49 protein-coding genes (1 of these 49 cut by a window edge) are annotated in these 56,473 nt (G+C 63.7%); 28 read left to right on the top strand and 21 right to left on the bottom strand.

Features of this window, described 5'->3' with window-relative positions; genetic code table 11:
* Positions 1-1,957: the 5' portion of a methyl-accepting chemotaxis protein gene (locus J9892_RS12020; RefSeq protein WP_210538383.1), read on the bottom strand. It extends 149 nt beyond the left edge of the window; only the first 1,957 of its 2,106 coding nucleotides appear in the window; it begins with the start codon at positions 1,955-1,957; its stop codon lies beyond the left edge, outside the window.
* A 142-nt stretch (positions 1,958-2,099) separates the two neighbouring features.
* Here J9892_RS12020 and nadA point away from each other — a divergent pair, with 142 nt between their 5' ends.
* Positions 2,100-3,173, top strand: a complete 1,074-nt coding sequence (gene nadA / locus J9892_RS12015; protein WP_052816503.1) for a quinolinate synthase NadA — start codon at positions 2,100-2,102, stop codon at positions 3,171-3,173.
* 70 nt (positions 3,174-3,243) lie between these two features.
* On the opposite strand, the gene J9892_RS12010 is transcribed toward nadA, so the two are convergent.
* Positions 3,244-4,104: a D-hexose-6-phosphate mutarotase gene (locus tag J9892_RS12010; protein WP_042864408.1), complete on the bottom strand. Its 861-nt coding sequence runs from the start codon at positions 4,102-4,104 to the stop codon at positions 3,244-3,246.
* A 105-nt stretch (positions 4,105-4,209) separates the two neighbouring features.
* Positions 4,210-5,205 (bottom strand): type I glyceraldehyde-3-phosphate dehydrogenase, encoded by a 996-nt coding sequence (gene gap, locus J9892_RS12005; protein ID WP_010672882.1) that lies wholly within the window; start codon positions 5,203-5,205, stop codon positions 4,210-4,212.
* A 346-nt stretch (positions 5,206-5,551) separates the two neighbouring features.
* Between gap and malQ the strand changes: the two genes are divergently transcribed.
* The 4 genes from malQ to msrB all read left to right on the top strand — a co-directional run bounded on the left by malQ (position 5,552) and on the right by msrB (position 12,582).
* Complete coding sequence (malQ, locus tag J9892_RS12000; RefSeq protein WP_210538382.1) at positions 5,552-7,741, top strand: 4-alpha-glucanotransferase; 2,190 nt, start codon at positions 5,552-5,554, stop codon at positions 7,739-7,741.
* An 82-nt stretch (positions 7,742-7,823) separates the two neighbouring features.
* Positions 7,824-10,001, top strand: coding sequence for a 1,4-alpha-glucan branching protein GlgB (glgB, locus tag J9892_RS11995; RefSeq protein ID WP_210538381.1), 2,178 nt, complete (start codon positions 7,824-7,826; stop codon positions 9,999-10,001).
* On the top strand, positions 10,001-12,139 hold the full coding sequence (gene glgX / locus J9892_RS11990; RefSeq protein ID WP_210538380.1) for a glycogen debranching protein GlgX: 2,139 nt from the start codon (positions 10,001-10,003) through the stop codon (positions 12,137-12,139). The genes glgB and glgX overlap by 1 nt, the downstream gene beginning before the upstream one ends.
* A 56-nt stretch (positions 12,140-12,195) precedes the next feature.
* Complete coding sequence (gene msrB / locus J9892_RS11985) at positions 12,196-12,582, top strand: peptide-methionine (R)-S-oxide reductase MsrB (protein ID WP_010672886.1); 387 nt, start codon at positions 12,196-12,198, stop codon at positions 12,580-12,582.
* 70 nt (positions 12,583-12,652) lie between these two features.
* Here the strand turns inward: msrB and J9892_RS11980 are convergent, their stop codons facing one another.
* From J9892_RS11980 to J9892_RS11965, 4 genes are all read right to left on the bottom strand, one after another.
* Positions 12,653-13,522: an AraC family transcriptional regulator gene (locus J9892_RS11980; protein WP_041214532.1), complete on the bottom strand. Its 870-nt coding sequence runs from the start codon at positions 13,520-13,522 to the stop codon at positions 12,653-12,655.
* Positions 13,523-13,659: 137 nt separating this feature from the next.
* Positions 13,660-14,802 carry a chromate efflux transporter gene (gene chrA / locus J9892_RS11975; protein WP_210538379.1) on the bottom strand — a complete coding sequence of 381 codons (1,143 nt, stop codon included), beginning with the start codon at positions 14,800-14,802 and terminating at the stop codon, positions 13,660-13,662.
* Between the two features lie 172 nt (positions 14,803-14,974).
* Positions 14,975-15,415 carry an NUDIX hydrolase gene (locus J9892_RS11970; protein WP_104455281.1) on the bottom strand — a complete coding sequence of 147 codons (441 nt, stop codon included), beginning with the start codon at positions 15,413-15,415 and terminating at the stop codon, positions 14,975-14,977.
* A gap of 178 nt (positions 15,416-15,593) precedes the next feature.
* Entirely contained in the window at positions 15,594-16,598 is a 1,005-nt protein-coding gene (locus J9892_RS11965) for an NADP-dependent oxidoreductase (protein ID WP_049635933.1), read from the bottom strand.
* 176 nt (positions 16,599-16,774) lie between these two features.
* Here J9892_RS11965 and J9892_RS11960 point away from each other — a divergent pair, with 176 nt between their 5' ends.
* The 3 genes from J9892_RS11960 (at position 16,775) to J9892_RS11950 (ending at position 17,932) form a co-directional block, all read left to right on the top strand.
* Positions 16,775-17,200, top strand: a complete 426-nt coding sequence (locus J9892_RS11960) for a MarR family transcriptional regulator (protein ID WP_029313694.1) — start codon at positions 16,775-16,777, stop codon at positions 17,198-17,200.
* Positions 17,201-17,235: 35 nt separating this feature from the next.
* Positions 17,236-17,466: a hypothetical protein gene (locus tag J9892_RS11955; RefSeq protein ID WP_029313696.1), complete on the top strand. Its 231-nt coding sequence runs from the start codon at positions 17,236-17,238 to the stop codon at positions 17,464-17,466.
* A gap of 148 nt (positions 17,467-17,614) precedes the next feature.
* Complete coding sequence (locus J9892_RS11950) at positions 17,615-17,932, top strand: hypothetical protein (RefSeq protein ID WP_041211026.1); 318 nt, start codon at positions 17,615-17,617, stop codon at positions 17,930-17,932.
* Between the two features lie 132 nt (positions 17,933-18,064).
* Here the strand turns inward: J9892_RS11950 and J9892_RS11945 are convergent, their stop codons facing one another.
* Positions 18,065-18,541 carry an Lrp/AsnC family transcriptional regulator gene (locus J9892_RS11945; RefSeq protein WP_010672894.1) on the bottom strand — a complete coding sequence of 159 codons (477 nt, stop codon included), beginning with the start codon at positions 18,539-18,541 and terminating at the stop codon, positions 18,065-18,067.
* A 309-nt stretch (positions 18,542-18,850) separates the two neighbouring features.
* Entirely contained in the window at positions 18,851-19,474 is a 624-nt protein-coding gene (locus J9892_RS11940) for a metalloregulator ArsR/SmtB family transcription factor (protein ID WP_041214535.1), read from the bottom strand.
* Positions 19,475-19,622: 148 nt separating this feature from the next.
* Between J9892_RS11940 and J9892_RS11935 the strand changes: the two genes are divergently transcribed.
* Both J9892_RS11935 and J9892_RS11930 read left to right on the top strand, forming a co-directional pair.
* Positions 19,623-20,861, top strand: coding sequence for an MFS transporter (locus J9892_RS11935; protein WP_210538378.1), 1,239 nt, complete (start codon positions 19,623-19,625; stop codon positions 20,859-20,861).
* A 234-nt stretch (positions 20,862-21,095) separates the two neighbouring features.
* Positions 21,096-21,917 carry a Cof-type HAD-IIB family hydrolase gene (locus J9892_RS11930; protein ID WP_049635931.1) on the top strand — a complete coding sequence of 274 codons (822 nt, stop codon included), beginning with the start codon at positions 21,096-21,098 and terminating at the stop codon, positions 21,915-21,917.
* Between the two features lie 54 nt (positions 21,918-21,971).
* Here J9892_RS11930 and J9892_RS11925 read toward each other — a convergent pair whose 3' ends face one another.
* On the bottom strand, positions 21,972-22,535 hold the full coding sequence (locus tag J9892_RS11925) for a DUF2799 domain-containing protein (RefSeq protein ID WP_010672898.1): 564 nt from the start codon (positions 22,533-22,535) through the stop codon (positions 21,972-21,974).
* A 200-nt stretch (positions 22,536-22,735) separates the two neighbouring features.
* On the opposite strand from J9892_RS11925, the gene J9892_RS11920 reads away from it, so the two are divergent.
* From J9892_RS11920 to J9892_RS11910, 3 genes are all read left to right on the top strand, one after another.
* Positions 22,736-23,575 carry a 2OG-Fe(II) oxygenase family protein gene (locus J9892_RS11920; protein ID WP_151028214.1) on the top strand — a complete coding sequence of 280 codons (840 nt, stop codon included), beginning with the start codon at positions 22,736-22,738 and terminating at the stop codon, positions 23,573-23,575.
* 209 nt (positions 23,576-23,784) lie between these two features.
* Entirely contained in the window at positions 23,785-25,098 is a 1,314-nt protein-coding gene (locus J9892_RS11915; protein WP_128272362.1) for a sodium-dependent transporter, read from the top strand.
* 412 nt (positions 25,099-25,510) lie between these two features.
* Complete coding sequence (locus J9892_RS11910) at positions 25,511-26,824, top strand: sodium-dependent transporter (protein ID WP_041211033.1); 1,314 nt, start codon at positions 25,511-25,513, stop codon at positions 26,822-26,824.
* A gap of 36 nt (positions 26,825-26,860) precedes the next feature.
* Here the strand turns inward: J9892_RS11910 and J9892_RS11905 are convergent, their stop codons facing one another.
* The 3 genes from J9892_RS11905 to J9892_RS11895 form a co-directional block, all read right to left on the bottom strand.
* Complete coding sequence (locus J9892_RS11905; RefSeq protein ID WP_210538377.1) at positions 26,861-28,498, bottom strand: hypothetical protein; 1,638 nt, start codon at positions 28,496-28,498, stop codon at positions 26,861-26,863.
* A 141-nt stretch (positions 28,499-28,639) separates the two neighbouring features.
* Complete coding sequence (locus J9892_RS11900) at positions 28,640-29,104, bottom strand: hypothetical protein (protein WP_041211035.1); 465 nt, start codon at positions 29,102-29,104, stop codon at positions 28,640-28,642.
* A 29-nt stretch (positions 29,105-29,133) separates the two neighbouring features.
* Positions 29,134-30,507, bottom strand: a complete 1,374-nt coding sequence (locus J9892_RS11895; protein ID WP_161470179.1) for a PLP-dependent aminotransferase family protein — start codon at positions 30,505-30,507, stop codon at positions 29,134-29,136.
* Between the two features lie 116 nt (positions 30,508-30,623).
* Here J9892_RS11895 and J9892_RS11890 point away from each other — a divergent pair, with 116 nt between their 5' ends.
* From J9892_RS11890 to J9892_RS11875, 4 genes are all read left to right on the top strand, one after another.
* The gene (locus J9892_RS11890; RefSeq protein WP_039039402.1) at positions 30,624-31,220 is read left to right on the top strand and encodes a LysE family translocator; all 597 of its coding nucleotides are present in this window, start codon (positions 30,624-30,626) and stop codon (positions 31,218-31,220) included.
* A gap of 102 nt (positions 31,221-31,322) precedes the next feature.
* Entirely contained in the window at positions 31,323-31,913 is a 591-nt protein-coding gene (locus tag J9892_RS11885; RefSeq protein WP_010672906.1) for a LysE family translocator, read from the top strand.
* Between the two features lie 135 nt (positions 31,914-32,048).
* A complete protein-coding gene (locus J9892_RS11880) occupies positions 32,049-32,741 on the top strand; it encodes an aspartate/glutamate racemase family protein (RefSeq protein WP_043155387.1) in 693 nt (230 codons plus the stop codon).
* A 227-nt stretch (positions 32,742-32,968) separates the two neighbouring features.
* On the top strand, positions 32,969-34,183 hold the full coding sequence (locus tag J9892_RS11875; protein ID WP_210538376.1) for an aldose 1-epimerase family protein: 1,215 nt from the start codon (positions 32,969-32,971) through the stop codon (positions 34,181-34,183).
* Positions 34,184-34,243: 60 nt separating this feature from the next.
* Here the strand turns inward: J9892_RS11875 and J9892_RS11870 are convergent, their stop codons facing one another.
* Positions 34,244-36,034, bottom strand: coding sequence for a long-chain fatty acid--CoA ligase (locus J9892_RS11870; protein WP_049635925.1), 1,791 nt, complete (start codon positions 36,032-36,034; stop codon positions 34,244-34,246).
* 181 nt (positions 36,035-36,215) lie between these two features.
* Here J9892_RS11870 and J9892_RS11865 point away from each other — a divergent pair, with 181 nt between their 5' ends.
* Complete coding sequence (locus J9892_RS11865) at positions 36,216-36,758, top strand: hypothetical protein (protein WP_039039406.1); 543 nt, start codon at positions 36,216-36,218, stop codon at positions 36,756-36,758.
* A gap of 72 nt (positions 36,759-36,830) precedes the next feature.
* Here the strand turns inward: J9892_RS11865 and rimI are convergent, their stop codons facing one another.
* Together rimI and J9892_RS11855 are read right to left on the bottom strand one after the other, a co-directional pair.
* Complete coding sequence (rimI, locus tag J9892_RS11860) at positions 36,831-37,280, bottom strand: ribosomal protein S18-alanine N-acetyltransferase (RefSeq protein ID WP_029313700.1); 450 nt, start codon at positions 37,278-37,280, stop codon at positions 36,831-36,833.
* 74 nt (positions 37,281-37,354) lie between these two features.
* The gene (locus tag J9892_RS11855) at positions 37,355-37,792 is read right to left on the bottom strand and encodes a DNA polymerase III subunit psi (protein WP_049635924.1); all 438 of its coding nucleotides are present in this window, start codon (positions 37,790-37,792) and stop codon (positions 37,355-37,357) included.
* 216 nt (positions 37,793-38,008) lie between these two features.
* Between J9892_RS11855 and J9892_RS11850 the strand changes: the two genes are divergently transcribed.
* On the top strand, positions 38,009-39,622 hold the full coding sequence (locus J9892_RS11850) for an ATPase RavA domain-containing protein (protein ID WP_049635923.1): 1,614 nt from the start codon (positions 38,009-38,011) through the stop codon (positions 39,620-39,622).
* A gap of 95 nt (positions 39,623-39,717) precedes the next feature.
* Positions 39,718-41,172 (top strand): ATPase RavA stimulator ViaA, encoded by a 1,455-nt coding sequence (gene viaA / locus J9892_RS11845; RefSeq protein WP_041214545.1) that lies wholly within the window; start codon positions 39,718-39,720, stop codon positions 41,170-41,172.
* Positions 41,173-41,184: 12 nt separating this feature from the next.
* Here viaA and J9892_RS11840 read toward each other — a convergent pair whose 3' ends face one another.
* Entirely contained in the window at positions 41,185-42,189 is a 1,005-nt protein-coding gene (locus J9892_RS11840; protein WP_049635922.1) for a sensor domain-containing diguanylate cyclase, read from the bottom strand.
* 195 nt (positions 42,190-42,384) lie between these two features.
* Here J9892_RS11840 and J9892_RS11835 point away from each other — a divergent pair, with 195 nt between their 5' ends.
* The 4 genes from J9892_RS11835 to J9892_RS11820 all read left to right on the top strand — a co-directional run bounded on the left by J9892_RS11835 (position 42,385) and on the right by J9892_RS11820 (position 47,635).
* Entirely contained in the window at positions 42,385-44,247 is a 1,863-nt protein-coding gene (locus tag J9892_RS11835; protein ID WP_210538375.1) for a diguanylate cyclase, read from the top strand.
* Between the two features lie 243 nt (positions 44,248-44,490).
* Positions 44,491-46,080: a peptide chain release factor 3 gene (gene prfC / locus J9892_RS11830; protein ID WP_089503670.1), complete on the top strand. Its 1,590-nt coding sequence runs from the start codon at positions 44,491-44,493 to the stop codon at positions 46,078-46,080.
* A gap of 168 nt (positions 46,081-46,248) precedes the next feature.
* Positions 46,249-46,587: a nuclear transport factor 2 family protein gene (locus J9892_RS11825; RefSeq protein ID WP_104451827.1), complete on the top strand. Its 339-nt coding sequence runs from the start codon at positions 46,249-46,251 to the stop codon at positions 46,585-46,587.
* A gap of 103 nt (positions 46,588-46,690) precedes the next feature.
* Positions 46,691-47,635 carry a bile acid:sodium symporter family protein gene (locus tag J9892_RS11820; RefSeq protein ID WP_113069659.1) on the top strand — a complete coding sequence of 315 codons (945 nt, stop codon included), beginning with the start codon at positions 46,691-46,693 and terminating at the stop codon, positions 47,633-47,635.
* A gap of 56 nt (positions 47,636-47,691) precedes the next feature.
* On the opposite strand, the gene J9892_RS11815 is transcribed toward J9892_RS11820, so the two are convergent.
* Both J9892_RS11815 and J9892_RS11810 read right to left on the bottom strand, forming a co-directional pair.
* Positions 47,692-48,603, bottom strand: a complete 912-nt coding sequence (locus J9892_RS11815; RefSeq protein ID WP_113069660.1) for a bifunctional helix-turn-helix transcriptional regulator/GNAT family N-acetyltransferase — start codon at positions 48,601-48,603, stop codon at positions 47,692-47,694.
* A 191-nt stretch (positions 48,604-48,794) separates the two neighbouring features.
* Positions 48,795-49,832 (bottom strand): alkene reductase, encoded by a 1,038-nt coding sequence (locus tag J9892_RS11810; protein ID WP_161470181.1) that lies wholly within the window; start codon positions 49,830-49,832, stop codon positions 48,795-48,797.
* Between the two features lie 167 nt (positions 49,833-49,999).
* Between J9892_RS11810 and J9892_RS11805 the strand changes: the two genes are divergently transcribed.
* Positions 50,000-50,566 carry a TetR/AcrR family transcriptional regulator gene (locus tag J9892_RS11805; RefSeq protein WP_114523140.1) on the top strand — a complete coding sequence of 189 codons (567 nt, stop codon included), beginning with the start codon at positions 50,000-50,002 and terminating at the stop codon, positions 50,564-50,566.
* 145 nt (positions 50,567-50,711) lie between these two features.
* Here the strand turns inward: J9892_RS11805 and J9892_RS11800 are convergent, their stop codons facing one another.
* A complete protein-coding gene (locus J9892_RS11800) occupies positions 50,712-51,047 on the bottom strand; it encodes an endonuclease domain-containing protein (RefSeq protein WP_041211050.1) in 336 nt (111 codons plus the stop codon).
* Between the two features lie 442 nt (positions 51,048-51,489).
* Entirely contained in the window at positions 51,490-52,401 is a 912-nt protein-coding gene (locus J9892_RS11795) for a LysR family transcriptional regulator (RefSeq protein WP_041211051.1), read from the bottom strand.
* A gap of 145 nt (positions 52,402-52,546) precedes the next feature.
* On the opposite strand from J9892_RS11795, the gene aguA reads away from it, so the two are divergent.
* From aguA to J9892_RS11780, 3 genes are all read left to right on the top strand, one after another.
* Entirely contained in the window at positions 52,547-53,644 is a 1,098-nt protein-coding gene (aguA, locus tag J9892_RS11790; RefSeq protein WP_114523139.1) for an agmatine deiminase, read from the top strand.
* Between the two features lie 136 nt (positions 53,645-53,780).
* Positions 53,781-55,484, top strand: a complete 1,704-nt coding sequence (locus J9892_RS11785; RefSeq protein ID WP_161470182.1) for an amidase — start codon at positions 53,781-53,783, stop codon at positions 55,482-55,484.
* A 369-nt stretch (positions 55,485-55,853) separates the two neighbouring features.
* Positions 55,854-56,348: an RES family NAD+ phosphorylase gene (locus J9892_RS11780; protein ID WP_210538374.1), complete on the top strand. Its 495-nt coding sequence runs from the start codon at positions 55,854-55,856 to the stop codon at positions 56,346-56,348.
* Positions 56,349-56,473 lie beyond the last annotated feature (125 nt).

Genomic DNA, 56,473 nt, shown 5'->3' with positions numbered 1-56,473 from the left:
CGGCACTCTGCTGCTCGGCGGCGGTCGCCACCTGGCTGATGTGATCATGGATCTGCTGGATCTGGGTGACCACCTGATTGAGTGCCTCGAAGGCCTGCTCCGTGCCTTCAACCGTGCTCACCGAGCGGGCGATCCCCGTGCTCATCAACTGCTGGCTACTGGTGACCTCGGTTTGCAGGCTGCCGATGAGCTGCCCTATCTCGTCGGTGGATGAGCGGGTCTTGTTGGCCAGCGCCCTCACCTCGTCCGCCACGACGGCAAACCCCCTGCCCATGTCGCCGGCCCGCGCCGCCTCGATGGCTGCGTTGAGGGCCAGCAGGTTGGTCTGTTCGGCAATGGCCCGGATCACATCGAGGATGTGGCTGATATTGGTGCTGCGCTGGGCGACCTGGGCGACTGCCTTGTCGGCCTGATGCATGTCCTCAACCAGGGTATGGATCTCGTTGCGGGCCCTGCTCAAGGTCTGCTGGGCCGTGCTGACATGGTGGGTCGCCGCTTCCGACTCCTGCGCCGCCTGTTCCGCATAGCCCGCCACGCTGACTGCCGTGGTGCTCATCTCGTGCATGGCGCTGACCACGCTCTCCAGCTCCAGGCTCTGATCATCCAGGCTGCTGCGCATGGCATCGGCCGTCTGTTTCATGCCCCTGGCCTGCTGATGCACCTGTTGCCCAATCTGCTTGCTGCCCTGCACCATGGCCCTCAGCTTGCCGAGGAAGGCATTGAGATGCCTGCCAAGCTCGATGAGCTCCTGGTGGGTGTCGATGCGCATCTGCTGGGTCAGGTCGCCCTCATTGCTGGCGAGGTGGGAGACGTGGCGGCTGATGAGGGAGAGGGGCGCCGTGATGGTCTGGATGAACCAGACAAGCAGCCCCAGGGCCACCAGGGTGATGACAACGATGGCGATCAGCTGCTGCTGCTGGGTCGCCTGCAACAGGCTGCCGAGCTGCTGGCTGATGGTGTTGGCCTGGCTGAGGGCGAGGGCCTTGGGCACCTTGATCATCAGCCACCACTGGTTGTCGGCAGCCTCGATCCGTATGGGCTGCTGCAGGATGAAATCGCTGTCGGTATCGGCGGGGTGTCCATTCGGGGCAACCAGTCCGGCCTCTGTCAGGGGGCGCCCCAGTTTGTCCGAATGGCGGTTGCTGCCGACGATGAAGCCCGTCTTGCTGACCAGGGTGACCTCGGCCTGGTTGTCATAGAGGCTCTTGCCAAGGTGCTCGGCCAGTTGCTGGAAGATGGGCAGGTTCATGTCGACCCCGGTGATCCCGGCAAACTTGCCATCCTTGAGGACGGGCACCGTCAGGCTGGTCATCAGCATCTTCTGACCAGGGCTTATCTCGTAGAGGTAGGGTTCCATCAGGCAGGGGCGACGTGTCTCGCGACCGCAGAGATACCACTCGCTGTTGCGAATGCCGAATTCATTGCGCGAGGTGTCGAACTTGGCGTCACTGGTGGCGGCATCTATGGTCTGCTGCGCGATGTTTCCGTTCTGTTCCCGGGTGAAGTAGACCTCGAGACTGCCCTTGCCGGCAACCGAATGGCTGGCGCCCGTCTGCCAGTCGGCGTCCTGTTCGTCGTAACCGTTGGGTTCGAACTGGGCGTAGATGGAGCTGATCCCGTTTGCCTGGTGCAGGCGGCTGCCAAGTAGGAGCTCCACTTGCGGGCGACTCAGCCGCTGGTCCGGCTGGGCCATGCTTCCTTCAAGCTGCGCCGCCATGCCGAGCGGTATCTGATAGGCCTGCTGCAACTGGTCTTCGATCTGCACGGCATACCGCTCTGCCTGGAATTGCAGGGAACGGGAAACCTCCTGCTCCAGGGCGCCACGGGTCTGCGCCATGATGTCATCGCGCAGGCCGTTCAGCGAGGAGGACTGTATCCATGTCATGGCGACGCCACTGGCGAGAAAAAGTCCCAGCGTGAGCAACAACAACTTGGTCTTGAGCGAACGTTGTTTCATTCGACAACTCCTTTTGGCAAGAATGACAACGATATGGTCGGAGCGGGTCCTGACAGTTGTACTGTACTGGATTTGTTGATGGGTTTGTGCACGGCTTCTGGTTATAATTTTGGCCTTCCCGAGCGTTGATGGAACAGTCGCAATGAGCAATGCACTGAGCAGTATTCCGCCGGTAGTCGAGATGGACTACCCCTTCCCGGCCAAACCACAGCCCCTGACTCCCGAGCAGAAGGCGACCCTGATCGCCGAGATCAAGGTGCTGCTCGAGGCGCGCCAGGCCGTGCTGGTTGCCCATTACTACACGGATCCCGAGATCCAGGCCCTGGCAGAAGCCACCGGTGGCTTCGTGGGTGACTCCCTGGAGATGGCCCGCTTCGGTCGCGACCATGCGGCCCAGACCCTGATCGTGGCCGGTGTGCGCTTTATGGGAGAGACCTCCAAGATCCTGAGCCCCCACAAGCGGGTGCTGATGCCGACGCTGGAGGCCGAGTGCTCGCTTGATCTGGGTTGTCCCATCGACCAGTTCTCCGCCTTCTGCGATGCCCACCCCGATCACATCGTGGTGGTCTATGCCAATACCTCGGCAGCGGTGAAAGCGCGGGCCGACTGGGTGGTCACCTCCAGCATTGCGCTGGAGATCGTCGAACATCTGGACAGTCAGGGTCACAAGATCATCTGGGGCCCGGACAGACACCTCGGCGCCTACATCGAGAAGAAGACAGGGGCCGAGATGCTGCGCTGGCAGGGTCACTGCATCGTGCACGACGAGTTCAAGGCCAAGGCGCTGCGCGAGCTCAAGGCCCAGAACCCGGATGCCGCCGTGCTGGTGCACCCGGAGTCCCCGGCCTCCGTCATCGAACTGGCGGATGCGGTGGGTTCTACCAGCCAGCTCATCAAGGCCGCCAAAGAGCTGCCCCAGCAGAAACTGATCGTGGCGACCGATCGCGGCATCTTCTACAAGATGCAGCAGGCCTGCCCGGAGAAAGAGATGGTGGAGGCGCCCACCGGCGGCGATGGTGCCACCTGCCGCAGCTGCGCCCACTGCCCCTGGATGGCGATGAACGGCCTGGTGGCCATCAAGGAGGCCCTGACCGACGGCGCCGAGCGTCACGAGATCCATGTGGATGAGGCACTGCGTCTCAAAGCGCTTGTCCCGCTCGACCGCATGCTGGATTTCGCCGCCGAGCTCAAGCTCAAGACCCAGGGCAACGCCTGACTGACGCTGATGGCAAGATGCAAAGAGGGCTCCCGCGGGAGCCCTCTTTATTTATCCGTCATCTGTATCGTCAGATGATGACGGTGGAGAAGCTGTGCTCCTCGTCGGGCGGGACGGTGATCCCGTCCTCGGCGGTGATGGCCGCCTCGACACAGAGCATGGTGCGATAACCGTCGTCACTCATATCGGCCATGGCGCTGGCCCCTTCCTGCCAGGGGGTCCAGACCACCACGCTGTCGTGGTTGCCGCTGACCACCCGGGTGGTGCGCTCACCATCCTGCACGCTGACCATGGCATCGGGCTGGCGGTAGATGCGATCCATGGCTGCGGTGACGGTCAGCGCTCCCTGTTGCAGTTCGTTGCGGCCGGTCAGCTTGTCCAGATAGGGTTCGCCGAGGCCGGTCACGGTTACCGCTTCCGGCGCACTGATCTGCAGGTAGGTGTGCAGGGCGGCATTGTAGGTGAGCGCTGACTTGCCGGTGTTGCGGGTGGTCAGCACCAGGGAAAGCTCCTTGCCGACCAGTACGTCCAGCTCCAGCTCGAAGGCATGGGGCCAGAGCGTCCTGCTGGCATCGTTGTCACGCAGGGAGAGGTGGACGAGTGTGCCATCCCCGTGATCGGAGACCCCATCCAGCGTCCACAGGCAGTTGCGTGCGAAGCCATGAGCCGGCTTGCCGCTGCCAACGCGAGCGGGGGAGGGGCCGAACCAGGGCCAGCAGAGGGGAATGCCGCCGCGAATGGGCTTGCTGCCATCCAGTATCGCCTTGTCGCTGAGCCAGAGAGAGGCCGGTTCACCATGGCGTTGGTAACGCAGCACATGGGCGCCAAACAGGCTTATCTCGGCCCTGGCGTGCTCATTGTCTATGGTCAGCAGGGGCAGGCCATCCTGGCTCAGGGTGCAGTGGGCAGTCAGCGTACGTGTCGGTGTCATAAAGGCTCCAGTGCTCGGGGACATTCAGAAAGGGTCCGTGATTCAGAATACAAAAAGGCGGCCATTGGCCGCCTTTTTTCAAGCTACGCGATTGCGCATCCCAAATTACTTGGAGATGTGAGCGATCAGGTCCAGAACCTTGCTGGAGTAGCCCATTTCGTTGTCGTACCAGGAGACGACTTTCACGAAGGTCTTGTTCAGCTGGATACCAGCCTTGGCATCGAACACGGAAGTCTGACGCTCACCCAGGAAGTCGGTGGAAACCACTTCGTCTTCGGTGTAGCCCAGCACGCCCTTCATGGCGCCTTCGGAGGCAGCCTTCATGGCCTGGCAGATTTCAGCGTAGGACGCTTCTTTCTTCAGGTTGACGGTCAGGTCAACAACGGACACGTCCGGAGTCGGCACGCGGAAGGCCATGCCGGTCAGCTTGCCATTCAGTTCCGGGATGACCACGCCAACAGCCTTGGCAGCACCGGTAGAGGACGGGATGATGTTCTGAGCCGCACCGCGGCCACCGCGCCAGTCTTTGGCAGACGGACCATCAACGGTCTTCTGGGTAGCAGTGGTAGCGTGAACGGTGGTCATCAGGCCGGATTCGATACCGAAGGTATCGTTCAGAACCTTGGCGATGGGGGCCAGGCAGTTGGTGGTGCAGGAAGCGTTGGAAACGATGTCCTGGCCAGCGTAGGAATCCTGGTTGACGCCCATGACGAACATCGGGGTAGCGTCTTTGGACGGACCGGTCAGTACGACTTTCTTGGCACCGGCAGCGATGTGCTTGCGAGCGGTTTCGTCGGTCAGGAACAGACCGGTTGCTTCGGCAACAACGTCAACACCGATTTCGCCCCATTTCAGGTTGGCCGGGTCACGTTCAGCGGTAACACGTACGGTTTTGCCGTTGACGATCAGGTTGCCGTCTTTGACTTCAACAGTGCCCTTGAAGCGACCGTGAGTGGAGTCGTACTTCAGCATGTAAGCCATGTAGTCAACGTCGATCAGGTCGTTGATACCAACCACTTCGATGTCAGCACGCTCAGCGGCCAGACGGAAAACGAAACGACCGATACGGCCAAAACCGTTAATACCTACTTTGATAGTCATAATTGGTTACCTAACTGTTCAGTAGTCAAAGAAAATTCCGTTTGTAAATTTACTAGAACTCCCTCGCGAGTCAACCAACAATCTGCGCGAAATTGCGCTATATCATGAAAAACTGTGAAATTTATTTTCGGTTTATGTAACTGGCTACCAACTTTTGTTGAATGCATCATCAGCAAAGTCGGTGGCAGAGAACAACAATAGTGCCTGCCCGGTCACACATCCAGCCGGGGAGATATGTAAAAATGTGCGCGGTTCAGCATGGCCAAAGAGCCACTGTTCAAGTACCAACCATAAAAATTAATCACAAAATAGCGTAGACAGAATCCACAGCGGGAATTCTCAAACTATGACCACCCTGATTGAACAGCTGGCTGCCGCCAAAGGCATTGCCAGTGAGTATGTTGATGCCTGGGGCCAGCCGGCCCTGGTATCGGAAGAGAGCAAGGCCGCCATGCTGGGCGCCATGGGCTACCGCGTCGACGACGAGGCCGCCCTGTCCGAACAGCTTGAGCAGGAGCACCGCCAGCACTGGCTGCGCGCGCTGGATCCCGTGATGGTGGTACGCAGCGGCGACGCCGTTACTCTTGAGGTTCGCCTCCCCATCGAATTCGTCAACGATGCCCTCACCTGGCAGCTCCAGCAGGAGCAGGGTGCAGTGCTGTCCGGTCAACTCACTCCCATCGAGGGTGAGCTGGTCGGGGTGGCCGAGTTCGACGAGATGGAGTGTCAGGCCTATCGCGTCACCCTGGATGTGCAGCCTGCGCTGGGTTATCACCAGCTCATCCTGCTGGAAGAGGGCAATGACGAGCCGCTGGCCACGATGCGTCTCATCGTCGCCCCCAAGTCCTGCTACAAGCAGGCGCCCATCGCCAATGGTCGCAAGGTGTGGGGCCCGAGCGTCCAGCTCTACTGCCTGCGCAGCCGCCACAACTGGGGCATCGGCGATTTCAGCGATCTCGGCCAGCTGGTTGAGAACGCAGCCGCCTGGGGAGCCCACTTCGTCGGTCTCAACCCCATTCATGCCCTCTATCCGGCGAACCCGGAGAGTGCCAGCCCCTACAGCCCCTCTTCCCGCCGCTGGCTCAACGTCGCCTATATCGATGTGGAAGCGGTGCCCGAATTCCTGGGCAACGATCGCCTGAAAGCGGAGGTGGCGAGCCCGGCCTTCCAGCAGCACCTCACCTCCCTGCGGGTCAAGGACAACGTGGATTACACCGGCGTCATCCAGACCAAGATCGGGATGCTGCGCCAGGTGTTCGACCAGGCCAGCTTCAGCGCCGAGCGTCAGGCTGCGTTCGATGCCTTCGTGGCTGCCGGCGGTGACAGCCTGCAACAGCAGGCAGCGTTTGACGCCCTTCAGGCCCACTTCTATGCCAAGGGCGAGAATGCCTGGGGCTGGCCGGTCTGGCCCGAGGCGCTGCGCGATTACCACAACCCCGAAGTGGCGGCCTGGATGGCCGAGCACCAGCAGGATGTGGCCTTCTATCTCTATCTGCAATTCCTGGCTGACGAGCAGTTGGCCCGGGCCGATGCCCGCGCCAAGGCCGCCGGCATGGTGATGGGGATCTACCGGGATCTGGCGGTGGGCGTCTCCGAAGGCTCCACCGAGATCTGGGCAAACCGGGATCTCTACTGCCCGAAAGCCTCGGTCGGTGCACCGCCCGACATTCTCGGCCCCCTCGGCCAGAACTGGGGCCTGCCCCCCATGAACCCGAACCAGCTGTTCGAGGCCGCCTACCAGCCCATGGTGGATCTGTTCCGTGCCAACATGCGCTCCTGCGGCGCCCTGCGTATCGACCACGTGATGGCCTTGCTGCGCCTGTGGTGGGTGCCGCCCGGAGAGTCGGCCGCCAAGGGGGCCTACATCTATTACCCTGTGAACGATCTGCTGGGGATCCTGGCCCTCGAGTCTCATCGCAACCAGTGCCTGCTGATCGGCGAGGATCTGGGGACCGTGCCGGAGGGGATCGACGTGACCCTGAAAGAGAACGGCGTCCACTCCTACAAGGTGTTCTTCTTCGAGCGCTCCAAGGACGATGGTGGCTTCATCTCCCCGGCCCACTACGCCGAGCAGGCGATGTCCGCCCTGACCACCCACGACATGCCGACCCTCAAAGGCTTCTGGCACTGCGACGATCTGGCGCTGGGACGTGAACTGGGCCTGTACCCGGATGAAGACGTACTCAAGACCCTGTATGCTGATCGCCACCAGGCCAAGCAGCGGATCCTTGACAGCCTGCATGCTCATGGGGTCATCTCTGGCAATATCAGTCACGACGTGAACTGGGTCGGCATGAATACCGAGCTCAACCACGGTCTGCAACTGCACATGTCCCGCGGCAGCTGTGCCCTGTTCAGCACCCAGCTCGAAGACTGGCTGGAGATGGACAAGCCGGTCAACGTGCCGGGTACCAGCTACGAGTACCCCAACTGGCGTCGCAAGCTCTCCCGGGATCTGGAGGATATCTTCGCCGACGAGGCGCTCAAGAATCTGGCGGGCAAGATGAGCCGGGCCCGTGACGAGGCCAGCCGTTGAGCCTTGAACGCCAACATGTGACTCACTTTCATCCGCTTCGGCTTCGGCCGAAGCGGATGTTCAGCCATCAAAGGAAATGTCGATGCCCGTTGAACGTTTGGTTGCCGCCCGCTGTGCCGATCCCTTCTCCCATCTAGGACTGCTGGCCAATCCGGATGGGCCAGGCCTGAAACTCACCGCCTGGTTGCCCGATGCACTCGAGGTCCGGGTCAGGGATCTCAAGTCAGGCAAGATAGTTGCCACCCTGACCGCCGCTGACGAAGCGGGCCTCTTTGAAACTGTTTTCACCCGCCGCAAGAATCCCTTCCCCTACCAGCTCATCGCGACCTACGCCGACGCCAGTGCCGACATCATCGATCCCTATCAGTTCCAGGCTGCCGCCTGGGAGGGGCTGGCGGAACTCACCTGGCAACCGGAAAACCTCTACCACACCCTCGGCGCCCAGTTGCGCACCGTGACGCACCTCGGCCAGCAGGTGGAAGGGGTACGCTTTGCCGTCTACGCGCCGAGCGCCACCGCCGTGAGCCTCATCGGCGATTTCAACTTCTGGGATGGCCGCCGTCACCCCATGCAGCGCAGCCAGTGCGGCCACTGGGTGCTGTTCGTGCCGGGGCTCAAGGCCGGGGATCGCTACAAGTTCGAACTCAAGGACCCGGCGGGCAATCGCCTGCCCCACAAGAGCGACCCGGTGGGCTTCTACTGCGAGCAGTACCCCTCGTTCGCCTCCGTGGTCTATGACCACGGCCAGTACCAGTGGCAGGACGCCGACTGGCGCGAGAGTCAGCTCAATGACAAGCGCGAGCAGCCCCTTTCCATCTACGAGCTGCACGTGGGTTCCTGGAAGCGTCACTCCAACGGCGACAGCCTGAGCTGGCGCGAGCTGGCGGTGGAACTGGTGGATTACATCAAGGAGATGGAGTACACCCACATCGAGCTGCTGCCAGTCTCCGAGCATCCCTTCAGCGGCTCCTGGGGCTACCAGCCGGTGGGCATGTTCTCCCCCACCAGCCGCTACGGCACGGCCGACGATTTCAAATACTTCGTGGATCAGTGCCACCAGGCGGGGATCGGCGTGATTCTGGATTGGGTGCCCGCCCACTTCCCGTCCGATGCCCACGGCCTGGCCCGCTTCGACGGCACGCCGCTCTACGAGTACGAAGATCCGCGCCGTGGCTGGCACCCGGACTGGAACTCCTACATCTATGACTTCGGTCGCGACACCGTGCGCCAGTTCCTGGTGGCCAGCGCCCTGTTCTGGCTCGACAAGTTCCACATCGACGGCCTGCGGGTGGATGCGGTCGCCTCCATGCTCTATCTGGATTATTCCCGCAACGCCGGTGAGTGGGTGCCCAACGTCGATGGCGGCAACCACAACTACGAGGCGATCAGCCTCTTGAAGTGGACCAACGAGGAGGTGTACGGCAAGTACCCCCATGCCATGACCATCGCCGAGGAGTCCACCGCCTTCGCCGGGGTTTCCCGTCCCACCTTCCTCGGCGGCCTGGGTTTTGGCTTCAAGTGGAATATGGGCTGGATGCACGACACCCTCAGCTACATGCAGAAGGAGCCCATCCACCGCCGTTACCACCACAACGACATGACCTTCTCCATGGTGTACCACTATGACGAGAACTTCATCCTGTCCCTCTCCCACGACGAGGTGGTCCACGGCAAGCACTCCCTGCTCTACAAGATGCCCGGCGACGAGTGGCAGCAGGCCGCGAACCTGCGCGCCTACATGGGCTTCATGTATGCCCACCCCGGCAAGAAGCTGAACTTCATGGGTACCGAGATCGCCCAGAGCAACGAGTGGAACCACGACGCCCAGCTGCCCTGGCACCTGTTGCAGTATCCCAAGCACGGCGGCCAGCAGCGGCTGATCCGGGATCTCAACCACCTCTATCGTCACGAGGCTGCCTTGTATCAGGCCGATTATGAACAGACCGGCTTCCGCTGGCTGGATCACAACGACGCCGACAACAGCATCTTCGCCTGGCTACGGGCGGACAAGCTGGGGGCGCATCCCCTGATGGTGGCCTGCAACTTCACCCCGGTGCCTCGGGTCGGCTATCGCCTCGGGGTGCCGGCGGCCGGCCACTATCGGGTGGTGCTCAACACCGACAGCGAGCATTACTGGGGCAGCAACTATGATGTGGGTCTGGTCTTCGTCGCCGAGCCGACGCCCTGGCAGGGCATGGCGCACAGCATAGTGCTGGATCTGCCGCCGCTCGCGACCTTGTTCATCAAACAGGAGTCTTGATGTTCGCAATGGAAAACGGGGTGGATCACCCGCTGGGCGCCCGGCTCGACGAGACGGGCTGCCACTTCTGCGTCTGGGCACCGCAATCGGACAAGGTGGAGCTCTGCCTGTTCGACGAACAGGAGCAGGAGCAGGCCCGGCTGGCCCTGCCCGGCCGGCGAGGCCAGTACTGGTTCGGCCATGTGCTCGGCGTCAAGGTCGGTCAGCGCTACGGTTATCGGGTCCATGGCAGTCCCCAGGACGGCCTGTTGTTCGACCCGGACAAGCTGCTGATCGACCCCTATGCCAGGGCACTGAGCCGTCCTACCTACTGGGACGACGCCCTCTATCAGGGGGACAGCGCGGCCATGGTGGCCAAGTCCGTGGTGGTGGACGATGCCTTCGACTGGCAGGGGGTCGGCAAGCCCGGCATCCCGCCCGAGCGGGTCGTGCTCTACGAGACCCACGTCAAGGGTTTCACCCGCCAGCACCCCGGGATCCCCAAGGAGCTGCAGGGCACCTATCTGGGCATCAGCCACCCGCTGATGATCGAGCACCTGCAGTCGCTGGGGGTCACCTCGGTGCAGCTGATGCCGGTGGCGGCCTTCATGTCCGAGCCCAGGCTCGAGCAGCTGGGGCTCACCAACTACTGGGGCTACAACCCCATCGCCTTCTTCGCCCCCGAGCCGCGCTACGCGGCGAAGGAGGCGGTAACCGAGTTCAAGACCATGGTGCGCGAGCTGCACCGGGCCGGGATCGAGGTGATCCTGGACGTGGTCTACAACCACACCGCGGAGTCGGGTTTCGACGGCCCCATGCTCTCCCTCAAGGGGTTTGACAACGCGGGCTACTACGCCTTCGAGTCGGGGGCCCACGGTCCGGATTACCATCGCCACGCCAACGTCACCGGCTGCGGCAACAGCGTCAATCTGGATCACCCCAATACCCTGCGACTGGTGCTCGATGCCCTGCGCTACTGGGTCACCGAGATGCAGGTGGACGGTTTCCGCTTCGATCTGGCGGTCACCCTGGCGCGGGAAGCGGGGGAGTTCGATCCCATGAGCGCCTTCTTCAAGGCCATGATGGCGGATCCCGTGCTGGCGCGGGTCAGGCTCATCGCCGAACCCTGGGACATCGGCCCCTTCGGCTATCGTCTCGGCCAGTTTCCGAGCCAATGGCTGGAGATCAACGATCGTTACCGCGACACGGTGCGCGCCTTCTGGCGCGGGGATGCGGGCAAGATGGGGGATTTTGCCACCCGTCTGGTGGGCTCGCGGGATCTCTTCCCGAAGAACTGGCGCTCCCCCCACACCAGCGTCAACTACCTCTGCTATCACGACGGCTTCACCCTCGAGGATTTGGTCTCCTACAACCAGCGCCACAACCAGGCCAACGGCGAGGACAACCGAGACGGTCACGGCAACAACCTCTCCAGCAACCACGGGGTGGAGGGGCCGACCCTGGACCCGCGCATCAACAACCTGCGCCAGCAGCAGAAGCGCAACCTCATCGCCACCCTGCTGCTGTCACAGGGGACGCCCCACTTCCTGGCCGGGGACGAGATGGGCCGCAGCCAGCTCGGCAACAACAACGCCTACTGTCAGGACAACCAGATAAGCTGGGTGAACTGGCAACTGCGCCCGGAGGACGAACGGCTGCTCGCCTTCACCCGCCAGATGATGGCGCTGCGGGCGGAGTCCGGGGTCTTCTCCAACCTGCAACTGAGCGACGACGGCTGGAACGGCAAGGCGACCAGCTGCCACCAGGTGAACTGGTATCACCCGGACGGCCATCAGCTCACCGATCAGGACTGGCACGCCCCCATGGGGCAGGCGTTTGCCATGGACATCGGCATGATCGGCTGCACCGGGGAGCGCTGGTACGTGCTGTTCAACGCCAGCGACTATGACATCCAGTTCCGCCTGCCGCCGCCGGGGGAGGGCATGGAGTGGATCCAGACCATCGACACCGCCACCAACGACGGCCTGCCCTTCCTGCCGGACGACATCAAGCGGCAGGTGGCGGTGGGGCGTGCCCACTCCCTCAAGCTGCTGGAGCGGGTCGCCCTGCCGGCGGCGGTGCTGGCGAGTGAAGGGGTGGTGGCAGCGGATGTTGTCGCCGTGTTGCCAACGGGATCACAGTTCCCGCTGGCGGGGTAGAGCCAGGCGCCCTGACTGGGTATGCTGGGCACCGTTATCAGTGGTGAGGAGCCGGAATGAGCAGTAACAACCCTGAACAGTGGCGCGACAAGCTGAGTGCAGAGCAGTTCCACGTCTGCTGGGAGAAAGGGACCGAGCGTCCCTACAGCGGTGCACTGCTGCACAACCGCAAGAGCGGCGATTACCACTGCGTCTGCTGCAAGCAGGTGCTGTTCCACTCAGGCGCCAAGTTCGACGCGGGCTGCGGCTGGCCCTCGTTCGACCGGGCCATCGAGGGGACGGTGACCTACACCGAGGACAACAGCCACGGCATGAAGCGGGTGGAGATCACCTGCAGCCAGTGCGGCTCCCACCTCGGCCACGTCTTCCCCGACGGGCCGACCGAGACCGGCCAGCGCTACTGCGTCAACAGCCTGAGCCTGGATTTCGAGCCCGACGCCTGATCCCCGACACGACCAGCGGCGCCTCCCTTCGGAGGCGCCGCTTTTTTATCTCCCCCTGTCAGGTGCCGGGCTATGCCAGCGGCAGGTAGATGTCGGTGACCAGCTCATGGGTGGGCACCTCGTGTACAAAGTTGTGGTAGTGGAAGAAGAGCGGAAAATCCCGCAGCTCTTCGCCGCTGGCGGGCAGCCAGTCGCGGTAGAGCGCCCGGGCACAGTCGGCCAGGAGGTCGTGGGAGCCGTGGTGGCGTACCACGGCGCAGCGCCCGGCCGGGATGAGGGCATTCTTCACGCCCCATTCATTGTCCTCGGCGACGGGGGACTCGACGCTGCCACAGAGGGTAAAGCGAAACGCCGCACCCTCCGTCGTGGCGGGGTCGTCCGGCGCCAGACCATAGGTCCGGCTGGTGGCGACCGGGGAGCCGCCCGTGGCCTTGCGCCACTGGATGAAGCGCGCCGCGGTGTCGTTGATGCGCTCGGGCAGGCCCTGATGGGTCAGGGCGGCGACGGCGGTCTGCGGGAACTGGATGATGTCGACTCGCATGGGGTCAATCCTCTTTGTGGGGGGCCGTGGCAGGCAGCGATGCCAGTTGGCCCAGTCCGGGTGCTGCCTGAACTGGCTGGGCGTCAGGCCGAACGTCTGCTTGAAGGCGCGACTGAAAGATTCGCCATGCTGGAAGCCGGCATCGAGGGCGATATCAGTCACCTTGTCCAGAGGCGCGAATGCCAACCGGTAAGAGGCCTGCTTCAGCCGCAGCAGCTGGATGTAACGCCCCAGCGGCACGCCGCAGTAAGCGGCAAATTGCCGATGAAAGTGAAAGGGCGAAAAGTGCGCCACGGCGCTGAGCCGCTCCAGCGACAGGTCGTCGTCGAGATGGCGCTCGATGTGCTCTGTCACCGTTTGAAAGCGTCGGCGGTAGGCCTCTGTCTGGTTGTGATCCATGGTCTCTCCTCTGTGCTGCCCACTATCGGCCAACGGGCCCGAGCTGTCCTGACGGATCTTGCTCTCTTTGCCTCCCTTCGGGGAGAAGATCCACGACCGACAGCCCGGCGGGCGCTGCCTGACTTGTCGCGGGTTCGTCAGGCCAACAACAGGGCTGCCCCCGTCAGCAGGGCGGCGAGGGGCAGCACGGGGAGCCGTGGCACCCGCAGCAGGTAGAAGCCGACGGCGGCCAGCGCCAGATCGGTGGGGGAGAGCACGGCGCTCTGCCACACCGGCTGATAGAGGGCCGCCAGCAGCAGCCCCACCACGGCGGCGTTGATACCGGCCACGGCCCCCGCCAGACGGGGGCGGGCCAGCCAGTGCTGCCAGCAGGGGCCCAGCGCCCAGAGCAGCAAGAAACCCGGCAGGAAGAGCGCCAGGGTCGCCAGCAGCGCTCCGATGAGGGGAGTGGCGGGCAGCAGCACGGCGCCCAGGTAGGTGGCCAGGGTGAACATGGGGCCGGGTACCAGCTGGGCCAGGCCGTAGCCGGTCAGGAACTGCTGCTCGCTCAGGTGGTGACCCAGGCTCTCCTGCAACAGGGGCAGCACCACGTGACCACCTCCAAACACCAGGCTGCCTGCCCGGTAAAACTCGGCCAGCAACTGGCTGACGGGGCCGCTCGCCACCAGGGGCAGGCCGACGAACAGCAGGGCGAACAGCAGCAGGGTCGGCCAGTGAGGCTGGCGAGCAGGAGTGGACGCGAGGCCCTGACTCCCCGGGTGCGGCTCGCGCAAGGCACAGAGCAGGGCCGCGCCGAGCAGCATGGCGACCTGGGTCAGAAGCCCGGGGGCGCACCAGAGGGCGGCGGCGGTGGCCACCATGACCCCCTGTTGCAGTGCCGTCTTGCAGAACTGGCGGCTCATGGTGAGCACGGCATCCGCCACCACGACGAGCGCCAGCAGCTTGAGGCCGTGCAGGGCGGCGTCCAGCCAGAGGCTGCCCGCAAGCTGACCCAGACCGACGGCGGCCGCCAGCAACAGCAGGAAGGAGGGGAGGGTAAAGCCGACGAAGGCGGCCAGGGCGCCGCTGATGCCGGCGCGGTGGCGGCCGATGGCAAAGCCGAGCTGGCTGGAGGCCGGACCCGGCAGCAGTTGGCACAGGGCCAGCAACTGGGCGAACTCCGCCTGGCTCAGCCAGCCCAGCCGCTGGACAAAGGTGCGCTGAAAATAGCCGATATGGGCGGCCGGCCCGCCAAAACTGATGCACCCCAGCCACAAGAACTGCATGAATACCTGTCCCATCTTCCCCTCCTCGTCATCATCCTGGCCCGGATAATATGACAAAAAAGTGACAGTTTGGTGACGGTACGCCCTCCCGCGCTGCCTGCCATCAACAGGGGCTGGCGGGGGGCTGGTCGCCTCCGCCAGCAGACGAGAGGTACCGGGGTGACGCGCGGCAGCCTGCCGGTGAGGGTCAGGGGGCCGGTTGTGCCTGGGGCAGGTAGCATTGTCCCGCCAGCCAGCAGGCGATGGACTGGCGACTGGCATCGAAGTGAGGCTCGGGCAGAGTGTGCGGGTCGCACCAGCTCCAGCCCTCGCATTTTTCCGGCTCCAGCAGTTGCGGCTCCCCGTCCACCTCTGCCAGCAAGGTGACCGAGATGTAGTGCAGGCCGCTCTCGCGCCAGGTCTCCAGGTTGTTGGTGACGGCGATGACGCGAGGCTGGTGGATGACGAAGCCGGTCTCCTCCGCCACCTCCCGGATGGCTGCCGACTCGAAGGTCTCCCCCAATTCCAGATGACCGCCTGCGATGGACCAGTAGGGGGCATGGCTGCCCTTGCGCTTGCCAAGCAGTACCTGGCCCTGGCCATTGGTGAGAATGACGCCGACACCGACGCGGGGATAGGGGGTAGACATAGGGGAGGCTCCTTGCTGAGACGGCGGGGTGCGCCAGGGAAAACGGGCCTACCTTAGGGGGGATGGGCCCGTTGTGCAAGCCGCCTGTTCAAGGGCGATCGGATGCCGATTTTCCATCGCTTAAATGGATGGGTCTGGCGATATTCTATCTGTTAAATAGATGGGAAATGCCTCCGGATCAGGGCAGTCTGACCAGCATCTTGCCGGTATTGCGGCCCTGGAACAGTCCGATAAAGGCTTGCGGCATGCTGGCCAGCCCCTCGCTGACGGTCTCCTCGGCCTGGAGGGTGCCCGCCTCGAAGGCCGGCATGGCCTCGGCCAGGAACGCCCCGTAGTGTTGCCAGTGATCGGAGACCAGCAGCCCCTGCATCAGGATGCGCTTGCGGATCACCTGGGAGAGGTTGCGCGGGCCGCTGGCCTGGCCGTTGCTGTTGTACTGCTCGATGAGGCCGCACAGCACGATGCGCCCGTGCACCACCAGGTGGTTGAGGGCGGCATCCAGCATGGCGCCCCCCACGTTCTCGAAGTAGACGTGGATGCCTTCGGGGGCGAGGCGGGCCAGCTCGGCGTCGAGATCAGGGGTCTCCCGGTAGTTGATCACCGCATCGGCTCCCAGGGTCTTGAGGTAGGCGACCTTGTCGGCCGAGCCGGTGGAGCCGATGACCCTGGCCCCCGCCTGCTTGGCGAGCTGGACCGCCATGGTGCCGACCGCCCCGGAGGCTGCCGAGACCAGCAGGGTTTCACCGGCCTTCAGGTGTGCCACCTTGTGCAGGCCCGCCCAGGCGGTCATGCCCGGCATGCCGAGGGCGCCGAGGAAGCGCTGGGGCGGCAGGGTGGTGTCGGGCAGGCGGGTGAGCTGGGCGGCGTTTGCCACGAAGGCATCCCGCCAGCCCAGCATGCTGCTCACCTTGTCCCCCACCTTGAAATCGGGGTGGCGCGATGCCTGTACCGTGCCGATGGCGCCGCCGTCGAGGGGACCGTTGAGGGGGAAGGGAGGAACGTAGCTTTTTGCCTCGCTCATGCGGCCGCGCATGTAGGGGTCCACCGACAGCCACTGGTTGGCGACCTGCACCTCTCCCTCCTGCAGGGCGGGCAGGGGCACGTCCCGGAGGGCGAAGTCCTCCAGGGTGGGGAGACCGGTGGGGCGACGCAGCAGTTGGATTTGATGGCTGATGGCATTCATGGGCATTCTCCGGCAGTGGGGCCGCGCGTCGGGCGGCGGCCTGGCATTTTTGTTTGTGTGCAAACTAAAATCAGGGTAGTCCTGAACGCGGGGGCTGGCAACTGTTTTGTGTGCAAACTATTCAGCCCCGAAGTTGATGGGGTATACTGCCCCCCTTGTCGTCAGCGAGGTCCTCCATGAGCGAATTGAAAAAGCAGGTCTGTTTTGCCCTCTACAGCGCCTCCAATGCGGTGATGCGTGCCTATCGGCCGCTGCTGGACAAGCTGGATCTCACCTATACCCAGTACCTGGTGATGCTCTCGCTCTGGGCCCGGGACGAGGTCAGCCTCAAGGAGATAGGGCAGGAGACCGGACTGGATGCGGGCACCCTGACCCCCATCGTCAAGCGGCTGGAGAGCAAGGGGTGGCTGACCCGAACCGTCTCCCACGAGGATGAGCGGCAAAAGTGCATCAGTCTGACCGAGGCGGGACGCCAGTTGCAGCAGGAGGTCAGGGAGTGCTGTCTGGCGGACAGCTTGCGCAATCAGGTGGATCTGGCCGATGCTGAGTTGGCCCAGCTCAAGCAGCTTTGCGATCGCGTGGCGGCGCAGCTGGGGCGCTGATCCCTTTTCCCGTCAGGAGTGACCCGATGAAACCCATGCAATCCCTGCTGCCTCTGTTTGCCATCCTGCTGTGCGCCTGCGCCGATACCTCCTATCCCCGTTCCGAGCTGCAGATCGACGATGCCGATGCCTGGCAGGCCATCTGCAAGGACGGGGTCCGGGTGCGGGCGGTCACCGACGAGGGGATCTGTGCGGATCACCGCGGGGTGGCCATGTGGACAAATAAACCAAGGGCTGCACGGATGGCAGAAGAAGCGGCCAAGTAGTGTGACCTGTACGACATAAAATGACATGACCGGCCATGGGGCCGGTTTTTTTCGCGATCTTGCCAGCACTTTGGCACCTTGTTCATGGTGCACTCATTTTTCTCTTCCCATACTGGCCCTCAAGGTAGCAAACCAACAGGAGAGAGAGATGCAATCATCCATCGTCGGGCTCTCCATTCTGTGGGGGCTGGCCAGCTTTGGTGTTCAGGGGGATTTCATCGAGAGCCGTGATACCGCCTCCCCCTCCTGGCAGGCCGAGTCCAGAGTGGAGATGGAAGGGTACTTGATGGAGTCGTTGGGCGCCGATCGCTGGGTGTTCGACAACGGCAGCGAGAGCCTGGAAATATCTCTGCCTAAAGGGCAGTGGGTGTCGACCGGTGAGCGGCTGCGGCTGCGTGGCGAACCCCTGCAGGAGCAGAGCGGCTGGTTGCTGCAGGTGCAGGACGTCAGCCAGGTCGAGGCATGACGAGGCGTTCGCCACCTGGCGGCGCGAGGGCGCCCGGGGGCGGTGTTGACCGCGAATGCCCTTGATAGCAGAGACAAGAAGAGGAGGCCCGGGCCTCCTCTTGCTTTTGGTGCTCCCCGGATGAGGGGTGGGTCAGCCCAGGTGGTTGAGGGGCAGGGCGGTCTTGTGCTTGATGCGGCGCAGCACGAAGCTTGAACGCACCCCGGTCACGCCGGAGATGTGGGTCAGCTTGTCCAGCAGGAAGTGCTGGTAGTGCTCCATGTCCCGCACCACCACCTTGAGCTGGTAATCCGCATCGTTGCCGGTGATGAGGTCGCACTCCAGCACCTCGGGCAGATCCTTGACGGCGCGATCGAAGTTCTCGAACCGCTCCGGAGTGTGCCTGTCCATGGAAATGTGAATGTAGGCGGTGAGGGTCAGCCCCAGTTGGCGGGCATTGAGCAGGGTGACATGGGTATCGATGAGACCGGCATCCTCCAGCGCCTTGACCCGGCGCGAGCAGGGGGAGGGAGAGAGCCCGACCAGCTCGGCCAGCTCCAGGTTGCTGATGCGGCCATTTTCCTGCATCAGCTCCAGAATATGCCTGTCTATACGATCAAGTTTCAGCATTCTCCGTACCTCTTCGCAATTACTAATCCACTTTTCCTAGATTAAGGGTGAACTATTGCAAAAACAACTGAAAATACCTGCTACTTCACAACCACTCACCGCATCGCGGGGAGTACCATGGTTACATCTTCCGGTGGCAAGACAGGCGCCCGACCAGGCACCTGTGGTGAAGGACCTTACCGGGTCAAGAGCCCCATCAGCCGTTCGACCTTATCGGGAAACAACGGGCTGGAACGAGAGCACCCCCTCCCCGAAGGCAACAAAGCAGGCATCCCGGCGCCTGCTTTGTTGTTTTTGCGTTCCGCCCGCTCAGGGGCGGGGCGGCCGGATGCGATAGAGACAGCGGCTGTCCCCCTCCAGCAGATACTGCTCCCGCTCCACCTCGGCCGGCGCCAGCAACCGGCGAAACAGCGCCAGCTCGCTGCGGCAAAAGCCCCGACAGGCCCTGGCCGCACTGCAGATGGGGCAGTGACTCTCCCACCACAGCCAGCTGCCGTCCTCCTCCTGCGACATGTCCGCCATATACCCCTCCTGGGTGCGCAGCGCCTTGAGCGTCATCAGCCTGTCTGCCAGCGCCGGCTGGGTCAGCCTGGATTCATAGCGTGCCTGCATCTGCTGCTCCCGCCGCGTGATGAGCTGCTCCATGCCCGCGTCGCCAAACACCTGCCGGATGTCGTCGATCAGTTGCAGGGTCAGATCGCCATGGGTGTCGGGGAAGCGTTGCCAGGCCTGGTCGGTGAGGTGCCACAGGCGCACCGGGCGACCACGGCCGCGGGCCTCGTCACTAAACCCCACCCAGCCCTCGGACTCCAGGGCCATCAGGTGCTGGCGCGCCCCCATGGACGTCATCTGCAACTGGTCGCCGAGTTCGGCGGCGCTCTGGGGGCCGCGGGTTTTCAGCAGATAGAGGATCTTGTCGGTACTGGCGTTCATGGGGGCTCCGGTGGTGGGTATCGGTGCGGTGACCGCCTGGATGAGGTCATTATGGGTAGCAGGGCGATTTAAATCAACAATCTGCTTTACTTAATGGACGACCCCTCACAATATAAATAAACCGATAACTTTATTTAATGAGGCGAAGATGGAAGGGATCAAGGGACAGGTGACCCTCTGGGTATTGGTGATGACGGTGACGCTGGCGGTGGCGGGGTTCAGCCTGCCTTCCCCCGTCCTGGCGCCGCTGCTGCTGGATCCGGCCCAGGGCATGCTGACGCCACAGGCGTCGGACTGGAGCCGCAAGGTGTGGCTTGGCGTCATCATGGGGCTCTATCCGTTGTTTCAACTGCTGGGGGCCCCCTTGCTTGGCCGCCTCTCCGATCGCCATGGGCGCAAGCCGGTGCTGACACTCTGTCTGGTGGGGGTGCTGGCGGGGTATGTGCTGATGGCCCTCGGCATCGCCTGGCGTTCCCTGCCGCTCTTGCTGCTGAGCCGGGTGGTGGAGGGCTTCTTCAACGGCGACATCGCCATCGTGCAGGCGATGGCGGCGGACATGAGCACGGCCAGGACCAAGGCCCGCAACTTCGCCCGCATCAACATCGGCATGAACCTGGGCTGGGTGGTGGGCCCCATGATCGGAGGCTATGCGGCCGTGGTCTCGGGGGATTACAGCCTGGCGGCCTGGCTGGCGGTGGGGATGACGGTGATCAACCTGCTGCTGGTGTTCTGGCTGCTGCCCAATCGTCCCCCGGTGCCGGCGACCCGGGATGAGGCTCCCCTCTCGACCCGCCAACTGCTGCTGCAACCTCGTCTCCTGCCCTACTTTGCCTTGACCCTGGCAAGCTACGGGGCGGTGCAGCTCTACTTCACCTACTTCAATGTCTGGCTGGTGGAGCGGCTGGCATGGGATCCGGTGCAACTGGCCCAGGCCGCCGTGCTGGTGAGTGTGCCCATGATGCTGGGCTCCTGGATCGGTGAGCAGTTGGCACGGCACTGGCGCGGCAGCTCCCTTGGCATCGTCGGCCACCTGGTGATGGCGGCGGGCATGCTGATGTTCATCCTGCCGACCCAGTGGTGGGGGCTCGCGCTCACCTTCATCCCGGCGGGCATCGGCATGAGCCTGGGGGAGCTGGCCACCTCGGTGGCGGTCTCCAACCGCAGCCATGCCAGCCAGCAGGGGCAGGCGATGGGGCTCTACCGCGGTCTGGCGGTGGGCAGCGAGATCCTGGCGGTGGTGCTGGGCAGCCTGGTGCTGCTGGCGGGGACCGAGTGGCCCTTCTACCTGGCCGGCCTCTGCGGCGTGATCTGTGCCCTCGGTTTCTACGGATTGCGCAGACGGGCGGACAGGCGAAACGCCGTGGCCGGGTGCGCCGAGGCGGGCTGACGAAGGGCGCGGGGATCACAGTTCGGCGACGGGATGGCGGGCCGGACTTGCATCGCGGCGCCGAGTCTGGGACGGTATGGCTCTTTGCTCCGCTGTTCCCGCCCCCCGGCGAGCGCGTCTCCCATCATGGGCCTTGCGATGCCCAGTCCGCATTCCCGGCGGTGAGATGTGTCGTCATGGCACTGGAAACGGGAGGGATGGCGCCGCACCCGTCTCGACATTCTTGGAGGTGATATGAGTCGTTATCAGGCCATTGCATTGGACATGGACGGTACCCTGCTGAACCGGGATCACAAGATCTCGTCCGCTACCCGGGCGGCCCTGGCCCAGGCCCGGGCCCACGACATCAAGGTGCTGCTGGTGACGGGTCGCCACTTCATGACGGCCCGTCCCTTCCACCACGAGCTGGCCCTCGACACCCCCATCATCTGCAGCAACGGTGCCTACCTCTATGATCCGGTGCAGGAGAGGATCCTCGCCGGGGATCCCCTGGCCGTGGCGCCTCTCACCACCCTGCTGGAGGAGGTGCAAGCCCAGCAGATGGGGGCGCTGTTCCACCTGGGGGACGGCATCGGCTACCTGGGCTGCGAGGAGCACGTGGGCCGGATGCGGCGCTGGTCGGCAACCCAGCCGGATCACCTCAAGGTCTCCCTGCTGCCCGCCGAGGATATCGAGTCCTGGTTGCAGTCCCCCATCTGGAAGCTGGAGTTGTTCAACCAGGATCCCGGCCGGTTGCACCGTTTCGTCGGGGAGGTGGTGGAGAGATTGCCCTTCACCCGTGACTGGGCGGCCCCCTATGCGGTGGAGCTGGTGCAGCCAGGTTGCAGCAAGGGCAACCGGCTGGCCCAGTGGGCCGCGAGGGAGGGGATCGCCATGGAGAACCTGGTGGCCTTTGGCGACAACAACAACGACATCAGCATGTTCGAGCAGGTGGGGCTGGCGGTGGCCATGGGCAATGCGGCGCCCCAGATCCAGGCCCATGCAGACCGGGTCACCGCGGATCACAACGAGGATGGCATCGCCCTGGCGTTGCAGCGCTGGGTCCTGCCGGCCTGAGGGGAAAAACAGTCTGCGGCATAAACAGAAAGGGGCCATGTCGGCCCCTTTTTGTCAGCTCCCGAAGGAGAACTGGATCACCCGATCCGGGAAGCGCAGCCGATTGTAGTCCCGGTATACTCCTTCGTAGTGACGGATGGCGCGCTCGCGCTGGGCACGGTAGTAGTCGCGCTGGCGGCTGTCGCTCTCGCCCCGGATCTGCTGATCCAGCTGGTGGATGCTCCGCTCGGTGCGCTCCAGCTCCTGCTGCAATTCGCCGAGGCGCTGCTCCAGCAGGTACTCCTTGCGGCCGCGCTCGAACTGGGTGAGGAAGCTGGTGTCGTTGGGGCAGACCCCCAGGTATTCGCTCCCCTCCCGTCCCTTGCTGTAGGCAAGCTCGGGGATGCAATAGAGCTCCAGCCCCTTGGCGTAGCCGCGCTGCCACTCCGCCTCATCCACCTTGAGGCCGTACTCCCCGCAGGTCTTCTGATAGTCGCGGGTGGCGCTCCGGGTCTTGCCCTGCTCCCCGTCCTGATAGCCCTGGTTGTACCAGCTCATGGCACGGCACTCCTCCTCCGAGAGGGAACTGCACCCGGCGAGCAGGAAGGGAAGGGTCAACAACAGGATCTTGGGGGACATGAGGGGGCTCCGACAGCAAAGGGGGTGGGGCATTCTAGAAGAGGAGGCCCGTCCGGGACAAGCACCGGGCGAGGGGGCCGTATCATGATGTTTTTATCAGTATTTTCAAGCCGTTGTAGACGGGCTTCCGGCAGCCTTTTCTTGCCGGGGGAGGCAGGGTAAACTGCGCCTACTTTTAACTGGCATGTAACATAAAAACAATGAAAGTCCTGACCGTCGATTATCGCTCCCCCGATGCGGCCGAGCGCTTCACCGAATCCCTGCGCACCACCGGCTTCGGAGTGCTGACTCACCACCCCATCCCGAAGGAGCTGGTGCAGTCCATCTATGACAACTGGTATCGCTTCTTCATGAGCGAACAGAAGCAGGATTTCCTGTTCAATCGCGAGACCCAGGACGGCTACTTCCCGCCTTCGGTGTCCGAGGTGGCCAAGGGCCACAGCCAGAAGGACATCAAGGAGTACTTCCACATCTATCCCTGGGGCCAGATGCCGGCAGAGCTGAAAGAGCAGGCGATGGAGTACTACCGCCTCGCCAACAATCTGGCCGCCGAGCTGCTGGGCTGGGTGGAGCAGCACACCCCGGGCGACATCGCCGCCCACTACAGCTGCCCGCTCTCCTCCATGATCGAAGAGAGCCACAAGACCCTGCTTCGGGTGCTGCACTACCCGCCCTTCGACGGCACCGAGGAGCCGGGCGCCATCCGCGCCGCCGCCCATGAAGACATCAACCTGCTGACCATTCTGCCCGCCTCCAACGAGCCGGGCCTGCAGGTGAAAGGTTCAGACGGGGAGTGGATGGATGTGCCCTGCGATTTCGGCACCCTCATCATCAACATCGGTGACATGCTGCAGGAGGCCTCCCGCGGCTATTACCCCTCCACCACCCACAGGGTCATCAACCCGACCGGGGGCAGTGCCGCCAAGTCCCGCATCTCCTTGCCGCTCTTCCTGCACCCCCGTCCGGATGTGGTGCTCTCGGAGCGTCACACCGCCCACAGCTATCTGATGGAGCGGCTGCGGGAGCTGGGGGTGATCTAATCCCGCCAGACCCGGGCAGACAACAAACCGGAGCATCCCCGCTCCGGTTTTTATTTTGTGGCACGATTGGTTGGTTATCCGAATTTTATTGGTTAATGATGCTAAAAACTGAGTTTTATATCGGATATACGCCGAGTGATTGCGCGCCCGCGGGCGTACTCTGAGCGCCATTTCGGGCCTCGCTGGCAGGCCCTTCCCGTGGAGTTCTTATGAAGCAGTCCCAATGGTCATCCCGGCTCGGTTACATCCTGGCCGCCGCAGGTTCCGCGGTCGGTCTCGGCGCCATCTGGAAGTTCCCCTATGTCACCGCCGCCAACGGTGGCGGCGCCTTCCTGCTGGTCTTTCTGCTGTTCAGCTTCACCCTGGGGGTGGCGGTGCTGATGGGGGAGACCCTGATCGGCAGCCTGACCCGGCGCGGGGTGGTGGGCGCCTTTGGTGAACTGATGGGCAGGCGCTGGCGCTGGGTCGGTGCCATGGGCTTGCTGTGCAGCCTGCTCATCTTCTGTTTCTACAGCGTGGTGGGCGGCTGGACCCTGGGGTACACGGGCATGGCCCTGGCGGGGGAGCTGCAACAGGGGGACGGCACGGCACTGACCGCCCGTTTCAACGACTACGTCGGTGATCCGCTCTGGCCGGTGCTGACCCACCTGCTGTTTGCCGGCTTGACCTGGTGGTTCGTGCGGGGCGGCGTGCAACAAGGGGTGGAGCGCACCCTGCGCTGGATGATGCCGGCCCTCTTCATCATGATCCTGCTGCTGGTGGCCTTCGGCCTTACCCTGCCGGGCGCCATGGCCGGGGTGCGCCACTTCCTGATGCCCGATTTCAGCAAGCTCGGCATGTCGGGTGTGCTGGACGCCATGGGGCTGGCCTTTTTCTCCCTCTCCATCGGCCTTGGCATCCACACCACCTATGGCGCCTACCTGCCTTCCAGTGAAGGGGTCGGTCGCTCCAGCCTCTGGGTGGTGCTGCTGGCGAGCGTCATCGCCGTGCTGGCGGGCCTGATGATCTTCCCGGTACTGGCGGCGACCGGTATTGACCCGGCCTCGGGCCCGGGCCTCACCTTCATGACCATGCCGGCGGTGTTCCAGCAACTGCCCTTCGGCCAGGGGCTGGCGGTGGTGTTCTTCTCCCTGCTGGTGGTGGCGGCGCTCTCCTCCTCCATCTCCCTGCTGGAGCACTTGCAGTGCTTCCTGTGCGAGAGCCTGGGCTGGTCCCGCCGCGCGGCGTGCAACCTGGTCATTGCCCTGGTGATGGCGGGTGGCATCCCGGTGAGCCTGTCGTTCGGTCCCTGGGCCACCCTGACCCTGTTTGGCAAGAACATCTTCGAGTTGCTGGACTTCATCACCTCCAACCTGATGATGCCCCTGTTCGGGCTGGCCCTGACGCTGCTGCTGGGCTGGCGGCTCGGTCGCCAGGCGCTGCCCGAAGGGCTGGCTCCCCACTGGCGGGCACTGCTGATGGGCTGCTGGCGCTGGCTGGCTCCCCTGCTCATTGGCGGCATTCTGGTGCGCGGCCTGGTGTAGGGAGGCTTGGTCATCTCTGCCACTCCCCGGCCGGGCTGGCCGGGGAGTGGGGTGGCAGGATTGACTCTTTATAAAAATCTGTTAATTAAAAATTAACAGAGTAACTGTCTGAAATTTCGATATTTTATTTTGGTTAAATCTGTTTTTGGTTCTGTTTTAGACTATTTCCTGTCAACTTCTCTTGCCATGGTTTAGGCTGTGGCTCCTTTTTACCGTGCAGGCGTCGCCCTCCCATGTCACCCCTTATCGCTCTCTGTGGCCGATTTAGCCCCTTCCTGGAGAGGTGACCTTGCAGGTGTCGTTTGTCTGACTGTTCATTGCCAAGGTCGCCCTCAGGCGGCCTTTTTTGTTGCGGCGCACACCGCGTCTAGCCATGGAGTATCGAACTGATGTTGTCTTGCCCGGAGGTTGTATGAGCCAGGTTCAGTGGTCTTCCCGTATTGGTCATGTGCTGGCGGCCGCCGGCTCGGCGATCGGCCTTGGCGCCATCTGGAAGTTTCCCTATGTGACAGCCACCAACGGTGGCGGTGCCTTCCTGCTGGTGTTCCTGCTCTTCAGCTTCACCCTGGGGGTCGCGGTGCTGGTGGGGGAGACCCTGCTCGGCAGCCGCAGCCAGCGCGGCGTGCTCGGCGCCTTCCACAAGCTGGTGGGGCCGAACTGGCGCTGGATGGGTTACATGGGGATCCTGTGTGGCTTCTTCATCTACAGCTTCTACAGCGTGGTGGGGGGCTGGACCGTGGGCTATGCAGCCCTGGCCGTGGGCGGCGAGCTCAACCTGAGTGAGGCGAGCACCCTCACCGCACTCTTTACCGGTTATGTGAGCGATCCCCTCTGGCCGGCCCTCACCCATCTCGTCTTCGCCGGGCTCACCTGGTGGTTCGTGCAGGGAGGGCTGCAACAGGGGGTGGAGCGGGCGCTGCGCTGGATGATGCCGGCCCTGTTCGTGATGATGCTGCTCCTGGTGGTGACCGGGCTCTCAATGCCGGGGGCCATGGCCGGGGTACGCCAGTTCCTGATGCCCGACTTTTCCCACCTGACGGGGCAGGGGGTGCTCGACGCCCTGGGGCTGGCGTTCTTCTCCCTCTCCATTGGCCTCGGGGTACACACCACCTATGGCGCCTACCTGCCGAGCAGTGACGGGGCGCTGCGCTCCGGGGTCTGGGTGGTCACCCTGGCGAGCTGCATCTCGGTGCTGGCGGGGCTGATGATCTTCCCGGTGCTGGCCTCCACCGGCATCGATCCTGCCGCCGGCCCCGGCCTCACCTTCATGACCATGCCGGCGGTGTTCAACCACCTGCCGTTCGGTCAGGGGCTGGCGGTGATCTTCTTCCTGCTGCTGCTGGTGGCGGCGCTCTCCTCCTCCATCTCCATGCTGGAGCACCTGGTGCGCTTCACCACCGAGGAGTGGGGCTGGTCGCGCCGCAATGCCTGCCGGGTCCTGACCCTGCTCATCATGGCCTGCGGCATTCCGGTCAGTCTGTCGTTCGGGCCCTGGGCTGACTACACCCTGTTTGGCAAGACCCTGTTCGATCTGCTGGATTACCTCACCTCCAACCTGATGATGCCCCTGTTCGGTCTGGTGCTGACCCTGCTGCTTGGCTGGAAGCTGGGGGACAGTATTGTGCCTGCGGATCTCTCGCCGCTGATGCGTGGTGCGCTGCTCTGGTGCTGGCGGCTGGTCGCCCCCCTGCTGATCGCGGGGATCCTGGTGCGGGGCTTGTTGTAACGCACCTGCCAGGGCGGCATGCACCGCCCTGGATGGCTATAGGCCCTGATGGGGACCGAGGGGCGGCAGTTTGGGGGCTAGGTGGGATCTCACCTGTTGCAGGGTCTCCCGATAGGCGTTCCCATGGTGTTCCAGGAAGGCGGCACTGTGGTTGAGACGCTGCTCCAGCCTGTCCACCAGGCGGGCCACCGCCGGGGCCGCCATGCCGGCGGGCCAGCACTGGGTCAGCAATACCAGCAGTTGCCAGGCATCCCCCGCCTGGGCCGGGAATCGCTCCTGCAGGGTCAGAGCACTCTGCACGGCGAGCTGGAGCTGACCCGTGGTCATGGCCCGTTGCCGCTCCTCGCGCAGCTGGGTCAGCAGCTGCTCCCGCTGCGCCAGTTGCCGCGCCAGATCGTCGACCACCTGCAAAATGAGCCCCTGCAACAGCGGGGTCTGTGCCACCGGCCCCTGATATTGGCCGAGCTGGGCCAGATAACGCTGGGCATGGTGGGGAAGCCCGCAGAACTGGCTGACGGCCACCCCGAGCAACTGGTTGAGGTGATTGTCCCGCGCCGCCTCCGGCGGGTGCTTGGCCAGCAGCATCAAGGCGTCATCGAATCGATAATCCAGACCCAGCATCAGGGCGCGCAGCAGCCCCTCCTCGTGGGCCCGCAGGGTCACGGCCTGCTGGCCGAGCTCCTCCAGGGCCTGCTGCAGCCCATGAACTCTGGCCTCTCCCGGTGGATGCCAGAGCACCGCCAGGGTCGCATCCAGCAGGCAGCGTTCGACAGAGTGGCGAAACGTCTGTTTGGGGAAGTAGCGCAGGATGAAATCGCTGGCCTGCGCCAGCACCTGACCTTCATCCCTTCGCAGTAAGGCCAGCAAAATGGCCACCTGGCGCCACTGCGGCTGCCAGGGGCAGCGTTGGAGCAAGCCTGACAAGGTTTCCCAGGCCGGATCCCACTGCGCCTCGTGCAGTTGGCAGGCGAGAACCAGCGCCTGATGGATGACGGGGGGCAGTCGCTCCCGGTTGCGGGCCAGATCCTTGTGGGCGCTCTCCACCCGGTTCAGCCCGAGCAGAGCCTGGTTCAGTCCCTGGCGTGGCCACCAGGCATCGTGCTCCGTGGTGCAGATGGCGTAGTGCTGGGCGGCCTGCACCCGTTCCCCGGCTTGCAGCAGCATGTAGCCCTTTACCCTGTCCATCTGTGCTTCCAGCCCCTTGTGGCTGGCGTGCCGGTAAAGCAGATCCTCGCACTGGGCGCAGGCGCTGCGCCACTCCCTGAGCGTCATGGGGGTGGCCAGGGGGCGGGTCACCGTGGTCAGTGCCAGCAGCGCTTGCAGGCTGTGCGCCAACTGCTCCGTGGTGAAGGGCACGGCCAGACGCAGGGCGAAATAGAGGTCGGAGGGGGGGAACTGGCCGGTGTCCTCGTCCTGCTCCAGCAGCAGGAGCACGCAGCCGGGCGCGAGCAGGCCCAGGTGGTGTGCTTCATGCAGCAGCCTGACTCCCTCGTGGGCCTGGTGGTGATACTGGCGGCAAAGAATGGCATCGAAGGCGTGCTGGCGCAGCAGGGCGGGCAGGCTTGCAATCTCTTTGCAGTGGAACAGCTCGGTGGGGGGCAGCCCCAGATCACTCAGTCCCTGGGTGAGGGTCGAGCCCATCATGGCATCGTCTTCGATGAGGAGGATCTGCATCTTTGACGCTCCTTCGCCGGTCGGGGGGGCGAGGTTGGATTCAAAGTTAGCCTCCACTCTCCCGCGAGAGCCAGAGGGGGTCAATACCCCACCTGGGTCAGGAATGGCTCAGTGCCAGCCTTGGGCAGGGCAAAGAAAGCATCACTGAAGGCCGGGCCCCCTGGCCGAGAAGGGGCAGTCCCGCTGGGGGACTCGCAGCTCCCCGGCTCCCGACTCTCCCTGCCAGGCGAGCTCGAGCTGGCCCAGGCGCCCGAGGCGGCGCAGCTCGAACTCGTAGCGCAGGCAGGGGTTGTCGGTGGGCAGCTGTGTCATTCCGGCGGGCAGCCGGTAGTCGTAGCGCAGCAGGGGGCCATCTTGCAGCCGGCTTTGCACGGGCACCAGTCCCTCCGCCGTCGGTGCGGGGGCCTTGAGATAGCGGCGCAGCGCCACCGGGGCGTCGATGGCTTTTTGATAGTGAAGGCCGTTCATGGCTGCCAACTCCTCCTCCAGCCGCGTCAGCTCCCCCTCCAGCCCGCTCAGGGCGGCGCCAAGCTGTTGATGGGCCGGGGAGGCGCAGCCTCCCAGCAGCAGGGTCGCGATCAGCAGGGCGGGACGGACGGCAGACATGAAGGTTCCTCGGGTGCCAGGGTCAATGACTATAGCAGGGGATTGGTGGGCGGCGTGCCCCTCAGCAGCCCGGCGAGGCGCTCCAGCCCTTCGGCGACGCGGGCGTCGGTGGCGGGCTGACTCAGGCTGAGGCGTACTCCCTGCGGGGCGGCAAACTGGCCGGCGGCGAAGTGTTCTCCGCTGGCGACCCCCACGTCAAGGGCGTTGGCGGCCTCCGCAAACTCCTGGCTGCGCCAGGGCTCGGGCAGCGGCAGCCAGGCGTGCATGGACCCCGGCTGCCAGCGCGCTCCCGGCAACAGGTGGTGCAGGAGCTCACCCCGGCGCGCCAGGATTTTTCGCTGGTGTTCGATGAGCGGCATGATCTGGCGCTGGCTCACCAGTTTGCAGGCCAGCTCGATGAGCAGCGGACTCACCATCCAGCTCGACAGCCGCATCGCCTGGGCGAAGCCGTTGCGAAGGGCGGGAGGGGACAACACGAAGCCGACCCGCAGGCCGCCGCAGGCGATCTTGGCGAGACTGCCGAGGTAGATGACCCGCTCCGGTGCCAGGTTGACCAGGGGAGGGAGCGCACTTTCGGGCAGCAGGCCGTTGACGTCATCCTCGACGATCAGCAGATCGTGGCGACGGGCGATGGCGACGATGGCGTCGCGTCGCGCCAGGCTCATGGTGGCCGTGGTGGGGTTTTGCAGGGTGGGGGTGAGGTAGAGCAGCTTGGCCCGGCGGGTACGGCACGCGGCATCCAGCGCCTCTGGCAGCAGTCCCTCCTCATCCATCGCCAGTCCCACCACCTGATTCTTGAGCTGGCGTGCATTGCCCAGCATGCCGGGGTAGCTCAGTCCCTCGCAAAACAGGGTCTCTCCCACGCAGCCGGTGGCCAGCAGGGCCAGCATGATGCCGTGCTGGGCACCATGGCTGAACAGCAGGCGATCTTCGCTCGCCGTGATGCCCTGCTCGGCGAGCCAGTCGACGAACAGCTGGCGCTGTGCGGGGCGTCCCGCCTCCTTGTCATAACCGAGCAGGCCGTTGAGATCCCCCTGCGCCAGCTCGGTGAGCAGGGGCCTGATGATGGCGCCCCTGTCCAGCTGGACCGGGAGGTTCTGCCACAACTCGATGCGCTGGCTGTCTTCATTGCGGATCACCCATTCGTTGGCGGGATCCGCCGCTCCCCTGACCCAGGTGCCGTGCCCGACCCGGGCCGCCAGCAGGCCCCGTCGCTCCGCCTCGGTGTAGGCGCGGGTGACGGTGCCCACGGTGACCCCCAGCTTATCTGCCAGGGCCCTGTGGGTCGGCAGCCGGGTCTCGGGTGAGAGGATGCCGGTGGCGATGGCCTGCTCGATGGCCTTGACCAGTTTGAGGTAGAGGGGCCCCTCGAAAGGGGTGAGGTCGGGAGTCCAGATTGTCATGGTGACAATAAATCCATTGATCCAAGATTGTCCGCAATATAGCGTGATTATCAGCCTATACACAACCAACAAGCACACATTGTATCGGTACAATGTGGCGAGAAAGGAGTCTCCCCATGACCATCGAATGGTATGCCACCCTGTTTGGCTTCGCCCTGCTCACCTGCGGCACGCCAGGGCCGAACAACCTGATGTTGACGGCGTCCGGTGCCAACTTCGGCGTGCGTCGCACCCTGCCCCATCTCATCGGGGTGGCGGTGGGCCAGCCTGTGCTGCAACTGGTGCTGGCGCTCGGCTTCTATCCGCTGTTCGAGCGCTGGCCCCTGCTCAAGCTGAGCCTGCAGGTGCTGGGCAGCCTTTACCTGCTGTGGCTGGCGTGGCGCATCGCGGTGGCAGGCGCCCCCGGAGATCCCGCCAGCCGTGCCCGCCCCTTGACCCTGCTTGAAGGGCTGGGCTTCCAGTTCCTCAATCCCAAGGCGTGGATGATGGGGATCTCGGCCATCAGTCTGTTCAGCCTGCCGGGGAGCGACTACTGGCCGAGCATGTGGGGCATCATGAGTGTCTTCCCCATGGCGGGGTTCCCGGTCTGCTTCGCCTGGGTGATGTTTGGCCATCAGCTCAGCCGCTGGATCAACTCGGACAAGGGGTGGCGTCGTCTCAACGGCAGCCTGGGTGCCTTGACCGCCCTGTGCGTGGTGATGCTCTGGTATTAACAGCACCTTGATTTTTCATGCAAAGAAAATGCATTGCTGACCTTGTCGTCAGGGCGTCGGCTCTGCATATTAGGAGGCTTGCCGTATCTGAACGAGGTTGAGATGGATCTGAACTGGTTGCTCCCCCTGGCGGGCTTTGCCCTTATCACCTGTGGCACGCCGGGCCCCAACAACATGCTGCTCACCAGTGCCGGTGCCGCCCAGGGGTTTCGCCGCTCCGTGCCTCTGCTGGTGGGGGTGGTGGGGGGCATCAACCTGATGATCCTGGCCACGGCCCTGGGGCTCGGGGTGGTGTTCGAGCGTCTGCCCCTGCTGCACGACGGCCTCAAGCTGGTGGGGTCGGCCTACCTGCTCTGGCTGGCCTGGAAGGTGGCCAACGCCAGTGGCCCGGCGGAGGGGAACCGGCCGCTCATCCCGGCCCATCAGGGGGCCATGCTGCAACTGCTGAACCCCAAGGCCTGGATGATGGCGCTCTCCGCCATCAGCGGCTTCACCCTGGCGGGGGAGGCTTACTGGCCGTCCGCAGGCTGGGTGCTCGGCATTTTCTTCGTGACCGGCCTCTATACCGGTGCCTTCTGGGTGCTGTTCGGTGCCCAGGTGCGCCGCCTCATCCGCACCGCCACCGGCTGGCGTCGTTTCAATCTGGGCATGGGGCTCGCTACGGCGGCCTGCGTGCTGATGATCTGGGTTTAGGCCTCGGCCTGAGCCTTTACCGGCTGTCTTGTTGGCCCTTCGGGGCCTTTTTTATTGCCGGGGCGGTGCAATCAAACGCGCCCCCTGAGGGATTGCGGCATTGGTTTGCACCATCGGGTGACATAAGGAGATCCCATGAAATGTATCGGTCTGCTGGGTGGCATGAGCTGGGAGTCCACCGTCAGCTATTACCAGGCCCTCAACCGGGGGGTTCGCGAGCGGCTCGGCGGTCTGCATTCGGCGCGGGTGTTGCTGAGCAGCGTGGATTTTGCCGGGATAGAGCGGTTGCAGCACGCCGGTGACTGGCCCGCCACCGCCCGTCTGCTGGCGGCCGAGGCCAGGGCCATCCAGGCCGGTGGTGCCGATTTCCTGCTGATCGGGACCAACACCATGCACAAGGTGGCGCCGGAGATCGAGGCCGCCATCGACATTCCCCTGCTCCACATCGCCGATGCCACGGCCCATCGCCTCCAGGCCGACGGGGTGACCCGGGTGGGTTTGCTCGGCACCCGCTTCACCATGGAGCAGGATTTCTACAAGGGGCGGCTCCAGGAGCGCTTCGGGCTGGAGGTGCTGGTGCCTGATGACGCTGCACGGGAGCGGGTGCACCGCATCATCTATGACGAGCTCTGCCTCGGCGATATTCGCGAGTCGTCTCAGGCCGAGTATCTGGCCATCATCGCCGATCTGGCACAGACCGGTGCCCAGGCGGTGATCCTGGGTTGCACCGAGATCGCCCTGCTGGTGGGGGCGTGCCAGGCCGCCGTGCCTCTCTATGACACCACCGCCATCCACGCCGAAGCCGCGGTGACGCTGGCCCTTGCCTGATGTGGTGCGGGCGGGGTGAGGGGGCGCCCCTCTCGGCGCCCCGCCTGTTTTTTCCTCCTTTCATAACTGTGAGTCAGCCTTCATTTCAGCAGGGCTGAAGCCGTTTTTATTGTCAATCGGCTCACATTTCCTCTTTTTGTCTCTTGAGTCCGGGGCATCAGACGCCTAGTTTTCGATCACTGAAACGATTCAGCTTTCACAAAAACAAGAGACACGAGGATATATCCATGTTGAAGAAACTCTCCATTGCCGTGCTGCTCGCCCTGGGCGCCACCGCGGGTCACGCCGCCGAATTTCTGCTGACCGACTCCCAGCAAGGGCTAGATGTGGGCGACTGGAAGATCACCAGCGAGAAGCTCGGCATCAAGAGTCCGGTTCCCTTCACCATCGAGAAGAAACGCCTGCACGGCGGCCGCCAGGAAGGGGTGGATCTGCTCATCGTCGACAACGGCGTCATGAAGATCACCCTGGTGCCGACCCGCGGCATGGGGATCAAGGAGGTCAAGGCGGCGGATCTGCGCCTCGGCTGGGATTCACCGGTCAAGGAGGTGGTCAACCCCGCCTTCATCGATCTCGAGAGCCGTGGCGGTCTCGGCTGGCTCGACGGCTTCAACGAGATGCTGGTGCGCTGCGGCTACGAGTGGACGGGTCATCCCGGGGTGGATGACGACGGCCGCCTCAAGAGCCTCCATGGCCGGGTGCAGAACATTCCCGCCTCCGTGGTCAGCGTGACCGTGGACGACGAGCCGCCCTATGCCATCCACGTGCTGGGCCGGGTGGACGAGCGCACCTTCAAGATGAGCGAACTGGTCACCTGGACCCAGCTCAGCGTGGTGCCCGGTCAGGCGGAGTTTGCCCTGCAGGACAAGCTGACCAACCACGCGGATTACGAGAACGAGTACCAGATCATCTATCACGGCAACTTCGGGGCCCCCATTCTGGAGGAGGGAGCCAGGGTGAGCACGCCGGTGAAGCAGATCTCCCCGTTCAATGACTACGCCAAGGCCGGACTCAAGGGCTGGCAAACCTATCTGGGGCCCACCAAGGGCTTCGACGAGATGGTGTTCAACCTGGTGCCCTACAGCGACGCCGACGGCAATACCCTGGCAGTGCTGAACAACCGGGCCGGCAACGCCGGAGTGGCGGTGGGCTACAACACCAGACAGCTGCCGGTGCTGACCCTGTGGAAGAACACCGACACCCGGGCCCAGGGCTATGTGACCGGCATCGAACCCGGTACCAGCTATGCCTACAGCACCAAGTACCAGCGCCCGCTCGGGCTGGTCCCCAAGATCCAGCCGGGGGAGACCAAGACCTTCGATCTGACCTATCGCCTGCTGCAAAATGCCGACGAGGTGAAGCAGGCCCTGGCCCAGGTGGAGAAGATCCAGGGCGGTCGGGCCACCGAGCTGCGCGCGCAACCCCTGGTCAAGCTGCCATAAGGGAGAGACGCCCAGCAAAAAGCCGCTCCATGAGCGGCTTTTTCATATCAGGCCCGTCGATCAGACGTGGCTGTACATGGCTTCTATCTCGCGCTGGTACTTGGCCTCGATGATCTTGCGGCGCAGCTTCATGGTGGGGGTGATCTCCCCGAGCTCCATGGAGAAGGCGCTCGGCAGCAGGGTGAACTTCTTCACCTGCTCGAACTTGGCCAGCTCCTTTTGCAGATCCTGAATGCGAGCCTCGAAGAACTCCATCACTCGGGAGTGGCGCAGCAGCTCGGTCTTGCACTGGTACTGCAGGTTGATGGAGCGGGCGTACTCCTCCAGGGACTCGAAGCAGGGCACGATGAGCGCCGACACGAAGTGGCGGGCATCGGCGACGATGGCAATCTGCTCGATGAAGCGATCCTTGCCGAGGGTCCCTTCGACCAGTTGCGGCGCCACGTACTTGCCGTTGGAGGTCTTCATCAGCTCCTTCAAGCGCTCGGTGAAGTAGATGTTGCCCTCGTCATCCAGCTCGCCTGCATCGCCGGTGCGCAGGAAGCCATCCTCGGTCATCACCTCGGCGGTGGCCTCCGGCTTGTTGTAGTAGCCACGCATCACGGTGGGGGCGCGCACCAGCAGTTCGTTGTTCTCGCCGAGTCTCACCTCGATGCCGTTTAGCGCCGTGCCAATGGAGCCCAGCCTGAACTGGGTGTCTTCATAGCAGCAGACGGTGGCGGTGGTCTCGGTCATGCCGTAGCCGTACTTGAGGTTGAGCCCCATGGCCTGGAAGAAGAGATTCACCTCGTCCGCGAGACGGGCGCCCGCCACCGGCAGGAAGCGGGTGCGACCGCCGAAACGGGCGCGCAGATTGCGAAACACCAGGCGCTCGGCAAGCCAGAGCTGGCCATAGAGCAGGGGAGAGGCGGACTTGCCCGCCTGACGGGTGGCGACCATCTGTTTGCCCACCCGGGTGGCCCAGCCGAACAGGGCGCGGCGCAGGCGCGGCGCCTGGGCGACCTTGGCCTGGATCATGGCGTAGGCCTTCTCGTAGAGGCGGGGCACGGCGCACATCACGGTGGGCTTCACCTCGCCGATGACATCCATCACCTTCTGCGGGTCGCGAATGTAGACGTTCTCGGCGCCGCAATAGAGCACGTAGTAGCTCCAGGCTCGCTCGAACACATGGCTCAGCGGCAGCATGCAGAGGGAGACATCCTGCTCGCTGAGGTCGAGGCGAGCGTCATGCATCTCGAAGCAGGCGGCCATGTTGGCGAAATCGAGCATGACCCCCTTGGGTTCGCCCGTGGTGCCCGAGGTGTAGATGAGGGTCAGCAGGTCGTCCATGCGGTAGTGGCGCTCGCGCTCGCGCAGCACCAGCTCGCTGGGTTGGTGGTTGCCGGAGACGAGGAAGGTCTGGAAGTGGCTGGCCGAGGCGCAGCCGCGCAGATCGACGGTGCCGTCCAGGGCGACGATGTGGCTTATCTCGCCGCTGTCGATGAGGTGCAGCGCCTGATCGAACTGGGGCTGCTCCCCCACGAACAGCATCCTGATGCCGGCATCCTTGACGATGTAGCGCAGCTGATCGAGGGTGCTGGTGGGGTAGATGGGCACGCTGACGCCGCGGGCGGCCAGGATGCCGAGGTCGGCCTGGGTCCACTCGGGCATGTTGCGGGCATAGATGCCGACCATCTCGCCGGACTGGTGGCCCGCCCGGATCAGGCCCTGGGCGCAATAATCCATGGCCTGACCCAGGGTTCGCCAGCCGATGGCGCGCCACTGGCCATCCTGCTGGACGCGCAGGGCGGCCTTGTTGCCAAGGCGGGCAATACGCTCACGCATCACTCTAACCAGATGAAACTGCGACATCTCACGCATCCTCAAGTAACAGTTGTGCGCCCGCAGGGGCACCAAAATCGGGGCTGGAGTTTAAACTCTAACATTACAGCTTACAAGTGTGCGCCATTTGTCCTGGATCACAAAGTCGTCAACCAGATGAGAGTGAGGCATGATAGGGGGCAGGGATCGGATTCATTCAGGGAGTTGCACCATGAATATCGGGATCAAGAGCCTGTTCACCGGCGTGTTGCTGCTGTTGGCGGGGGCTGGCGCCCTCTGGTATTTGCTGGGGGGCGCGGGGGAGCAGGATAATCCCTGGCTGAGTGGCGCCGAGGGCTATGAGCAGGCGCAGCGGCTGGCGCTGAGGGAAGGATACCCCTTGCTCTACGTGATCGAGCGCGCCAAGTGCCGACGCTGCAAGGCGCTGAATACCAGGCTGTGGCGTGCCCCCGAGATGCAATCCGCCCTGGCGAAGTTGGTGAAGGTGCGACTCAACCCGGATGCGGGGGATGGCAGCGAGCACATTCTGCGCCGCTTCCCCCAGGTTGCGACGGCCCCTGGCATCTATGTCCAGCGACCGGGTGAGCCGCTTCGCCCCATCAAGATCGCGGTGGATATCGAACAGATCTGGATGCCCGGCGTCACCTATGGTCGCGGCTTCTTCATGCCCCTCTCGGGAGCCGCCTTCGAGGCCGTGCTGAGGGTGACCCTGAGCCTGGAAGACCCCTCCATCGACAACGCGCCCCTGCCCTGAGGGGGGAAGCGAAGCGGGGGAGTCAGGGAGGTCAGAGGGGGGCGCCCGCTGACGGCGGTCTGCTGCGGGTTGTCAGCCGAAGTCGAACAGACGGGACATCAGCACGGCATCCTCCCTCTCCTGCCCGGTGCCATAGTAGTCGGCGCGGCGGCAATATTCGGCAAACCCCTCGCTCTCGTAGAGGTTGATGGCGGTGCGGTTGCCGGCCCTGACCTCCAGGAACCAGGCCTCGGCCTTGCCGGCCTTGCTGCGGGCCAGGTACTCCCTGAGCAGCGCCCGCCCCAGCCCCTTGCCCTGAAAATCGGGATGCACGCAGATGTTCATCAGGGAGCTGTCTCCCGCCACCAGATCCGAGATGTAGAAACCGGCCGGTCGTCCGTCCACCAGCATCAGGCCGTTGAGATAGCGCGGCCCGAAGCAGGAGAGCAGGTTGGCCTGGCTCCAGGGCTCCTGGTGGGCGGCCTGCTCGATGGGGTAGATGGCTTCGAAGTCCGATTCGAGCAGGGGGCGAAAGTGGGGCAAGAGGTCAGACATGGTCACTCCGGACGGGATTCAGGCTTGCGATGGACACCATGGCCGTGCCATGGTCGTGAGCATCAAGGGGTGTGGCGCTGCCGGCACTGCTGCCAGAGGGCGCGCTTGTGCGCCCCATCGGGCTTGAGCGGGCAGACCAGGGCATCGGGCCAGCGAGGGTCCGGCGCCGTCAGCCAGAGCAGGGGCGAAGTGGCCCCCGCGGGCAGGGAAGGCATCTCGGACAGCAGGGAGACCTCGTCTGTGCCAAGGCCGAGCCAGCGGCAGATGTCCCCGAGCAGGGAGGGCGCGGGCAGCGTCTCGGCCAGCAGCCAGAGCTTGCCGGTCGGCAGAGGGGCAGTCTCCTGCGGGGCCAGCACCTCGTCGGCGGGCGTGTTTGCCGGCTGCGCGGCGCCGTCGGGGCTGGTGCCTCCCGCCAGGAGTCGGCCTCTTTGTTGCCAGAGGGGGATGCCCATGCGGGCCAGGATGCGCTGGCGCAGCGGGTCCAGCAGGGGATCTTGCATGGCGAAGGCTCACTCTTGATCTGCGTTGGGGTAAATAATGATGCGCAGAGTACACTCTCGCGGGATTTGCTGCACCCCGGACGTGCGCTTTTCGCCCTGTGGCGATGGCAAACGAGCGCCTCCCCGGGGGCAGAGATGACAGACAATGAGAGTGGAGCGGGGCCAGAGGCCGGACCCCGTCACCACGGATGACCTATCAGCTTCGGAACTGTGCCTATGCCGCCTTTAGCCCAGAATACTGTTCGTGCCACCCCCATTCATGAGCGCCTGCCACGGCTCCTTTCCGCCCTTGGCGAGGGACTGTATGAGCGCCAGGATGCCCTGCGGCTCGGCCTGCTGGCGGCCCTGAGTGGCGAGAGCGTCTTTCTGCTGGGCCCCCCGGGCATCGCCAAGAGCCTGATCGCGCGGCGCCTCAAGCTGGCGTTTCAGGATGCCCGCCATTTCGAATACCTGATGACCCGTTTCAGTACGCCGGAGGAGGTGTTCGGCCCCCTCTCCATCCAGGCGCTCAAGGAGGATGGCAAGTACCTGCGGTTGACCAGCGGCTACCTGCCGGAGGCCGAGGTGGTCTTCCTCGACGAGATCTGGAAGGCGGGCCCCGCCATCCTCAACACCCTGCTCACCGCCATCAACGAGCGGCAGTTTCGCAACGGCGACAGCCAGCACCCCATTCCCATGCGGCTGCTGGTCACCGCCTCGAACGAGCTGCCGGCCCCGGACAGCGGGCTGGAGGCGCTCTACGACCGCATGCTGGTGCGGGTCTGGATGGACAGGGTGCAGGAGAAATCCAACTTCCAGGCCATGCTGGCGAGCGATGGCCAGTCCCATCAGAACCTGACCCCCTCGGTGCAGATTCGGGGGGAAGAGTACGACGCCTGGCAGGATGCCATCGAGCAGGTGCGCCTGCCGGACGCCTGTTTCGAACTCATCTACCAGCTGCGCCAGCAGCTCGACAGTCTACTCGGGCACGGCTGCTATGTCTCGGATCGGCGCTGGAAGAAGGCGGTGCGGCTCATCAAGGCGAGCGCCTTCTTCAATGGCCGCGACGAGGTGGCTCCCCTGGATCTGCTGCTGTTCAAGGATTGCCTCTGGCACGACGAGGCTTCCCGCACCGCGCTGCTGGAGATGATCGGCGAGTTTTCCCGCCTCTACGGTTACCAGCAACTGGCGCTGACCCGGGAGCTGCTCTCCCTGCGCGAGCAGTTCAAGCAGTTGCAGGGGGCGGTCGCCCTGCGCATCGGCTGCAAGGCTGTCAAGCGCAAGCAGTGGTTCGGCCGCCGCGCCCGCGGCACCGAACTGCCGCTGGCCAACGCCAGGCCGTTCGGCAAGCTGGTGCACTTCCAGCTGCTCACCCCGGCGCCCCTGGATGGCAGTGATCCCGAACGCCTCACCGGCACCCTCACCTTCGATCGCACCTTGCTCTCTCACTGGCACCCCACCGGGGAGGCGCTGGTGGGCTGGCCCCTCGGCAACCCCAAGGAGGGGCACTACGAGCTGGTGCTGGACGAGCAGTTGCGGCTGCACGTGCTGGATATCCAGCGCCAGCCCGTGCCCTTGATGCTGGTGGAGCGCACCCCCATCCCCGAGGTGGTGATGGCCCCCTGGCTGTCGGCCCTGGACGACCTGACGGGCCAGGTGAACCGGGTGCTGCAAAACCTCAAGGGCCAGCGCAACCTGTTCGACCGTCACCAGCCCCATCTGTTCGTGGGGGACCACTGGCTGCGTCAGGTGGAGGACAGCTTCTTCGTGCTGAGCCGGGACCTTGAGCGGCTGGGGGCCGAGCTGCAGCAGTGGCGGGATCGTCTGCCTCTTCTCGATGCACAGGGGTGACGTCGCGCCTGACGTGGGATTGGTGAAATAAACAGGATGAAAAACATGTTTCGTCAGCATGATACTCCATCACATCTCAACGTCCGGGGTGGCCCATGCTAGAGATCGGCATGATGGACCTGGGGCTGCTCATGGGGGAGGGGGAGCTGGCGGGGGAGATGGCGCTGCTGCTTGCCTCCACCCCCAAGATCTCCGAGTTCCTCAAGCGCTCGCCCCTGCAGGGGAAGCTGCTCAGAAAGCGCATCCAAACCTGGAGCGAACAGCTTGGGGAGGAGATGCGTCACAAGCCGGTGCCGGTGGCCCTCGAGCGGGAATACCTGCTCTATCAGGCCCACCGGCAACTGCCCCTGCCGGAGCTGGTGGGGCGCCTGCCCGCCTTGCTGGAAGCCCTTGAGCAGCACAGCCCCTTTGCGGGGGATGCCCGCAGCCTGGTGCGCCAGATAGTGGCCCAGCCCACCGAGGGGCTGCGCCAGCTCTTCATCGAGAAGTGGCGTGCCAGCCTGGTGGGCAGCCTGTTGCAGTTGCAGCAGCAGATAGCGGAGGCGGAGCGGGAGAAGCAGCGCCAGGAGATAGAGGATCAACTGCTGGCCAACCGGACCCTGGCCGATGCCCTGGATCCGCACCAGATCTCCGCCGGGGGGCTCTGGGATCTGGCCCAGGGGAGCTGGCACAAGCGCAGCCTGGCGCTGGTGAAGCAGTACGCCCGCATGTTGCAGCAGGAGCCTCTGCTCGCGGAGATCGCCGCCCTGCTTGGGCGCAGCGAGCGGGAGCGGCGCAGCGAGGACAGGACGCTGCCGCCGGTACCTGTGCACGAGCTGGAGGAGGTGCAAAGTGACGATGTGCCCGACGATCTGGTGGGGGTGCACCCGGCCAGCGATCTGATGCGCCTCCTGCCGAGCGAGGCGGTGATGCTGGCGCTGCCGGAGCTGGAACTGGAGTTCTATCGCCGTTATCTGGAGCGGCGCCTGCTGAGCTACCAGTCGCGGGGCACCCTGCCGCGCCAGCGTCTGATGCTGCGCTCCCCCGAGCAGGGAGGGCAGGAGGTGCAGCCGCGTGGCCCTTTCATCGTCTGCGTCGATACGTCAGGTTCCATGGGGGGCTATCCGGAGGAGTGTGCCAAGGCGCTGTTTCTCGCCCTGCTCAAGGGGGCGATGGAGGAGAAGCGGGGCTGCTATCTGATGCTCTTCTCCACCGAGGTGGCGACCCTGGAGATCACCGCCGACACCGGGCTTGAGAAGGCGGAGCGCTTTCTCTCCATGAGTTTTCACGGGGGGACCGATCTGGTGCCCTGCCTGGAGCAGGCCCTGACCCAGCTCGAACAACCCGCCTTTGCCAAGGCCGACGTGCTGGTGATCTCCGACTTCATCGCCCAGAACCTGCCCCACGCCCTGCTCGAGCGGATGAACCGGCGACGGGCGCAGCAGACACGCTTCCATGCGGTCGCCATGTCCCGTCACGCCAAGGCGGCTATTTTGCGGGTGTTCGACAACAGCTGGCTGCTCGATTGCGGCCTGCGTGGACGCCTGCTGCGGCGCTGGCAGCGCCATTGAGGGTGCTCAGGCTCAGAGAGTGGGCCTGTGGTAGAGGCCCCGTTCGTTGACCTGCTCCTGATCCAGCAGCGGCTGACCGCTTGGCTGGGCAATATAAAAACCCCGCTTGCCGCTGCGCTTGACCCTGTACATGGCCTGATCCGCCCGGGCCAGTGCCGCGCCGAAATCGTCCTGGGGCCGGATGGCCGCAATTCCCATGCTCAGTCCCACCGAGGCGTCCCCGTTGGGCAGCTCGAAGGGGGTGGCGATGGCATCGATGCACTGGCGGGCGAGGTGGCTGGTGCGGGGATCGTCGCACGCCCAGGGCAGCAGCAGCACGAACTCGTCCCCGCCGATGCGCCCCAGCCGTACCTCCTCGGCGCAGCAGTGGCGAAGGCGCTGGGCAAGGGAGACCAGCAGTTCGTCACCTGCCCGGTGGCCCAGGTTGTCGTTCACCAGCTTGAAGTCATCGAGATCGATGAAACAGATGGCCTGGTACTCCCCGGGAAAGTGGCGGTGCAGCGCGGTGCGGTTGAACAGGCCGGTGAGGGGATCCCGGTGGGCAAGCTGAGCGAGCTGCTGCTCGTACTCCTTCTCGTGGGTGATGTCGATGTGGGTGCCCATCACCCGGACGGGGTTGCCCTGATCATCCCGCTCCACCACCCGGCCCCGGTCCAGCACCCAGGTGGTCTTGCCATCCTTGCCGATCATCCGGTGCATCGCCTGATAAAACGGGCTCTTGCCCTCCAGATGGTCGAAGAAGGCCTGCAGCACCTGCTCCCTGTCCTCCGGGTGCAGGTGGGCGCGCCAGACGTCGAAGTGGGCCGACAGCTCCTTGGGCTGGTAACCGAGCATGGAGCCCCAGCGGCGGTTGAAGATGATGAGTTTGCCGGTGGGCACATGGTTCTGCCAGATGCACAGGCCGGTGCCGTCCATAGCGGCGTCCAGCTTCTCCCGCGCGTCATCCGCGATGCGTTTGAGACGCTCGTTCTCCAGCAACAACCTGTCGTAAGCCTCCCTCAGCTCCTCGTAGGTCATTCCTCATCCCTTCCCCTGTTCGAAAGCATATATAGTCGATGCACTCTCTCCTTCTGTAAAGAAGGGGATAGGGGAGGCTCTCGTCCGATATGAGGCGTTTTCCCACCCTCTGACGGCTGTGCGCCCAGAGTCTGTGGGGATATGATGACAGCGGTGAGCGCGGCGTCCGGCCAGTGAAGAGGAGAAAATGTCCGCATGAAGATCCTGATGGGAGGTGGTCTGTTGCTGGGGGTTGCCCTGGCCCAGGCGACGCCACTGGCTGGGTACGAGTTGCAACTGGCGTTGCAGCGACTGGAAGAGTCGACGATGCCGGTGCAGGTATTTCGCGAGCGCGTCGCCGCCCTGACTGCCGAACAGGCACACTATCCGCCCGAGGTGCAGGGCCGCCTTGCCCGGCTGCAGTGCTGGGCCCAGCCGAGTGAACGAGACGAGGAGTTTCGCCGCGCGGTGGCGTTTGCCGAGCAGGGGCTGGCGCAGGCCCGTGCCCGCAAGGACAGGGTCACCGAGGTGGGGTTGCTCGCCTGCCGCGGGTATCACCGGCAACTGCTCGGCAACATGGCCGGGGCGGGGGAGGATTACGACGCCGCCCTGACCCTGGCTCGCCGACTCGGGGATGAGCGTCAGCGTGCCGACATCCTGAGCCTGCGGGGGGAGATGTACTCCTACCAGGGGGAGCTGGCGGAGGGGCTGATGGATCTCATCGATGCCCACCAGCGATACGAGGCGCTCGGGCTGGAGGCCAAGGGGCGCGAGGTGCTCGCCAATATTGCCAATGCCTATCGCAGGATGGGGCTCTATGAGCGGGCCGAGAGCTATTTCAAGGAGCTGGAGCACGACTACCGGCAGCTCGGGGTCGAGGAGTACCTGGTGGACATTCACAGCCAGCAGGGGCTCCTCTACATCGACACCGAAGAGTACGACAAGGCGCTGCCCCTGATGGCCGAAGCGGAGCGTTACTATCTGGGATCAAACCAGGAAGGGGTCCTGGCCTGGAGCCGGATAGAGCTGGCCACCATCCTGCAGAAACAGGGCAAGCCGGACCAGGCCATGATCAAGCTCGATCAGGCGGCAGCCTCCCTTCATCAGGGGGAGGGGGCGGACAGCGTCACCCTGGGCCACTGGCACCTCGTCATGGCCGAGGTCCTCGAGGCCCTGAACCGACCCGGCGAGGCGCTGCGGCACCTGGACGAGGCCGAGCCCATCTTTACCCGGGAGCAGAACCTGCGCTTCCTCGCCCGGGTGCATGAGACACGGGCCCGGGTGCTGGAGCGTCAGGGGCATATCCAGTCGGCCCTCACCAGCCTCAAGACCTATGTCGAGACCCGCCAGGCCCTCGAGCTCAGATTGCGGGAACAGCGCTCCTTGCAGATGCGTTTCGAGTTCGATCTCGCCCGCAAGGAGCTGGAAAACCAGACCCTCAGGTCCCAGCAGCAGTTGCAGGCGGAGAAACTCAAGCAGTTGCAGGAGCGGCGCTACTGGCAATACCTGGTGGTGGCCCTGCTGCTGGTGGTGATGGGTACCCTGGTGGTGCACCAGCGCGGGCGCACCCGCAAGATGCAGCGCCTCGCCATGACGGACGAACTGACCGGCATCCACAACCGGCGCCAGATCCAGGCCAAGGGGCGCAAATGGTTCACCCAGGCGCGGGAGGAGGGCAAACCCCTGTGCGTGCTGCTGCTGGATGTGGATCACTTCAAGAAGGTGAACGACCAGCTGGGCCACCACGTGGGGGACAGGGTGCTCACCGCCGTGGCCCAGTGCATCGAGGAGCAGTTGCGCAGCCTCGACAGGGTGGGGCGCAACGGCGGCGAGGAGTTTCTGGTGCTGCTGCCGGATACCCTTCTGGGCGAGGCCGTCGAGGTGGCGGAGCGGATCCGCCTCGCCGTCGCCTGCCTCGAGATTGAGGGGGTGCCTGCGGATCACCCCATCCGCATCAGCATCGGCTGCGCCCAGTACAAACCCGAGGATGACAACCTGGGCGAGCTGGTACGCCGGGCCGACGAGGCCATGTACGAGGCCAAGCTGGCGGGGCGCAACCGGGTGATGACGGCCCGGTGAGGCCGACCCCGGGCCCCGTGATAGCGGGCTGGGTATTTTTCACTCGCGCGGGTATAATGCCGCGCAATTTTGCTTTGATCCGGGGCCAGACCCATGTAATGCAACGCGCTTCTCCTGTCTCCACCGGCGGTCACTGACCCGCCCGCGTGGTGTCGTTGTCTGCATGGGCGCCCTGATTCCAAGGTGCTGTCCCGCATTTTTCCCACGGTGGCTCCAGGCCGCCGCTCAATAGAAGAACGTCGAATTATGTCAGCTGAATTTCTGAGTGAAGTCTCCAAGAGACGCACTTTTGCGATCATCTCGCACCCGGATGCGGGTAAAACCACCATCACCGAAAAGGTCCTGCTGTTCGGACAGGCCATTCAGCGCGCCGGTACCGTCAAGGGCCGTGGCTCGGGCCAGCACGCCAAATCCGACTGGATGGAGATGGAGAAGCAGCGCGGTATCTCCATCACCACTTCCGTGATGCAGTTCCCCTACGCCGACTGCCTGGTCAACCTGCTCGATACCCCGGGTCACGAGGACTTCTCCGAAGATACCTATCGTACCCTCACGGCGGTCGACTGCTGCCTGATGGTCATCGACGCCGCCAAGGGTGTTGAAGACCGGACCCGCAAGCTGATGGAAGTGACCCGTCTGCGTGACACCCCCATCCTCACCTTCATGAACAAGCTGGACCGCGAAGTGCGCGATCCGATGGAGGTCATGGACGAGGTGGAGCGCGAGCTCAACATCATGTGCGCCCCCATCACCTGGCCCATCGGCTGTGGCAAATCCTTCAAGGGGGTCTACCACCTCTACAAGGACGAGACCTACCTGTATCAGAGCGGTCAGGGCCACACCATCCAGGAGAAGCGGGTGGTCAAGGGGTTGAACAACCCCGAGCTGGACGCCGCCATCGGCGACGATCTGGCGGCCCAGCTGCGTGGCGAGCTGGAGCTGGTGCAGGGCGCCTCTCCCGAGTTCGATCACGACGCCTTCATCGCCGGCGAGATGACCCCGGTCTTCTTCGGGACCGCCCTCGGCAACTTCGGTGTCGACCACATGCTGGACGGCCTGACCGACTGGGCGCCAGCCCCCATGCCGCGCAAGGCCGAGAGCCGCGAAGTGGTGGCGACCGAGGAGAAGTTCTCCGGCTTCGTGTTCAAGATCCAGGCGAACATGGACCCGAAACACCGCGACCGTATCGCCTTCATGCGCATCGTGTCAGGCACCTACTCCAAGGGCATGAAGATGCGCCACGTGCGCATCGGCAAGGACGTGAACATCTCCGACGCCGTCACCTTCATGGCCGGTGACCGTGAACAGGCGGTCGAGGCCTGTGCTGGCGACATCATCGGTCTGCACAACCACGGCACCATCCAGATCGGCGACACCTTCACCCAGGGTGAAGATCTCAAGTTCACCGGCATCCCGAACTTCGCGCCGGAACTGTTCCGCCGCATCCGCCTGCGTGACCCCCTCAAGCAGAAGCAGCTGCTCAAGGGGCTGGTGCAGCTCTCCGAAGAGGGGGCGGTGCAGGTGTTCCGTCCGCTCATCAGCAACGATCTCATCGTCGGTGCGGTCGGTGTGCTGCAGTTCGACGTGGTGGTCTCGCGCCTCAAGAGCGAGTACAACGTCGAGGCCATCTACGAGGCGGTCAACGTCGCCACCGCCCGCTGGGTGGAAGGGACCGACGTCAAGAAGTTCGAGGAGTTCAAGCGCAAGAACGAGGTCAACCTGGCCCTCGATGGGGGTGACAACCTCACCTACATCGCGCCGACCATGGTCAACCTGCGCCTGGCCCAGGAGCGTCACCCGGACGTTCACTTCCGCCAGACCCGCGAACACTGATCACCCTGCCCGCACCCAGCGGGTGGCTGATGACCAGAGAGACCCCGCTTCGGCGGGGTTTTTTGTTATGGGGCGTGTCATTGGAAGGGGCGGCGATCCCCATCCGGGGCTTGATGAATGAATAAAAATCAAGGATAAGTGATTTAAATTTCACCCATGGAGAGAGACATGTCCGTCACCCAACCCGTAGAGGCGCAGTTTGCCGCCTACAATGCCCACGATCTCGATGCCTTCGTGGCCTGCTTTGCCCCGGATTTCAAAGGCTATCGCATGCCGACCGAGACGCCGAGCACAGTCGGCAAGGGGGCGCTGCGGGCCTTCTATGCGGAGCACAGATTCAACAACCCGCTGCTCAAGGCCGAGCTGCTGTCACGCACCGTCTTGGGCAACAAGGTGTTTGATCACGAGCTGATCCATGGCCTCTCCCTTGAGCCCATCGAGAGCGTGGCGGTGTTCGAGGTGAAGGAGGGTCTTATCCAGACCGCCTGGTTCTATTTCCCTTCCTGAGCGCCGCGACACGGGCCTGCCGGCGACAAAGCTGGTATAAGAGAAAGTTCCCTGCGGGCATCCCCTGGTCTGCCCGCGTCTGGACAATAACAAGGAGTACACCATGCTTGGACGCATCACCCACCTCTTCCCGCTTTGGGCCCTGCTGTTTTCCCTGCTGGCCTACTGGCAGCCCGAGCCCTTCGTCGGCCTCAAGGGCCAGATAGTGCCGCTGCTGACCATCATCATGCTGGCCATGGGGCTGACCCTCAAACCCCAGAACTTCCTCGACGTGGTGCGCAACAAGAAGGCCATCGGCCTCGGGCTGGTATTGCAGTTCAGCGTGATGCCGCTGGCCGCTCTGCTGGTCAGCCTGTTGCTGGGCTTTGATGCCGAGTTGACCGTGGGAATGGTGCTGGTGGGCAGCGTCGCCGGTGGCACCTCTTCCAACGTGATGTGCTATCTGGCCAAGGGCGATGTGGCTCTCTCCATCACCATGACAGCTCTCTCCACCCTGCTCGGGGTCCTCGTCACCCCCCTGCTGGTGCAGCTGCTGGCTGGCAAGAGCGTCGACGTGCCGGTGCTGGACATGCTGCTGAGCCTGGTGAAGATAGTGCTGATCCCTGTGGTGTTCGGGGTGGTTGCCAATGTCTTCCTCCACTCCCTGACGGCACGTATCGAGCCCGTGCTGCCGCTCGTCTCCATGGCCGCCATCGTCATGATCATCGCCATCGTGGTCGCCCTCAACGCAGGGCAGTTCGCCAGCATCGGCCCCATCGTGGCGCTGGCGGTGATCCTGCACAACGGCATCGGCATTGTGGCGGGCTACTGGGTCAGTCGCTGGCTGGGCTTTGAGGAGCGGATCTGCCGCACCGTGGCCTTCGAAGTGGGGTTGCAGAATTCTGGCCTCGCCACGGCGCTGGCCATGAAATTCTTCACTCCCGCCTCGGCCATGGCTGGCACCCTCTTCTCGGTCTGGCACAACCTGTCCGGCTCTCTGCTGGCCGGGGTCTGGGCCAAGCGACCGCTTTCCCGGCCTGCTGGGACCCTGGAGCAGCGCGCTGGCTGATCAGGGGGCGCAAGATGAAACAATAAGGGGCCATGGGCCCCTTGTTGTTGTTTGAGCTAGTCGAGCGCCAGCACCATGCAGATCTCGCAGGCGTCGTGGCCTGTGCAGCCAAGGGGCCCCGGCAGGTGTTCGAAGCCCAGGGATTCATAGAGGGCGGTGGCTTCCCGCAGCACGGCGGTGGTCTCCAGATAGCAGCGCTGGTAACCCAGGGCGCGAGCCTCGGCCAGCGCCTGCAACACCAGCCGCCGTCCCAGCCCCAGCCCCCGCAGGGCGGGCAGGAAGTACATCTTCTGCAGCTCGCACACATCCGCTGCCCCCGCCAGCGGCGCTATGCCGCCCCCGCCAAGAATGGTGCCGTCCGGTCCCTCAATCACCCAGTAGCGGCTGCGCTCCCCCTGATAGGTCTCGTGGAGAAAATCGAGGTTGGGATCCGCCACCCCGTACCCCTTGTCGGCGGTGAGGCCGTATTCGGCGGAGACGGCGCGCACCACGGCGGCGATCCGGGGATTGTCGGCCGGGGTGATGGGGCGGATGACGAACCCCTGCTGGCGGCGGGCGCGGGAGAGGGCGCTGCGATAGAGCCGCATGCCCTCCCAGATCTGCTCGCACTCGGCGGGGGAGAGTTGGGCCAGGGCCCCCGCCATGGTCTCGTCCATCTGCCGGTGCAGCTCCTCAAGCTGTGCCTTGCCCGGCTCGGTGAGGCTCGCCTCCTTGCTGCGCCCGTCCGAGGGGTGGGGTTGCCAGGCGATAAGCTCCCGCTCGGCGAGGCGGGCCAGGGGGCGGCTGGCGTTGGACTTGTCGATGCGAAGGCGCTCGGCAAGCTGCTGGTTGGTGGCGGGACCGTTCTCCAGCTCGATGAGCAGGTGGGCCTCTAGGGGGCTCAGGGCCAGCGAGCCGCACTGCTGGGAGAGCATGCCGAGTTCGCGTACCAGTTCCCTCGACAGGGCGCGCAGGGGGCGGGGATCCATGGGGTTGTCTCCTTGTGATGGCATTTGGTTGTTATGCGCAACCAATACCATCTTTTGGTTGTTGGTGACAACTATTTGCGTGAAAAAGGGGACAGGCAGGCAGAAAAAAGGGCCCGGGAGGGGGCCCAAACATTGGAAACCCGCGCGGGGGCGCGGATCCCATCCTTGGTCAGGCAAGGCGCCGGCGAGGGTTAGACCAGTTCCGCCAGCATGGTGTCGGCATAGGGGGTCAGCGCCTCTCCCTGCTTCACCTTGGCGAGGTAGTCCGGGTTGGCGATGAGGGGGCGACCGATGGCGACGAGGTCGAAGCGGTCCGCCTCGATGGCCTCGAGCGCGGTCTCGGCGCTGTAGTTGCCCACCCCCACCAGGTGGCCGTCGTAGCGGGCACGCAGGTAGTCGGAGGCGCGGCCGTCCAGGTAGTCGAAGGTGAGGCTGTCATCGAAGATGCCCAGGTGCAGATAGGCCAGAGTGCGCTGGTTCAGTTCGGCCAGCAGGTGGTCGAACACGGCGCGATCCCGGGCATCCCCTTCCAGGTGCACATAGGCGCCGGGGGAGAGACGAAGGCCGGTGCGATCCCCGCCGATGCGGGCGGCGATGGCATCCACCACCTCCAGCGCGAAGCGGCTCATGTTCTCGGGGCTGCCGCCGTAGTTGTCGGTGCGCAGGTTGCTGGCGTGGTGCAGGAACTGATCGATGAGGTAGCCGTTGGCACCGTGGATCTCCACCCCGTCAAAGCCCGCCTCGATGGCGTTGGCGGCGGCCTGGGCGTAATCCTCGACCAGCTGGGCGATTTCGCTCCCGGTCAGGGCGCGCGGCACTTGATAGACCAGCTCGCGCATGCGCGGCACCGTGCCCTCATGGGCGATGGCGGAGGGGGCCAGCACTTCGGCGTGGTGGAAGAAGGGGTGGGAGAGACGGCCCACGTGCCACAGCTGGGCGAAGATCTTGCCGCCGTTGGCATGCACGGCGCTGGTCACTTTCTTCCAGCCGGCGATCTGTTCGGCGCTGTAGAGCCCCGGGGTATTGGGGTAGCCCTGCCCGTCCGGACGGATGATGGTGGCTTCGGAGATGATGAGGCCGATGTCGGCGCGGCGGCCGTAGTAGGCGGCCATCTGTTCGGTGGGCACCAGACCCGGGCCCGCCATGCAGCGGGTGAGGGGGGCCATCATGAAACGGTTCGCGAGGGTGAGGGTGTCGTTGAGGCGATAGGGCTGAAACAGGGTATTCATGATCGTCTGTCCTGAGGGAGTGATTCTTGAACGGGCATTCAAGACGTTTTTTGGTTTGTGTGCAAGTATTTTTTGAGCAAGCATTCAACATGGATTGACGGGGGAGGCTGGGGTAAACTTGCCGCCCTGTTTTTTCCGTCCCGCGGGACCTTGCCACCGGAGACCCCATGCGCAGCGCCGAATACGATCGGGATGCCGTCTTGCGAAACGCCATGGAAGCCTTTCGCGCCAAAGGCTATGCCAAGACCACCATGCAGGAGCTGGTGGCCGCAACCGGCCTGCACCCGGGCAGCCTCTATGCCGCCTTTGGCAACAAGCGCGGCCTGCTGCTGGCGACGGTCGATCACTATGTGGCAGAGAAGGGGGCCCTGCGCCGCCGCTGCCTGGCACAGCCCAGCCCGCTGGCGGGGCTGCACGCCTTCCTCGAGCAGGTGGTGGACGATGCCCTGCAGGGCTCCTGCCTGCTGACCCGCACCCTGATGGAGCTGGCGGAGCAGGACGAGGAGCTGCACCTTCGCTTCAAGGCCATCTACGGCGAGCTGGAACAGGATCTGGCCGGGCAGCTGGCCCTGGCAAAGGCGCAGGGAGAGCTGGCAAAAGAGGGGGACATCCCCACCCTGACCGCCTTCTTGCAGGTCCATATCCAGGGACTGGTCACCTTCGCCCAGTGCCACCCCGACCGCCCTCTGCTGGCCGGTGTCGTCGCCCGGATGATGAGCGCCCTGCGGGCGTGATGCGCCGCCCATAAACAACCATGGCTCCTGCGGGAGCCATGGTTGTTTATGGGGATGCCACACGCCGCCGGGTTGTTTGCTCCCTTCTCCCACTTATTTACAAAAGAATGGGAGAAGGGCTGGGGATGAGGGGGAGGGCTCGTGCTCAGCGCAAAGAGAGCAAAAGAAGTTCCAGTACGGCCTCCATTCGACTCAATACATCGTTATTCCACACCCGGATCACCCGAAAGCCCTGCTGATTGAGGTAGGCCGTTCTTGCGCCATCATGTTGCCGTCCGGCCGGTTCGTTGTGCTGTGACCCGTCTACCTCGATGATCAGCCTCTGCTCAAGAGAGATGAAATCGACAATGTAGGGCCCGATGGGTATCTGGCGACGGAATTTCACCCCAGCCAGGCGGCGGTCGCGCAATTGCAGCCACAGTTTCTGTTCGGCAAGGGTGGCTTCTCGCCTCATGCGCTTGGCAAACGGATGGGTTCTCATGGTGCCTATCCAGAGCTATTTGACCCTATTAGATATAGCCATTCCCCGGTCTGGTGACTGAGTGGGTTGCTTCCCCTCACCCTGGCCCTCTCCCAGAGGGAGAGGGGACAGATCGAGTAACAGTTGTCATCTTGTTGGTCATCTCGGGGCCATCGTGGTGTGGTGTGACATTGAACTGATGAACTGATGAACTGATGAACTGATGAATCGATAGGTCGATGTGCTGGTGGGATGTATTTCGCCCTAGCAGACAGGTTGTTTGCGATGCTGCCAGTGGCGCAGATCCGCTCCCTTCTCCCCTTGCGGGAGAAGGGTTGGGGATGAGGGGGGGAGTCACACGCCGTCGGGTTATTCAGGAGTCACCAGCTTTTTCATCAGATGCTTGAGCCACACCTGGGCCGGCTGCCGCGCATGCTGCTTTGGTATGCCAGACGCTGCGGGTTTACGCGGGGCTGACCAGATCCTTCATCAGCGCCTTCAACCAGATCAACGCCGGTTGCTGGGCGTGGACCGGGTGCCAGACGCAGTTGAGGTGATAGTCCGGCACGTCGTCGGGCAGGGGCAGGCTTTTCAGCGGCCAGTGGCTGGCGAGCAGCTCGGCCACCATGCTGGGCAGCACCAGCAGGTGATCGCTCTGGCTCACGATGGCGGCGGCGGACATATAGCTCTGGCTGTTGACCGAGATGGTGCGGCTATGGCCCAGGCTCTGCAAATAGCGGTCGAGGCTCGCCTCCGAGGTGCCGAGCGGCGAGTGGAACACATGGGGCATCTCGATTAGCTGCTCGAGGGTGATGCGCTCCTCCTCCAGCTCCAGGGTGGCACGCACCAGCCCGGCCAGGGGTTCGGTGAGCCAGGTCTCCTTGCCCAGATACCCCGGCACCTGCATGTACTCGTCAAACCCCAGCACCAGGTCGATTTCGCCGCTCGCCAGCTCGGCTTCGGGCAGGGTATCGCGCAGGATGCGGATCTCGATGGTGACGCCCGGCGCCAGCTTCCTGAGGCGCTGGATAAGGGGCGGGATCAGCACGCATTCCACGTAATCCGTGGTGCAGAGCACGAAGCGGCGCTTCGACTGGCGCGGCGCGAACTCGTCCTCCTCCCAGAGTTGCTGCTCCAGCAGCCGCAGCGCCTGCTGCACCCCCAGATGCAGCCGCTGGGCCCGGGGAGTCGGCAACATCCCCTGGGGCGTGCGCACCAGCAGCGGGTCGCCGAGAAAGGCCCGCAACCGGCCGAGGGAGTGGCTCATGGCGGGCTGGCTGATAAAGAGCGATTCGGCGGCGCGGGTCACGCTCCCTTGCGTCATCAGGGCGTCAAAGGCGAGCAGCAGATTGAGGTCGAGCTGGTGCAGTTTCATGGGGGGATTATTCGCCGTGTTTATGGGACAATTAATCCTATTCATTTGATGGATGGGCGCGCAACTTCTTACACTGCGACCCACTCTTATTTTTTCAGGGTTCCCAGGCAAATCGGGGGCCTCAATTCATGCAAGGAGCCTTGCGATGAGCATCAAGACCATGAATTCCACGCCAGCCGCCGACGGCTTCACCATGCCCGCCGAGTGGGCTCACCAGCAGGCCGTCTGGATGATCTGGCCGTTCCGCCCGGACAACTGGCGGGAAGCCGGTCGCTTCGCCCAGGCCACCTTCGCCAAGGTGGCGGATGCCATCGGTGGCGCGACGCCGGTCTTTATGGGGGTGCCGGCCCAGTTTATGGAGCAGGCCCGTGGCATCATGCCTGCCCACGTTACCCTGGTGGAGATGGCCAGCGATGACTGCTGGGCCCGCGACACTGGCCCCACCATCGTCACCAACGCCGCAGGCGAGTGCCGTGGGGTGGACTGGGGCTTCAACGCCTGGGGCGGTCACAAGGGGGGTCTCTACTACCCGTGGAACCAGGATGAAGAGGTCGCTGCCCGGATGCTGGAACAGCACGGCATGGATCGTTACGACGCGCCGCTCATTCTGGAAGGGGGCTCCATCCACGTCGACGGCGAAGGCACCTGCCTGACCACCGCCGAGTGCCTGCTCAACGAAAACCGCAACCCGCACCTGAGCAAAGAGCAGATCGAAGCTCACCTGCGCGACTATCTGGGCGTCACCAGCTTTATCTGGCTGGACGAAGGGGTCTACATGGATGAAACAGACGGCCACATCGACAACATGTGCTGCTTCGTGCGCCCGGGTGAAGTGGCCCTGCACTGGACCGACGACGAGAACGATCCCCAGTACGCCCGCTCCCTGGCTGCCCTCAAGGTGCTGGAAGCGGCGGTGGATGCCAAGGGTCGCAAGCTGAAAGTGTGGAAGCTGCCCCAGCCGGGCCCGCTCTACTGCACAGAGGAAGAGTCCGCCGGCGTCGAGAGCGGCAGCGGTGTGCCGCGCGAGGCAGAGGGCCGTCTGGCGGGTTCCTACGTGAACTTCCTCATCACCAACGATCGCATCGTCTATCCGCTGCTGGATGCCGCCACCGACGGCGAAGCCCAGCGGATTCTGGAAGAGATCTTCCCGGAGCATAAGGTAGTCGGCGTGCCGGCCCGGGAGATCCTGCTGGGGGGGGGCAATATCCACTGCATTACTCAGCAAATTCCTTCTGGCAAGTAAGAACCTGTTCCAAGCCAGCCGAGGTTGGTATTCAAAACCCCACTCAGTGGGGTTTTCTCTCTTGATGGTGTGATGGTCGCAGGCGCCGATGCGGCGATCATCATGACAAACAGTCACCCTTTTACAGGAGATCCCCATGATCGAAGTGACCGAGGTTTCCATTGCCGAGCTGCGCGATGCGCTCGAATCAGGCCGCACCACCGCGGTCGAACTGGTCGAGGCCTATCAGGCGCGGATCAAAGCCTATGACGGCCCCGAGACATCAACCCGCCTCAATGCCGTCGTGGTGCCCAACCCCGATGCCCTGAAAGAGGCCGAGGCGTCCGATGCCCGCCGCGCCCGTGGGGAAACCCTGGGCCCGCTCGACGGCATTCCCTACACCGCCAAAGACAGCTATCTGGTCAAGGGGCTGACCGCCGCCTCCGGCAGCCCGGCCTTCAAGGATCTGGTGGCCCAGCGCGATGCCTTTACCGTTGAGCGCCTGCGCGCCGCCGGTGCCATCTGCCTTGGCAAGACCAATATGCCCCCCATGGCCAATGGCGGCATGCAGCGCGGCGTCTATGGCCGTGCCGAGAGCCCCTACAACGCCGACTACCTGACCGCGCCCTTTGCCTCCGGCTCCTCCAACGGGGCCGGTACTGCCACCGCCGCGAGCTTCGCCGCCTTCGGTCTGGCGGAAGAGACCTGGTCGAGCGGCCGTGGCCCTGCCTCCAACAACGGCCTGTGTGCCTACACTCCGTCCCGTGGCGTCATCTCGGTGCGCGGCAACTGGCCGCTGACTCCGACCATGGATGTGGTGGTGCCCTATGCCCGCACCATGAATGATCTGCTGGAAGTGCTCGACGTAGTGGTTGCCGACGATGCCGAGACTCGCGGTGATCTATGGCGTATGCAGCCCTGGGTGCAACTGCCCAAGGCGTCCGAAGTGCGTCCGGCTTCCTATCTGGAGCTGGCTGCCAAGGCCGATGCCCTCAAGGGCAAGCGCCTCGGGGTGCCGCGCATGTTTATCAACAAGGATGAACTGGCGGGCACCAGCGACAACCCCGGCATCGGCGGCCCGACCGGTCAGCGCATCCATACCCGTCCGTCCGTGATTGCCCTCTGGGAAGAGGCGCGCAAGGCGCTGGAAGCGGCGGGCGCCGAGGTCATCGAAGTGGACTTCCCGCTGGTCTCCAACTGCGAAGGGGACCGACCCGGCGCGCCGACCGTGTTCAATCGCGGCATCGTGAGCCCGGAGTTTCTCAACGACGAGCTGTGGGAGCTATCCGGCTGGGCGTTCGACGACTTCCTGCGTGCCAACGGCGATCCCAAGTTGAACAAGCTGGCTGATGTCGATGGGCCGAAGATCTTCCCCCACGATCCGGGCACCCTGCCGAACCGCGAGGGGGATCTGGCGGCGGGCATGGACGAGTACGTCAAGATGGCCAAGCGCGGCCTGAAATCCTGGGACGAGATCGCATCGGTGCCGGACGGCCTGCGTGGGCTGGAGCAGACCCGCAAGCTGGACCTGGAAGAGTGGATGGACGGGCTCAAGCTCGACGCCGTGCTGTTCCCGACCGTCGCCGACGTGGGCCCGGCTGACGCGGATGTGAATCCGGCCTCCGCCGATATCGCCTGGAGCAATGGCATCTGGGTTGCCAACGGCAACCTCGCCATTCGCCACCTCGGCGTGCCGACCGTCACCGTCCCCATGGGCATCATGGCCGATATCGGTATGCCGGTGGGCCTGACCTTCGCCGGTCGCGCCTATGACGACAACAACCTGCTGCGCGTCGCCTCGGCCTTCGAGTCCACCGGCAGCAAGCGCCAGGTGCCGCCGCGCACGCCGCCGTTGGAGTGATTGGTGTTGTGGGTTAAATCTCTCGGGTTCGTCCGAATATAATGAAAAAACCACCCATTATGCGGGTGGTTTTTTATTATCTATATTGGCTTGTTTTTATTTAAAGATATTAATTGCAACCCTCTAAATTTTTGCTGTGGTCAATGCTGTTATCAATAGTTAACTTAGTCGCATTTCTAATGATGCATTCTATTGCTGTGTTATTTCTGTCGTTCTTATCTATAAAAGAAAATTTTGTGGTGATAATGTATCAGGTGGTTAACTGTTGAGTAGTATTTGTAAATGTCTGTTCGTGGTGTTTATTTGTACGTCGTAGCACATTTTTATGGTAAAGTCTTCAACTGTATTCATCTTCAATAAGGTTGTGGAATGACATTTAAATCTCATAGAAGCTATTACAAATTTATGAATGCAGTGGGCTCAAAAAATCGCTATATTTTAGATGCAGAATCCCAAAGCTTCATGAATTCTATTCTTGAAACCTGTCAGGATAGAATTAAAGTGGTTGAGCCTAGCCATGTTTTATGGCGTGCCCAGTTAGGGCATAATGAGAGAGAGATAACGCAAACAGACCACGATACAGGAGAGGAGGTAGTAGTTGATAGCATGCCTATTCCATTCCCATATCAGAGAATGAAACCATTAGTAGATTCCGCATCAGAAGGAAGAGCTAATCCCAAGGGTATTCCATACATATATGTTGCTACAGATAAAGAAACGGCAATGTCTGAAGTTAGGCCATGGTTAGGTTCTATTATTTCACTTGCACGGTTTAGAGTTAATAGAAAACTCAGGGTGATTGACTTTTCTGAGTTGTATGGAGAGGGTAATCGTCGATTTTATCTAAATAGCTGTTCCGAATAGTAGATCACCGGAGGAAGGGAACTCAGTCCAGTTTGTGCGATCTGATTAGTCGCTAAACAAAACAAGCCACACCCAAAGGACTGAGTTGATGCCTATCCTACCACCTCTGCCACGACCACAACGGC

Source organism: Aeromonas sp. Prich7-2 (genome assembly GCF_017939255.1).
Classification (GTDB): domain Bacteria; phylum Pseudomonadota; class Gammaproteobacteria; order Enterobacterales; family Aeromonadaceae; genus Aeromonas; species Aeromonas caviae.
This window is presented reverse-complemented; position numbering and strand designations above follow the sequence as displayed.

Bases quoted from the DNA above. Each gene is read 5' to 3' on its own strand.
- nadA (WP_052816503.1), top strand. From the start codon at position 2,100: ATGAGCAATGCACTGAGCAGTATTCCGCCGGTAGTCGAGATGGACTAC.
- J9892_RS12010 (WP_042864408.1), bottom strand. From the start codon at position 4,104: ATGACACCGACACGTACGCTGACTGCCCACTGCACCCTGAGCCAGGAT.
- gap (WP_010672882.1), bottom strand. From the start codon at position 5,205: ATGACTATCAAAGTAGGTATTAACGGTTTTGGCCGTATCGGTCGTTTC.
- malQ (WP_210538382.1), top strand. From the start codon at position 5,552: ATGACCACCCTGATTGAACAGCTGGCTGCCGCCAAAGGCATTGCCAGT.
- glgB (WP_210538381.1), top strand. From the start codon at position 7,824: ATGCCCGTTGAACGTTTGGTTGCCGCCCGCTGTGCCGATCCCTTCTCC.
- glgX (WP_210538380.1), top strand. From the start codon at position 10,001: ATGTTCGCAATGGAAAACGGGGTGGATCACCCGCTGGGCGCCCGGCTC.
- msrB (WP_010672886.1), top strand. From the start codon at position 12,196: ATGAGCAGTAACAACCCTGAACAGTGGCGCGACAAGCTGAGTGCAGAG.
- J9892_RS11980 (WP_041214532.1), bottom strand. From the start codon at position 13,522: ATGGATCACAACCAGACAGAGGCCTACCGCCGACGCTTTCAAACGGTG.
- chrA (WP_210538379.1), bottom strand. From the start codon at position 14,802: ATGGGACAGGTATTCATGCAGTTCTTGTGGCTGGGGTGCATCAGTTTT.
- J9892_RS11970 (WP_104455281.1), bottom strand. From the start codon at position 15,415: ATGTCTACCCCCTATCCCCGCGTCGGTGTCGGCGTCATTCTCACCAAT.
- J9892_RS11965 (WP_049635933.1), bottom strand. From the start codon at position 16,598: ATGAATGCCATCAGCCATCAAATCCAACTGCTGCGTCGCCCCACCGGT.
- J9892_RS11960 (WP_029313694.1), top strand. From the start codon at position 16,775: ATGAGCGAATTGAAAAAGCAGGTCTGTTTTGCCCTCTACAGCGCCTCC.
- J9892_RS11955 (WP_029313696.1), top strand. From the start codon at position 17,236: ATGCAATCCCTGCTGCCTCTGTTTGCCATCCTGCTGTGCGCCTGCGCC.
- J9892_RS11950 (WP_041211026.1), top strand. From the start codon at position 17,615: ATGCAATCATCCATCGTCGGGCTCTCCATTCTGTGGGGGCTGGCCAGC.
- J9892_RS11945 (WP_010672894.1), bottom strand. From the start codon at position 18,541: ATGCTGAAACTTGATCGTATAGACAGGCATATTCTGGAGCTGATGCAG.
- J9892_RS11940 (WP_041214535.1), bottom strand. From the start codon at position 19,474: ATGAACGCCAGTACCGACAAGATCCTCTATCTGCTGAAAACCCGCGGC.
- J9892_RS11935 (WP_210538378.1), top strand. From the start codon at position 19,623: ATGGAAGGGATCAAGGGACAGGTGACCCTCTGGGTATTGGTGATGACG.
- J9892_RS11930 (WP_049635931.1), top strand. From the start codon at position 21,096: ATGAGTCGTTATCAGGCCATTGCATTGGACATGGACGGTACCCTGCTG.
- J9892_RS11925 (WP_010672898.1), bottom strand. From the start codon at position 22,535: ATGTCCCCCAAGATCCTGTTGTTGACCCTTCCCTTCCTGCTCGCCGGG.
- J9892_RS11920 (WP_151028214.1), top strand. From the start codon at position 22,736: ATGAAAGTCCTGACCGTCGATTATCGCTCCCCCGATGCGGCCGAGCGC.
- J9892_RS11915 (WP_128272362.1), top strand. From the start codon at position 23,785: ATGAAGCAGTCCCAATGGTCATCCCGGCTCGGTTACATCCTGGCCGCC.
- J9892_RS11910 (WP_041211033.1), top strand. From the start codon at position 25,511: ATGAGCCAGGTTCAGTGGTCTTCCCGTATTGGTCATGTGCTGGCGGCC.
- J9892_RS11905 (WP_210538377.1), bottom strand. From the start codon at position 28,498: ATGCAGATCCTCCTCATCGAAGACGATGCCATGATGGGCTCGACCCTC.
- J9892_RS11900 (WP_041211035.1), bottom strand. From the start codon at position 29,104: ATGTCTGCCGTCCGTCCCGCCCTGCTGATCGCGACCCTGCTGCTGGGA.
- J9892_RS11895 (WP_161470179.1), bottom strand. From the start codon at position 30,507: ATGACAATCTGGACTCCCGACCTCACCCCTTTCGAGGGGCCCCTCTAC.
- J9892_RS11890 (WP_039039402.1), top strand. From the start codon at position 30,624: ATGACCATCGAATGGTATGCCACCCTGTTTGGCTTCGCCCTGCTCACC.
- J9892_RS11885 (WP_010672906.1), top strand. From the start codon at position 31,323: ATGGATCTGAACTGGTTGCTCCCCCTGGCGGGCTTTGCCCTTATCACC.
- J9892_RS11880 (WP_043155387.1), top strand. From the start codon at position 32,049: ATGAAATGTATCGGTCTGCTGGGTGGCATGAGCTGGGAGTCCACCGTC.
- J9892_RS11875 (WP_210538376.1), top strand. From the start codon at position 32,969: ATGTTGAAGAAACTCTCCATTGCCGTGCTGCTCGCCCTGGGCGCCACC.
- J9892_RS11870 (WP_049635925.1), bottom strand. From the start codon at position 36,034: ATGTCGCAGTTTCATCTGGTTAGAGTGATGCGTGAGCGTATTGCCCGC.
- J9892_RS11865 (WP_039039406.1), top strand. From the start codon at position 36,216: ATGAATATCGGGATCAAGAGCCTGTTCACCGGCGTGTTGCTGCTGTTG.
- J9892_RS11855 (WP_049635924.1), bottom strand. From the start codon at position 37,792: ATGCAAGATCCCCTGCTGGACCCGCTGCGCCAGCGCATCCTGGCCCGC.
- J9892_RS11850 (WP_049635923.1), top strand. From the start codon at position 38,009: ATGCCGCCTTTAGCCCAGAATACTGTTCGTGCCACCCCCATTCATGAG.
- viaA (WP_041214545.1), top strand. From the start codon at position 39,718: ATGCTAGAGATCGGCATGATGGACCTGGGGCTGCTCATGGGGGAGGGG.
- J9892_RS11840 (WP_049635922.1), bottom strand. From the start codon at position 42,189: ATGACCTACGAGGAGCTGAGGGAGGCTTACGACAGGTTGTTGCTGGAG.
- J9892_RS11835 (WP_210538375.1), top strand. From the start codon at position 42,385: ATGAAGATCCTGATGGGAGGTGGTCTGTTGCTGGGGGTTGCCCTGGCC.
- J9892_RS11825 (WP_104451827.1), top strand. From the start codon at position 46,249: ATGTCCGTCACCCAACCCGTAGAGGCGCAGTTTGCCGCCTACAATGCC.
- J9892_RS11820 (WP_113069659.1), top strand. From the start codon at position 46,691: ATGCTTGGACGCATCACCCACCTCTTCCCGCTTTGGGCCCTGCTGTTT.
- J9892_RS11815 (WP_113069660.1), bottom strand. From the start codon at position 48,603: ATGGATCCCCGCCCCCTGCGCGCCCTGTCGAGGGAACTGGTACGCGAA.
- J9892_RS11810 (WP_161470181.1), bottom strand. From the start codon at position 49,832: ATGAATACCCTGTTTCAGCCCTATCGCCTCAACGACACCCTCACCCTC.
- J9892_RS11805 (WP_114523140.1), top strand. From the start codon at position 50,000: ATGCGCAGCGCCGAATACGATCGGGATGCCGTCTTGCGAAACGCCATG.
- J9892_RS11800 (WP_041211050.1), bottom strand. From the start codon at position 51,047: ATGAGAACCCATCCGTTTGCCAAGCGCATGAGGCGAGAAGCCACCCTT.
- J9892_RS11795 (WP_041211051.1), bottom strand. From the start codon at position 52,401: ATGAAACTGCACCAGCTCGACCTCAATCTGCTGCTCGCCTTTGACGCC.
- aguA (WP_114523139.1), top strand. From the start codon at position 52,547: ATGAGCATCAAGACCATGAATTCCACGCCAGCCGCCGACGGCTTCACC.
- J9892_RS11785 (WP_161470182.1), top strand. From the start codon at position 53,781: ATGATCGAAGTGACCGAGGTTTCCATTGCCGAGCTGCGCGATGCGCTC.
- J9892_RS11780 (WP_210538374.1), top strand. From the start codon at position 55,854: ATGACATTTAAATCTCATAGAAGCTATTACAAATTTATGAATGCAGTG.